Genomic DNA, 57060 nt, shown 5'->3' on the forward strand with positions numbered 1-57060 from the left:
TAAAAATATAGCTGACAAGCGGGGAGATGCAAATTATGAAATTATTGATATTGCAGATTTTAACCTTCCTTTTCTTGGAGAAGAAGAAGCACCAGGTATTGCTCGGTGGAACGAAAAACTGAACGAGATGGATGGTTTCGTGTTTATCGTCCAGGAATACAATCACAGTCTCACTGCAGCACTGAAGAATGCCCTGGATTCTGCTCGTGAAGCCTGGCATGATAAGGCAGCTGGTATAGTAAGCTACGGTTCTACAGGCGGTGCAAGAGCTGCAGAACATTTACGCGGCATATTAGGAGAACTAAAAATTGCAGACGTCCGTGTACACCCGACACTCTCCCTTTTTCATGATTTTGAAAACTTCAGCGATTTTAAGCCGCAGGAACTTCACGAAGAAAATATAAATATGATGCTTGATCAAGTAAATCAATGGAGCGGCGCACTGCAGACCCTTCGTCATCCGGCAAACGCATAAGATCTTAACCTATAATTCAGGCGTATCTTTAAAAAGGAGAATCACTGGTCACTAAAGAGTATTTTTCCTATAATATTTGTTTCAATAACTACAGCGGACTGTTCCATACAGTTCGTTTTTTATTTGCTCTTCTGCGTGGATATTTTAATTTTATAAATAACTTATATTACAGAAAAGCTTATAAAAAGAGATATTTTAGGTCTTTCAAACTACTAAAAATAAATTATTCTCTAAATAGAATCTATTCGATTTCTTTTTTATGAAAGATCAAGTAAAATAGTATCTATGTATTAGTTTTTTTATACTATCATAGTTATTTATACCTAAAATATAATAATTTATTATAAAGAAAGCGAGTGGCGCCATGAAGCTGCCTGAAAGTTACTTAACTTCCCTCTTTTTCATATACTTAAGTTTTGGAATTATTGTAGGTGTCGCCTTTACTATGCTTGTCCCGCTTCTCATCCCTATTCCTGAAAATTTAATAACCGCGTTTGCCATCATGTCAGTCGTCGCAGGTATTTTACTTGGCTGCCTGAATTATTTTGTATGTAAACAATTTATCAGATTCTGTACAGAAAAATTTAAAAAAGTGCTGACCCAGGTTCGCATAGGGGACTATTCTGCCCGTGCCTTGTATCAGGGAACAGATATTATAGGAGCATTTACAAATGCATTAAATCATACAATTGCGGAATTAGAAGAAAAAGACCGAATTTCAAAACAGGATCTTCTTACAGGACTGCCAAATCGGTTCGCATTAGAAGAATATTTCCGCAGACTTGAATTAATTAAAGAACAACAGACACTTTATTTTGTAGATATGGATCGCTTTAAATCAATTAACGATCAGTATGGGCATAGTGCAGGAGATAAAGTACTGCAGGAAGTGGCTGTGCGCCTTCGACAGTTTGATGCAAAAACCCAGAGCAGATCTTATCGTTACGGTGGGGATGAGTTTGTAATTATCAGTGATTCTTATTCTTCAGAAGCTTCACTCCAGGAAGATTTGGATAAAATATTTTCAGATCCTGTAATTGTTGATGGAGTTTCCTTTCCTTTAAGCTGGAGTGTGGGCAGTCAGACATTTGTTCCGGGAACTGCAGATATTGAAGAAGTGCTGATCCAGGCAGATTCCCTTATGTATGTGGAAAAAGCGAAAACAAGGTAGCACCCCTTCTTTCGGTTTTACAAATTATTCCTTACTCTGCTCGGCTGCAACAATTAAAAACCGTCCTCCCCCATCTGACAATTAGGATCAGAGGAAAGGAGGATGATTCAAACAAGTATTCATTCTCAAAAATTAATGCAGTCTTAAGATAACCCGTCCTTTTACTTTACTGTTAAGAATATCATTCAGTGCTCCCTGCAGTCCATCCAGCGATACTTCCTGTGCGATGTCATCAAGATGTTCTGGTTTCAGATCACTTGCTGCACGAGTCCAGATCGCTTCTCTGAGATCCATCGGGCACTGAACTGAATCGATGCCCATCAGCTCCACACCCCGCAGGATAAATGGAATCACGCTTGTCGGCACTTCCACGCCTGCGGTCAGTCCGCTGACTGCTACTCCTCCGCCGCGTTTTGTAGCGCTGAGTATAGAAGCTAATGGTTTCCCTCCGGTCGGATCAACTGCAGCTGCCCATCGTTCACTTTGAATTAACGGCAGTTCTTCCGGTGTTACCTCTTCTCTTGTCACGATATCATCAGCACCAAGTTTTCTTAGAAAATCATATTCATCGCTTTTCCCTGTGCTTGCTGTAACGGAATAGCCATTTTTGGAAAGCATGTCAACTGCCATACTGCCTACCCCGCCGGAGGCGCCTGTAACAAGTATAGGCTCATCACTTCGCTGCAATCCGTGATCCTCCAGCTTATGAATCGACAAAGCTGCGGTGAATCCTGCAGTTCCGATTATCATTGCTTCTCTCGTAGTCAAGCCTTCCGGAAGAGGGACTACCCAGTCTGACGGCACTCTTGCATATTGGCTGTAGCCTCCATCCTGTCCTGTTCCAAGGTCATAGCTTGTAACAATTACTTTATCTCCTGCCTTAAATTTGGCTGTAGTTGATTCCACTACTTCGCCAGCTAAATCAATCCCGGGGACAATTGGATATTCCTTTACGATTTTCGCATCACTATTCAGCGCCATTCCATCTTTATAATTTACGCTGGAATAGTGCACTTTGATTGTTACATCACCTGCCGGCAAGTCCTCCAGCGTCCGCGTAACAACTTCACCTCTTCCATCTCCATTTGTTACAAAAGCCTTGAATTCCTGTACCATAATTTCATCCTCCTTATTATTAAACTATTTCTTCCATTCCCATTTCTAATTCACTCTATTCATAAGAAGTACTTTCTTTTGTCCAAGTGCTGCCTCATTAAAAATGAAAAACTGCCTCCATGGAAAGAGACAGTTTTATTAAAAAACTATTTAATATTTAGGACTCGGACCATATTTATTCGCAGATCTTTCAGAATCGGCTAACGCGAGTATAATAAAAATGATCCACCCTATAATAGGTATCAGATAAATCAATACCCAAAGTCCGCTTCTGCCAGTATCATGCATTCGTCTGACCGCTACGGCAATAGACGGAATTAATACAAATAATGAATAAATGCCTGAGATTATTGTTGGCAGCCCAATAAACGTTTCCAAAATACCTAGTGCAGAGACAATTAAAAAATTAACGAGGTAGAACATCCAGTATTCCATTCTGCGTGCTCTCCCCTGAAAATTTGCATAGTTTTGTATTACTTTCAAATACCACTGCATAAGATCCTCCCGAAATTTGACGTCTTCTGTTTTTCTATTACACATTTCACTGCTGTTTAAACAAATGAATTCCATCATTCCACAGAAATTTTCAGCTATAATAAAGTCATTCACTACGAATGAAAGGAAGTTTTATAATGCAGTCGAATTCCATAGGCGCTCATGTACTTGCAGTACTGGTACTTCCCTTTAATGTAACAATCTTGATCCCTCTGCTCATTATTCTTTTCTCTCCTTCCAATTTTATATGGGGCCTTTCTTTTCCTATCAATCTTGCACTCGCTTTTGCAGCCTCCGGGCTGCTGACTGCCGGTTTTCTTCTCTTGGGAATGTCTATTTACAGCTTTAAAACAGCTGGAAAAGGGACTCTTGCTCCCTGGCACCCTACAAATAAATTGGTTGTTGACGGTCCCTACCGCTATACAAGAAATCCGATGATCAGCGGGGTCGGTTTTATTTTAATTGGAGAAACCCTGCTTATCGGATCCTGGCTCATGCTTGTGTATGCTGCTTCTTTCCTGATCATAAACCATGTTTATTTTATTAAGGTGGAAGAACCTTATTTATCAAAAAAGTTCAGCAGCGATTATGACCTTTATAAAAACAATGTGCCCCGCTGGATACCGCGCCTAACTCCATTTTCTTTAAAGAGAGAAGATTAATTCATAATGTACTTTTTACATCTTTTTAAAAAGAAAAAAACCTTCAATTGAAGTCAGCAAGATGCCGGCTTAATTAAAGGTATCTTTTGGTACTGCCTTTATTTTAAATGCTAAAAAGGCAAGCATGTTTTATTCGTTCTAGTAATTCCCTGCCGGATGCAGCCGGGACTGCATATGCAGTCTCTTTTTTACTAATCCTGCAAATTTCCGGCAGCGTTCTCTGTCAGCTTCCTGCGGCAGTAATTCCACCTTCAGCGTTACAGCCAGATCTGTATGCACATAAAATAATTCTTTCAGCTTGTCAACAGCCCCGCAGAAATGGGGATAAAAGCTGTCCCCGGTGCCGAAAGCTGCTGTCACCATGGTGCTTGATGCGTCTTTTTTAACAGCTTCCGTAATGGAGTACAGCTGTTTTGGCAGATCCCCGCTGCCCCACGTATAGGTGCCCAGAATCAGACCATCAAGCTCCGGAATTAATTCAAGCGGGAAGTTTTCCAGTGAATACTTTACTACTGGAACTGCTTCTTCCTGCAGTTCCCCTTCAATCCAGTCTGCCAGCGTCGATGTATTTCCAGTCGAAGAATGATACACGAGCGCAATCACAGCTCATCAAATCCGTTTTTCTCTGTAACTTTGGAATAAGTCCGGGATTTCTGCTCAAAGAAATCCGATTTCGTATCATTCATCATTTCATCACTGAAGACGTGAATCCAAGGCATTGGATTGTCCCGTCCTTCATATAAATTCTGCAGGCCAAGCTGGCGCATTCTTTTATTTGCCAGATATTCCACATAGCCGTCGTACTCTTTTAAATCGATACCTTCAATCCCGCTCAATATATAATGTGCCCATTCTTTCTCCAGCTGGACTGCTTTATCAATCGTGTCATAAATATACTGTTTATTTTCTTCTGTCTGCAGTTCTTTATTTTCTTCCATCAGCAGTCTGATAAACTGCGAGACAAAGTAAGCATGCTGCATTTCATCCCGCTGAATATAGCTGATCATCGTACTGGTTTTCACCATTTTCTGCTGGCGCGCAAGGTGATAGAAAAATGCAAAGCCTGCGTAGAAGTATATCCCTTCTAAATTAATCGAGTTTACACAGAGCTTAAACAGATTCTGAATAGATGGGTCTCTTCTGAACTCTTCATACGCATCCAGAATTAATGCATTTCTTTTTCTCACTAACGGATCATCTTTTGCCTCATTAAATCTTTTTGTCTGTTCTGTACTTGATACGAGAGAGCTCAGCACATAAGAATAGGATTCATTATGCACGGCTTCCTGCTGTGCAATTACAGCAAAGATTGCCTGGAAGCTTGGATCTGTCACATAGTCCATCACCTGCGCCATCGTCGGGGTCTGAAGACTGTCGAGTGAAGCAAGCTGTGTGTTGATTCGGAGAAACACATCCTTTTCCACTTCAGAAAGCTGGTCCCACTGCTTAATATCATCCTGCATATTAATTTCCTGGGCTTTCCAGAAATTAGAAAGAAGCGCCTGATACACGTCATACATCTGTGGATAAGCAATGTCATTCCAATTTAAGATTCCTGATGCTTCCCCATTTACTATTCCGGTGGACTTGTTTGCAAACTGCGGTTGAAGCAGCTTCATTTTAGTTAAAGTCATATTTGTAATTCCTCCTCTGTTATGAATGACAGCTCTCGCATTCTTCAATTTCCTGCTGAGAAGTACTGCGGATATAATACGTAGTTTTCAGCCCCTGTCTCCAGGCTTCCAGGTGCAGATCCAGCAGCTCTTTTGCATGAATATCGTGACGCACGTACAGATTAAAACTGATCCCCTGATCTACATGGCGCTGTCTTGCAGCATTCTGGCGGATACTCCAGCGCTGATCGAGTTCATGACGCACACGCTGGTAGTAAGGATAGGTGACATGTGTTAAATCAGGAGGCGTTACCTTTAATTTGAAATTCTTTTTCTCTTCTGCATATTCCAGTGCATAAATTGGGTCAATTCCGTCCGTTGATCCAGCAATTTTCGCGGTAGAAGAGTTCGGTGCCACCGCCATCAGCCAGCCATTTCGAATCCCGGTGGTACTGATTTTTTCCTTTAATTCTTTCCACTTTCCAGATTGATAATTTCTTCTTTCAAAATACTCTCCATTTTCCCATTCAGAACCTGTAAATTTCGGGTAAGCACCTTTTTCTTCCGCCAGCTTTGCAGAAGCTTGAATTGCAGCAAAGGCAATCCGCTCATACACCTCGTCAGCTAACGTCACCGCTTCTTCCGACTCCCAGTAAATTCCCTGCTTTGCCAGCACATGATGCCAGCCGAATGTCCCGAGCCCGACAGCACGGTAATTTTTGTTCGTTGCTTCTGCCTGTCCTACAGAAAGCGTATTTAAATCAATAACGTTGTCGAGCATCCTTACCTGGATATCTGCGACTCTCTCTACCACATCATCCTCTAATACGTTGGCCAGGTGCATGGAAGAAAGGTTGCAGACAACAAAGTCTCCCGGCTTTCTTACAATGACAATATTTCCTTCATCGTCCTGATATTCTTTTGTAATAGAAGTTGGAGACATATTCTGCGCTATTTCCGTACATAGGTTGCTGCAGAAGATAGAAGTTCGTCCATGCGCTGTTTTATTCGGGTTCTGTCTGTTTACTTCATCCCTGTAAAACATGTAAGGCGTACCGGTTTCGAGCTGCGCTACCATAATACGTTTCATGATATCCATCGCCCGGTAAGTTTTCCGTGGAAGAAGCGGGTGTGCAACAGCTTCTTCATATTTTTCCGTAAAGTAAGCTCTGTCTGCTTCATCATAGAAATCTTCCAGTCCAAGAGCATTCCCTGCTTCGTCTTTCCATCCCATGATCTGCTTCACTTGATGCGGACAGAATAATGACCATTCGCCGATACTTTTTCCTTCATTATCTTTTTCTTCCATTTTTCTCATGAAATGGTCAGGAATGTTCACTCCAGTGAAAATATCATGAGCTTTACGGCGCTCATCCCCGTTGTTTGTTTTTAAATCCAGAAAGCCGCTCATCATATCCTTGTGGAAAATATCAAGGTATACTGCTACAGCTCCCTGCCGCTGGCCGAGCTGGTCTACACTTACTGCTGTATCATTTAAGAGGCGGATCCAGGGAATAACGCCGGACGAATTTTCCTTAAACCCTTTGATATCAGATCCTAGTGCCCGCACCTTTCCAAAATAAACGCCGATGCCGCCGCCGTCTTTACTTAAGCGGGCAATATCCCAGTTATTTAAATAAATTCCGTCCAGAGAATCTTCTACCGTATCTATAAAGCAGGAGGAAAGCTGTCCATAGCTTTTACCGGCATTCGCAAGAGTTGGCGTAGCAACGGTCATATAAAGGTTAGATAACGCCCAGTAAGCTTCTTTGATTAATCCAATTCTTTTTTCCACAGGTTCATTCTGCATTAAACTCATGGCAATGATCAGCCAGCGTTCCTGCGGCAGTTCATACACTGCTTTACTGTGATCTTTCGCTAAATATCTGTCTGCAAGTAAAAATAATCCGATAAAGGTAAACTGGTGATCCCTTTCCGGTACAAGCATCATTTCTAATTGGTCAATATCTTCTTTCGAATATTTTTCGAGCAGCGTTTCACTGTAAATCCCTTTCTGCGTAAGAGTGCGGATAAGACCGTAGACATTCGTATAAGGCTCTCCTTTACGGTTCTCTGCCGCATTCCGATATAGCTCTGCAAGGTACAGTCTTGCTGCCGCATATGTATAATCCGGCTGATCCATCGCTATTTTATTCAGTGCATCATGCAGTGCAAACTGTGTCGAAGCTTCCAGACTCATGTCTTCTTCTGCAAGTTTATCTTTAATTGGGCTGAAATCCAGCTTGTACGTATTTTCAAGTTCTTCTACTGTTGTTAAAAGCGCCGAAGCAGATGCTGTTTTCATGAGTAAATCCCTCCTGATTCTAATTGTTTTTACCGTTAAAATATTTTTCATAAGTTAACAATAAAAAAACTCTTCCTTTTCTCCGGAAGAGTTTTCGTGATAAGAGCACAGCACAGAATTACAGGGAACATCCCCTTCAACCCGCAGCCGCCTCTTATCCTCATTCCCCGAAGAATAGAAACTTGATAGAATAATGGCAGGTCTCCTGGCTCATGCTTCTTTCTCAGCAGTTTCCCTTCCCATATCAGTGCCGTTAAGCTACTCTGATACAGTGGATCCAACTCCTTCGTCAGCACTTACAGTTGCGGGGACAGCTTCGGCTTTTACCGAATTCCCTTTTCAGCCGCTCTGCGGCACCAATTATTCCATGCATACTATATTTAGTTGTTTCTTAACAGACAGAAACTATATGTTGATTATATTACGTGTCTTCCCGAGATATTGCAAGATTAAACTATAGAATTTGTAGCATTTTATAACGAACGTAGGAAAGATGTAATTGCAGAGGGGAAATATTTGAATAGCAGATTTTTGGAGATTGAGCTTTCTGAAAGAAATAAAATGCGTTTTGAATTTATGTATAAAATTGGTGCTTATACAAAGCACAGCTTTTAAAGTATAGCAGGAAACATATTTACCCCGCTATCTTTTTCTTAAAAAAAAGCAGGGTAAATATGGGGGATCATCTTTAACAAATAACTTCAACCGGTTTATTAAGCGATAACAAAAAAGATAAATAACAGCAATAATACCTGGATCGCTGCCGTTGCAATGCTACAGATTATTCCGCCCCAGGCAAGGCCTTTTCCGGGCTGAGGATTTTCGTTAATTTCCTTTAAAGCAAGTATTCCTACAATAAGGCCAGGAACAGCAATTACCAGGCTGTATATTCCAATTAAAAGAGCAGTGAGCAGCGCAGTAATTCCCAGAATAAATGAGACAAGAGATTTTGTATTTCTTCCGGGCGGTGCTCCCTTTCCTTCAAACGAGCCAGAAGTCATTTTTGTTTCCTCCTGATAATAATATTTAAGATCTTTCCATTGTAATTTTAAAATTTAAAGCAGCTGCCGTTGTTATTCTTTCTTCCATCCATTAATAAAATACTGGAGCGTCCTGCTTTCTTCCTCAGACAAACTGCCGTTGTTTTCTTCGAGCGCACGGCGGACAGCTGTTTCCTCCCCTTGAAATTCCAGCATGGCTTCTGCCGTTCTTCTTAAAAAATCTGTTTCCTGCAGATATTCATTTCTCGTAATAGGTTTCCAATGGGAAACAATATATGTTTCTGCTTTATAATCTTCTATACGGTCCAGCATTTTAATCGTTTCTTCGGGCGTGAACTTCCATTCCGAAGCATATAAATCCGGCGCAAGCACATCGGCAAGAAACAAAGTTTTTTCTTCTTTTACATACACTACCAGTCCATCAGGGGAATGATTGCCCCCCACCTGTGTTAATACACACGTAACTCCGCCTAAATCCAAAGTCAGTTCATTACTAAAGGTGATGGTAGGTAAAACAATGCGGATATTTCTTTTTATCGGAAATTCTTTTTTTATTGCGTCTGCGCAGAACTCTATTTCTATCCCTTTTTCCACCCGGTTGTCCAGAGAATCATCGTCCCAGGAGAAGGGTTTAAGAGCTTCAATACCTGCTTTTGTATCTTCAGTGGCAATGGTTGGAATTCTCGTCAGGGCAGACATTCCAAATACGTGATCCCAATGCCAGTGAGTAATAGCTACCAGGGAAGGTGCTTGTATTCCATGTCCTGTTAATTCATCAAGAAAAAGACGTGCATGCGCTTCAGAATTCCCTGCATCAATATCTTCTCCTTTCCTTCTCACACTTTATCATAATCATGGACTGGATATACAGCAGCAAATAAAATGCATGTTTCCGGAAAGATATTCTAAGGTATTACTTTCGTAGATGAAAAAAAGACTTAAGAGATTTAGATTGATCCAGACAGCATGTGTTGAAAGAGGTGGTGCGCATGGAAGCAGCGTCATATTTTTTCACTGATTATGAAACTTCAAGAAACCATTTTCAGACGAGGCTATTCGATATGAAAAAAAAGTGGCCGAAAGCTTCTCATCAACAATGGTTCTCTGGAAATCAAAATGAAGATAATTCTACTGATATCCTGCTTGCAGACAGCTTAAAAAGTACTGAAAAGCTTCTTATCATCACCACCGGGTTACATGGAATAGAAGGATATGCAGGGAGCGCTGGATTAAACTTGTTTCTTGATGAAATTATGAATTATCTTAATCCTTCCACTACCGGTATTCGTTTAATTCATGCAGTAAATCCTTGGGGCATGAAACACTTTCGAAGAGTGACGAAAGGTAATATTGATTTGAACCGGAACTTCCATCGGATCTGGGCGGAAATCACCGGACACTGCCCAGAGATTTATAGTAAAAATAATGAATTATTTCTTCTGGATAAATTAGAAAACGTTAATTCTGCAAAGATAGAAAAGAAATTAACTTTAGATTATTCTGAAAGCGAATTGAAAAAATTAAAAAATTTTCCTGAAGGACAACACCGGCACGCACATGGCTTATATTACGGCGGTATCACATTAAATAAAAAAGCGCAGCAACTAGCAATAGCTTTTTCTGAATGGGCTCAAAATTACGAAGAGATACTTCATATTGACCTTCATACAGGAGGAGGTCCCAAAAATAAGCTGACAATGATTTTTTCTGAAAATGACCCTCGAACCGAAGATCAGCTTCGCGCCGACATTCACTTTCCCCTTGTTTCAAAAGCTGAGGCTTTATTGTCACTTGGGGCCTCCACCGCAAGACTGCAGGAATTTCTGCAGAATACTTATCCTGAAAAAAAGATTACTTCCTCGGTATTTGAAATGGGTACAGTAAAAGAAGACCTCTCAGGATACAAATTTGTAAGCAGCACCATGATTCTGGAAAACTATTTTTATTGGAATGAGAACTTAACTGAAGAAGCAAAAAACAGATTTTTTCATCTTTTTTATCCTGCATCCACTGACTGGCAGCATGCATATTTACGAGAATCCTATAAAGCTATGCTCGCCCTGCTTTCCTCTGAAGGGTTTATCAACTGACCCCTCTAAAGCAAATCCTTTCAATAAAAACATTACACCTAAACGAATAAGAGAGCAGGAATCTACTTCCTGCTCTCTAAGTTTCAATAAATTCTTTTGCAGACTCCGCAGCTTTAAACCTGCTTATGCCCGCCGTTCCATTAAATTTATTCCTATGCCCATCGTTATTACTCCCATTAAAACAAGAATGGATAAGGCACCTGTTATTTCTCCTAAGCTTTGATTTAAGAGTGCGGCCCCTTTGAGCGCCTCCATCCCATAATACATCGGCATTACTTTGGACAGCATTACTATCACTTCATTTGTAACAATTTCTACCGGCCAGAAAGCACCTCCAAGCATTGCCATGGCGGTTGCAGTTATTGGAATTACCGCCTGCAGCTGCTGTGGAGAAGTAACTAACCCGATTAAAAGCATCCCTACAGAGACAATTGTAAATGTGAAGCAAGCGACAATAATCATCAAAATTCCAAAGTGAGCTTCTATTTGAAAACCCAACATATATTTAAAAAATATGAATATAAGAATTATCTGCAAATAACCTACCAAAAAGCAGTACGCAACATGTCCTGCATACACCTGCCATTTTTGAAGCGGAGATACAATCAGCCGGTTCCACGTCCCGTCTCTTTTTTCTTCAGCGACATTTGATAAGCTGAAAATAATTGTATATATAGAGAAGAACAATGTCATTCCAAACAGCGCCTGTAAATTTTCATCATATACGAAACCGCTGCTTTCTCCGTTGATCGTCTCCATATTGAGTGCCAATACCGGACTAATCCTTTCCTCTGCTATCGCGGCTCTGATATTTTCCTCCTCCACAGCAGCTTCTGCCGCTGCCAGACGGAGCTCCTCGGTAAATACCTGCTGTATATAATTGGCTGCAATTTGATAACTTTGCTCATCAACCGCCACCAGCATTCTGTAATCATCGTCTCTTATTTCAAGCGCCATGTTCCTGTCGCCCTGTACAATAGAATTTCTTGCTTCTTCTTCCTCCACTAATACAAATTCAAAGGATTCGGATGCATTCAGCAGTTGTATCCAGTAGTCTGCCTGCTCCTGTGTTGTATTATCACCTGCATAAGACTGTATTGTTATTTTATCTCCTGTGTCGTTTCCACCCAGAAAAAACACAAAAAATAAAGTTAAAACGAAAAATGATACTACAAGTAATGGCTTTCTTCTAAATCGCTGCAGCTGCAGAATAAAAATAGACTTCATGAGGTTACAGACCTCCTTCGCGGAAATATAATTACACTTGCTGCAAGCAGTACTGCACTGAGGAGCAGTAATCTATTTAAGGAAGGAAGCAGCACCGTCCATTCAAATCCCTGAAGCCAAAGCAGGTAGGCAGTCATAGCGATGCCATTCGGTGTCCAGTTTCCCGCTTCTACAATTACCTGCGGCATCCCTGCCAGAGGAAAGAAACTTCCTCCTGCAAAAGCAAATAATGTCACTACCCCTCCGCTGAATATACTTGAAACTGCATCGCTTTCAAAGCGGATACTGATAGACGTTAACAGACTCGTCAAACTTCCTATACACAATGCTAATACAAAAGTGATGAAAACCATTCCGGTCCAAAAATTTATAGAATCCAATGAAAATGTCCTGAAAATAAAAGCAGAAAGAGTAAATAATATCCCCATTTGTAAAAACGAGAACAATGTACCTGTCATCCATTTTCCGGATAAATACTTTGCAGGGTGCGTCCCTGATAAAATAATCCGGTTATATACTTGTTCATGTTTCTCTACGTATGCTTTACTTGCAATTGTCCCAGCTACATAGAGAACAAACATAACCGCCATCCCAATAGAATAATACTGCATGGAGTTCACGGGTTCGTTCTGCGCAATCGGAATAACCCCGCCGGTTTCTGCAGGTTCCCCCTCCCTGGCAGCTTCAGGGCCTGCAGCTGAAGCAATTGCACTTTCCAGGTTCAGCACCTCCACGAACCCTTCTATAAGATCCGCAAATATATTTGCATATAAAGAGCCATTTTCGCTAAGCGTTACAATAACGTCTGCAGAAATTTCTTCATTCCAAATCATCGCCTGCAGACTGGTATAAGTAAAACCTTCCGGAAGCGTCAATACTGCATCCAGTTCTCCTGCTTCCAGCATTCGTGATGCTTCTGAAGCTTTCATTTCTTCAACAGTGACAATTTCCTTCAAATCTTCATTTTCCAGAAACTCCTTAAGCAGTTTAGCGGGATTTAGTGTCCGCGCTGTCTCTGCAATTTCTTCGTGGAGTTCATCCGGAAGCTCAATTTCTTCCAGCTCCTGCAGAAACTGCGCTGTGCCTTCCTCGGTATTATCTTCTGCCACCAAAGCTACCTGGACGTCTATTTCAGAGGAATCCCCTCCTAATATTCCTCCCAGTGCAAAGCCTAATATTCCAATTAAAATAAAAGGCATTAAAAGGAGTACCATTATTTCTGACCTGTCTCTCAAAATCACTATCAGATCTTTCCATATAAATAACCTCATGTGGTCCCCCTTTCTAATCGCGCAGTTTCCGGCCTGTTAAATGCAGAAACACGTCTTCCAGAGAAGGTTCTTGAATATTTACGTTCGTTACCTGTGCCTCATGCCTGTCAGCAATTTGAAACAAACTGCTTAAGAGCCTGCTTCCTTTTACAGATATAAGTTTCAAGCCTTTCTCGGTTTCGATTACCTGTCTGATACTGTCCAGCTGCTGAAACTCCTTTTCCATCTCCGGATAAGCACGGTCCAGTTCCATTAAAATTGTTTCCTCGCCGGACAGTATACTTTTTAACTCCTCTTTTGTACCTGAAGAAATGATTTTTCCGTGGTCCATAATATAAACCCTGTCACACAGACGCTCAACTTCCTCCATATAATGACTCGTATACAGAACGGTAATCCCTTTTTGCAGGTTTAATTCTCTGATCATGTCTAAAATATAACTTCTTGACTGTGGATCGATACCGACCGTAGGTTCGTCCATAATTAGAATTTCCGGATCATGTAAAAGAGCTGCCGCAATATTAACTCTGCGCTTCATCCCTCCCGAAAAAGTATTTAATATATCTCCCTGCCGATCAGTGAGACCTACAAGAGAAAAAACCTCTTTAATTTTTTCAGTCAGCATTTGTCCTTTTAATCCGTAAATTCTGCCGAAGAACTTCAAGTTTTCATAGGCTGTAAGTTCCTGATACAGAGCAATATCCTGTGGGACGACGCCGAGGACTTTCCTGATTTTCCCAGGATTTTTTATCACGTTTTCTCCGTGCAGAAGAACTTCCCCGGAAGTAGGTTTCATCAGGGAGGAGATCATGGAAATTGTCGTGGACTTCCCTGCGCCGTTTGGTCCAAGAAGTCCCACTGATTCTCCCTTTTCCAAATAAAGACTGACTCCCTCCACCACTGTTTTTCCTTTAAAAGCTTTTGATAGTTCTTCCGTCTCCAGCATTTTATTTCCCCCTCTGTTCTAATTACTTCCTAGTATATAGAAAAAGAGACAGCGCACCCACTGTCTCTCGTCATCAGAAGTATTTAAATTCAGTGACTTCAGTCACTTTTTACACGAGCTGACTCCGTATTGCATAAATCGCCAGTTGTGTACGGTCACGCAGTTCCAGCTTATCCAGAATGATACTTATATGGTTCTTTACTGTACCAACTGATAAAAATAATGTCTCCGCTATTTCTTTATTATTTCTTCCTTCTCCCACTGCCCGGATAATAGCTATTTCTCTTGCCGTGAGCACCGGATCAATTGGTACTGGTGCTTTCTCCATCTGGGTTTCCATAAGTACCGGCAGTACTTTTGCGGCTACATGGCTTTCCAGCAGCAGACCGCCATCATGGCATGTCCGGATAGCCCGGATTAATTCTGCGGCATCTGCATCTTTCAGCATATATCCCCTGGCACCACCTTTAAGTGCTTCTAACGCATATTGATCATCATTAAATGTGGTAAGCATCAGTATATTAATTTCCGGCCAGTGCTGGTGGATGTTCCTGGCAGCTTCCAGTCCATTCATTTCAGGCATGCGGATATCAAGGATAGCAATATCGAACGCAAGCGGTCCTCTGCATGCTTCTAGAGCTTCCAGTCCATTTGATGCTTCTGCCGTAACTTTTAATTCAGGGTCAGATTCAATCATCATTTTCAATCCCTGCCTCACCATTCCCTGATCCTCTGCAAGTAAAATGCGAATCATATGCTTTCCTCCTTGGTCATTAAAGTAAAAGATCCACGAATAATGTATTTATCCGGATAAGGAGTAATTTCCAGTTTTCCACCTGCAGCTTCCATTCTCTCCTGCATCGATTTTAAGCCAAACCCTTTGTGCAGGGAAGCTTTTCCTTGCACAGGGTTTTCCACCTCAAACCGAAATACAGCTTTCCCCGGGGCTTCCAGTGTTATTTTTACTTCTCTTTCCGATCCATGCTTCATTGCATTTGTTAATGCTTCCTGAACAGCACGGTATACAGCAATCGCCTGCGCATTGCTTAATGCAGCAGTAAGCGCCCCGTGTCTAACTGTGAACTGAATTCTAATTAAGCTTTCCGCTTCCAATTTTCTGATCAGCTGGATTACAGCAGGCAGACCACCGCTTTCTTCCTGTTTTAATGTTTTCACTGCATTCCTGGTTTCTTCAAGGCTTTCCCGGGCTAGCTGCTTTAATGTTTCCACATCCTGATTTACCTCCGGAGATGACTTCATCCGGAAGACTTCCAGCTGCATAAGCAGCGCTGTTAATTTATGTCCAACTGCATCATGGATTTCCCTGGCAATCTGCGTACGCTCTTGCTGTCTGACTGCTTTTTCTCCTGACACAAGATCCCTTTTCATTTTTCGATATTCTGAAAAAAGCGCTTCACCCCGGTGCCGCAGTTCTTCCTCTTTTTTGCTGGTTCTTTGATAAAGAAAGAGTGCCATTGCCGTCACTGACACGTAAATTACAAATAACAAAACGTCCATATCCGGCACAACAAAATATCCACAGAAACCAGCCAGAAAACCTACCGCAAGAGTATGAAGCTCCTTTAAGTAAAAAGTTGCTGCACCTGCTGTAATAATATAAAGCAGCAGGACTGAATGATCAGGAGTAAAAGCTTCACCTTCCCACAGGGTAAAAGTGAGCAAAAGGATTTTTGTAAGAAATAAAATTAAAAGCAGATTATCTTTCCCTTTACATACAGGCACCAGAAAAAATACAGTATAAAACAATGAAGCTCCGATGATTCTCCAGGGCATCTCTAAAAGCGATGCTTCAGCCGAAAGCAGCAGCCTCCCCCACAGGAGAAAAAGTATCAGCAGCCAAATCCAGTATTGATGTTTTTCCAAGGTTCTAATCATAGAATGCCTCCAGGGTTTCGGGTTACTATTGATACTTTTATCATAATCCATGTGAATTCAATTCTGCAGTGTTATTTTATAATTTAGTAAATTTCTTTCTTTTGTCAGGTTTATCCTCAGGTTAAACAAGTAAAGATAAATTCCCTTATAACTAAGCTGCCCTGAAATGAAAATTTCCTTTTTAAAAGGCTGCCTTGAAAATAAAAGTTCCGCTAAAAAGAAGTAATCATGCTGCTTCACTTTCGGAGAGTCTTACCCAAGGGCTTGTTCTCGACTAATTTCTCTCTCAGGGCACGGCTTCCATCGATCCACAGACAGCAGGGCAGAGACCGCCATGCTGTCTTGAAGAACCAGGATCGATTCCGCTCGTGCTTCGTGACCTTCCAGAAGGTCACTTGGATTCTCCAACGGCGCTCATCTTTTTGGTATCCTTGCTGTCGTTACATAGCAGAGTTTATTTTCATCTTTCATAGTGCAGCTTTTTACGCATAAAGGTCTCTGCTTAAGTCTGATATTGTTATAAGGAAGCTGGAGAGCTTCTTCCTGCAAGCTTTCGCCGGAAAGCGAAGGAGAATCCTATAATAAATATATAAATTTCCTGCTTTATAAACATTCTTAAGACCTGGAAACGAAAGCTCCCAGGTCTTCATCTATTAACTATTATTTAGTTTCTCTCTGATGTTACATAAACATCGCAGCTGCTGCCCCTGCAATTCCTATAAACATTGCATAGACCAGTGCAGGAATTACTGTTTTCCGAATAATATCTCCTTCCTTTCCTACGAGTCCCACTACTGCAGCTGCTGCCACTACGTTATGGACACATATCATATTACCTGCTGCTGAGCCAGCCACCTGCTGTGCAAGAACCAAATTAGTATCAAGTCCGGTACTCGCAGCAACATTAACTTGAATCGGTGCGAACGTTAACGCAGACACCATGGAACTCCCGGTCACAAATGACCCAAGCAGCCCCAGAAAAGGAGCGGTAAAATGCCAGACATCTCCAAGAATATTTGTTAAAACTAAAGCAATATACTCCGGCATTGACATAAGATCGGCAGCATTAATTCCTGAATTTATAAACACATTTACTAAAGCAAGCGTTGGGAAAAGGGCAAGTGCTGCTCCTACTACTGTGCCTTTTGCTTCCTTTACAGCAAAACCGAAATCCCGGATTTTTTTTCTTTGCGTAAAAATCGACAAAAACGCTGCCAGTAATAATACAGCTCCAGGAGAATACAATACCTGCCATCCAGATGATATATCTGCTATTCCGAAAATGTTATTCCAGCTTAAATCAATCGCATTCTGCGTAAAATTTTGCACAGGCTCAATGATTCTTGTTAAAAGCAGCAGAACTATAACAATGAAATACGGACTCCAGGCAGCCATAAGAGACATTTCCGAACTCTCTTCCTTTGCTTCAAAGCCTTCTGCTCTTGCTTCCTGCCACGGCTCTTTTGGAAGAAGAATGTTTTTCTTCGCAGTCAGTGTTGCAGCTGCCAGGGCGGTAAGTGATGCCAGAATAGCAACAAATTCAGGCCCGAATAGGTTCGCATAAATAAAAGCAGAGATACTGTAAGTCAGCCCTACGAAAAAAGCCCATGGAAATAATGAGAGCAGACCTTTTCTGCTTGATTTTTTTCCAAAACTTAAGCTGAGCACGATAATTAATAAAAAAGGAACGAAAGTGCCGACAAACATATCCATGAACGTGATATTTACTGCTACTTCCTGAAACATCCGGGGCCCAGCTCCCTCCACCCCTCCCAGACCAATGATCACAGGTGTCCCTACTGCACCAAAAGACACAGCGGTACTGTCAGCTATTAAGGCCAGTGTCGCTGCCGCAAGCGGTGTAAATCCAAGAGCTACCATCAAAGGGCCTGTGACCGCTGCAGGCGTGCCGAAACCAGCAGCACCCTCTATTAAGCTTCCAAAAAGAAAAGCTACGATTACTACCTGTACCCGCATATCCGGAGAAATATTTCGAAATCCCTGATTTATTCTATCGACTGCGCCCGTCTGCCTTAGCGTGTTCAAAAGAACAATAGCTCCAAGCAGAATAAATAAAATGGTAACTGCCTGATGAAACCCTTCCATAATTGAAGCGGAGAGTGTCAAAGTATCCATATTCCACACAAAAAATGCTAAAAGTATAAAAATCATCGCACTGTAAAGCATGCCTTTTTTGGCAGGCATTCGAAGCAGAACTAAAAATATAAAGGGAGCAGCAATGGCACTGAAAGCGGTAAGGAATAGCATGAGAGATAGCTCCTTTAATAATAAGTTTATTGCTCACATTTTCACAAGTAAGTGTATTGTAACGAATTAATTAGAAGATCTTATATCTGTATTATAAAAAAATATATAACTGTTGTATATAACTTATAAAAGTAATTAATGACATGTTTGTGAAATATTGAACATAAACCATTTTTCAATATGCTGTACTACTCTATTTACATAACTGTATGAATCTTTATTTCCCGCCTTTATAATTTAAGCAGAAAGCTTTTAGGGAACATCTTTCATGAGGACTTATACTAATCCCTCTGCTTCATGCATAATTCTCTGCACTTCAGTTATAATTGTTTTTGCCTTTCCTTCTAACACCAGATCAAAGTCTTGTCCGCTGCTGGAAACTTCCGCATTCAGATACACAGTCCTCCCGCTGGCTAGCAGAGGCAGCTGATTTGCTGGATATACTTCCAGGCTTGTTCCAATAACAATAATCAGTGAAGCTGATTTAATGCGTGATAATGCGGTATTCCAGGCTTCCTGCGGCAGCATTTCCCCAAACAATATCACACCGGGACGCAGCTTCCCTCCGCAGACACCGCACTTTCTTTTAGCTTTAAAATCGGATGGAGCCGCTTTTGCACCACAGTTATGACAATAAATATTTTTAAGGGAACCGTGGAGCTCGTAGACATTTTTGCTGCCTGCCGCCGTGTGAAGACCATCCACATTCTGTGTAGCTACTGCATCGACAAAACCTCTCTCTTCCCAATCAGCAATAACCTGATGACCTTCATGAGGAGCTGTTCCCTCCAGTGCTTCCAGTCTGGCAGTGTAAAAATCGGTAAAAAGTTCATAGTTATTATCTAGAGCTTCAGGTGCTGCAACTGTAATAGGATCAATACTGCGCCACCATCCTTCTTTTGAACGGAAATCCGGCAGATTGGATTCTGTGCTCATACCTGCACCAGTTAAAACTATCGTACTCTTCGATGTAAGCAGCCAGTTGGCAAGCTTCACCTGATTTTTATCTCTCTCAGGAAAGCATTTTTCAGTCCATGCGGAAAAAGCTGAATCATTCCGATAAGAATGTGTAAGTATTTTTCTTTTCACTTGGTTTACTAACGCTTCATCAATGTACATCGGATAGAGAGAAAGCCAGGCATAACTTTCTATAAGTGCCAGCGCATCCGTTTCTGCATTGGAAAAACTGCGATCTCCTGTTTCCAAATCTGTCACTACCCTGCGAAATTTCCACTGCTTTTCTGCATCCTGTCCTTTTACTTCAATGAGGATCCCTTCTCCACCAATCGACAAAAGTGTATTCCAAATCTCAGTTGTCATTTTTTGCCTCCTCCCTATTTATATGGTTCCTATACCCGCTGCAGAAGAAAACATTCAGGATGAAGATATTTAAGTATTTCTATAAGTGTAAAAGAAAAAGCCATAGAAGAATTTCTTCTATGACAAAATTTCTTTTACGCGTCCGACGACACCACTGGTAAGCTTTACTTTTATTCCATGCGGATGATTAGCAGATTTCGTCAGCAGCGTCTGCACAGTTCCTTCTGTTAATTTTCCAGTGCGCTGATCCTGCTTCTGCACTACTTTAACATTCGTACCTGGCTTGATATCTGCCCTGTTTGTACCCGGCATAATCATATCGCCCCTTTCCTCTACACTTTTCAGTATAGCGGATAAAAGCACCATCTGTAAAAATTAATTTTTCATTTTCGGATCAAGCGCATCTCTTAAGCCGTCCCCGATCATATTAAATCCGAGTACAACGAGCATAATAGATATCCCCGGGAAAAGAACTGTCCAGGGAGCACTCTGGATATACTGCCTTGCATCAGAGAGCATTGCACCCCATTCCGGAGTAGGAGGCTGTGCCCCCAGCCCTAGAAATCCAAGTGCGGCTGCTTCCAGGATAGCTGTACCAAACCCCAGCGTTGCCTGCACGATAATCGGCGCAGTGCTGTTCGGCAATACATGATGAATTAAAATTCTTCCGCTTTTCATTCCCTGTGCTTTTGCAGCGAGGATATATTCTTCTTCCCTGATGGAAATTACTTTTGAGCGTACGAGCCGCCCGAAGATCGGGATGTTAATAATTGCAATCGCTATAAGAGCATTCTGCAAAGATGGACCGAGAATTGCTACAATCGCAATGGCAAGAAGTATACTCGGGAAAGCGAGCATAATATCGAAAAATCTTGAAATTAACATATCAACCCATCTGCCATAATATCCCGCAATAATCCCCAGCATAGAACCGAAAATTAAAGCTCCTGTTACTGCAAAAAATCCTACCAGTAAAGAGATTCTTGCTCCGTAAACAATCCTAGTAAAAATATCCCTGCCCAAATCATCGGTCCCAAACCAGTTATTTAAATTGGGAGAGGTAAGCCTGGGCCCCGCATTCAACGTAGATGGCGCATAACTTGTCAGAAACGGAGCGAAAATTGCAATTAAAATAAAGAAGCTGATGATAAACATTCCTACAATTGCAAGTTTGTTTTTCTTTAATTCCCGAAAAGCTTCTTTCCAGGGGGAGGCCGGAGCCGGCATGGAAGTCTGCGGCTCTTGTTCTTCCGGTCCTGGAATTGGTGTTTTGTTTGTTGGTTTGACTGTCTCCATATATACCGCTCCCCCTTAGTATTTAATTCGAGGATCTATAAAGCTGTATAAGAGATCCACTATCAAATTAATAAACACGAACATAGTAGCTATAATTAATATACCGGACTGAATAACCGGATAATCTCTGTTTCCAATCGCATCAAAGACATATCTTCCTATGCCCGGCCAGCTGAAAATAGTTTCTGTGAGAATTGCTCCGCCTAAAAGTGTTCCAGTCTGCAGACCTACTACTGTAAGTACAGGAATTACTGCATTTTTAAAGCCGTGGCGGTATACAATCGATAATTGATGAATTCCCTTTGCCTGTACAGTGCGGATATAATCTGAGCGCAGTACTTCAAGCATACTCGATCTTGTCATTCTGGCTATAATCGCCATCGGAATTGTTCCCAGTGCAATACCCGGCAGGATCAGATGCTGAAATGCAATAGAAAATTGATCCAGTCTTCCGGAAAGCAAAGTATCAATAAGGTAAAAGTGTGTCACTGTTTCTACAGGATCTCTTGGATTCGCTCTGCCGAACGCCGGCAGCCAGCCAAGTTCCTGGGCAAATACCCACTGCTGCATCAGTCCAAGCCAGAAAATCGGCATAGAAACACCAATAAGGGCAATAATCATTGCTGTATAATCAAATAAAGAGTTTTGTTTCCAGGCGCTGATGATTCCTGCATTGACCCCCACAATTACAGCAAACACCATTGCAAATATTGTCAGCTCAATCGTCGCTGCTAAAAACGGCCAGATATCTCCTGAAATTGCTGTATTTGTTCTAAGTGACTGGCCAAGATCTCCCTGCAGAAGCCCAAGCATATAATCCGTGTACTGCACGAAGTAAGGTTCATTTAACCCAAGCTGTTCTTCCAGCTGAGCGACTGCAGCTGGTGTTGCCTGCTGGCCCAGGATAGTAAGAGCAGGATTCCCGGGAATTAAATGGATAATAGAAAATGTTATTAATGACATTCCGATTAGTACGGGTATCAGCATTAATAAACGGCGTATTGTATAAGCGAACAATAAACGCACCCCCCGCTGTGTTTCAGCATATGTAATAGTAGTTGCAGAAATATGTCCATTAGTAAAAAAGGGGGCAGTAAGAGCGATTCTCTTTAGCTGCCCCCTCTTAATATTGATTTTACTCGCTTAATTCAACTTCAGTTAAAGGTTCACTTGTAGATGGGTGCGGTACATAGTTCTGTACGCGGTCACTTCCTGCAAGAACTGGAATAGAGTGTACCAGCGGGATCATAGGAGCGTCTTCATGAATAATCTCCTGTGCTTCCATGTACAACTCAGTTCTTTCGTCTTCGTCGATACTAACTTTTGCCTGATCAAGCAGCTCATCTACTTCATCATTACGATAGAAATCACGGTTACCGCCTGGTATTGCATCTGAGTGCAGCAGGTTACCGAAGAAATAATCCGGATCACCGTTTGTTCCAGACCATCCAAGCATGTAAACATCATGTTCACCAGCTTCTGTCTGTTCCAGATAAGTAGCCCACTCCATGCTGACGATATTAGCTGTTACACCGATATCTTCGAAGTTTGCCTGCATTACTTCAGCTGCACGCTCTGGATCCGGCATATAAGGCCGTGCTACCGGCATTGTCCATAAATCAAACTCCAGCCCTTCATACCCAGCATCCTCCAGCATCTGCTGCGCTAACTCAGGATCGTATTCGTAAGGCTCGATCTCGTCATTGTAGCCGAGGTAGTCCGGTGGAATAAGGTTCTTCGCGGGCTCTGCATTGCCTGCATAAAGCAGCTCAATCAGTGTTTCTTTATCAATGGCATGATTCAATGCGCGGCGAAGCTCTGGATCATCAAACGGTTCTTTATCACCATTGAAACCAAGGTAACCGATATTGTTAGTAGTACGTTCGAAAGTAGTAATTCCTTCTTCGCCTTCCAATGCTTCCAGATCGTCAGGGTTCAGCCCATCCATAATATCGATTTCTCCTGAACGAAGTGCAGTTAGACGAGCGGAGTTGTCAGGAATTACCTGGAAAATTACCTGGTCAAGTTTTGGAAGATCTTCCTGCCAGTAATCTTCATACTTTTCCAGCACAATGGAGTCATCACGTGACCAGCTGACAAATTGGAAAGGACCTGTGCCGACTGGGTTTTCATTAATTTCCGGACCGTATTCTTCAAGCGCTGCCGGAGAAGTCATAGAGAAATAACTCATCCCCATGTTCTGAAGAAAAGACCCAAGCTGATTATTCAATACAAATTCAACTTCATAGTCACCAAGCACATTGATTTCATCAATTACGTGCCCTTCGTCTCCTACAAATCCGCCAAATTGTGTGCCGTAAACTGCATATGCATATCCTTCATCCCCAAAGTGAAACTCGTGATCGGGATCAGCCCATCGTTCAAAATTGGTTTTTACTGCTTCCGCATTAAATTCTGTCCCATCATGGAAAGTTACCCCTTCGCGCAATGTGAAGACGTAGCGTAGTCCATCATCATGCATTTCCCAATCCTCTGCAAGCCCCGGACCGATTTCAAAAGAATCCTCTTCAAAAGAAAGTAGACTTTCGAACATCTGCTCCGTTACACGGGAAGACTCCCCATCCGTTACACTTGCGTAGTCAAGGCTGACAGAGTCTCCTCCACGTGCGAAGATGAGCGTTTGATCTCCAGCGGGTGCTGCAGCTTCTTCATCTCCATCACCTTCCGCATCGTCTGCACTTTCTTCATTGCCTTCTCCTGCAGCGTTGTTATTCGCTTCTGTATCAGCAGGATCTCCTTCACTATTATCAGCTGCGCAGGCTGTAAACATTAGTGAACCTACAACCGCCAGTGATAAAACTAAAGACTTCTTCATTGCATTTCCCCCTTTTAATATTGTTAATTTTGCTGCAAATGATAATCTGCTGTCTGCTCCTGCGTTGACTCTTCGTCATACAGGTGGCATGCAGCAAAGTGGTTAACTTTAATTTCCCGGAATTCGGGCACTACGGTTTTACACATATCCATAACTGCCGGACATCTTGTATGAAACGGACAGCCGGATGGAGGATTAGACGGACTCGGAACGTCTCCTTTTAAGATAGTACGCTCTTTCTTTTTATCCGGATCCGGTTCCGGTACGGCTGACATGAGTGACTGGGTATAAGGGTGAAGCGGTTCCTTATAAAGATTCTCATTAGTAGTAAGCTCTACCATTTTACCGAGGTACATCACCCCAATACGATGGCTTATGTGTTTTACAACGCTCAAATCATGCGCAATAAATATATAAGTGAGTCCAAACTGTTCCTGCAGGTCTTCCATCAAATTCAAAATCTGCGCTTGTATTGATACATCGAGCGCCGATACCGGCTCATCACAAACAATAAGCCGGGGCCTTACAATCAATGCTCTTGCGATGCCAATCCGCTGTCGCTGGCCACCGCTGAATTGATGAGGGTAGCGTGAAGCATGCTCTCCTGGAAGTCCTACTATTTCCAGAATCTCTTCCACCTTTTTTCTGCGTTCTTCTTTCGTCCCTACCCCGTGAACCAAAAGCGGTTCTCCAAGAATTTTTTCAATTTTATGACGAGGATTCAGGGAAGCATAGGGATCCTGAAAAATAATCTGCATATGCCTCCGCATTACGCGCATTTCCTCTGTACTCATCTTAGTGACATCTTTACCATCAAAAATCACTTCGCCCGCCGTTGGTTCTATTAACCGGAGCAGCGCTTTACCTGTAGTGGATTTTCCACAGCCGGATTCTCCAACAATTCCCAGAACTTCACCTTCGTACACATCGAAAGAAACGTCGTTTACTGCTTTTACTTCCCCAACCTGTTTTGCAAGAATTCCACCTTTTATAGGAAAAAACTTTTTAAGGCCTTTGACTTCCAGTAAGGGCTGTTTCGCCATTTTTACCGCCTCCTTCCTTATTATCGTATAAGAAGCAGCGGCATAAATGCTCATCTTCCAACTGGAGAAGTTCAGGATTTTCGACCAGGCACCTGTCAAACACTGCAGGACACCTAGCGGCAAAACGGCAGCCATTTTTTATAGAACCTGGTTTTGGTACATTCCCCGGAATTGAATAAAGACGTGTGTCACGTTCTGAAAGCTTTGGAAGTGATTTAATTAACCCCTGGGTATAAGGATGTTTTGGATTCTTCAGGATCGTACGAACGGACCCTTGCTCCACTACTTTCCCTGCATACATTACTACAACCCGCTGACAAACTTCTGCGACCACTCCGAGATCATGCGTGATTAACAGAATTGCAGTACCCTTTTCTTTATTTAAGTTCTGCATCAATTCTAAAATCTGCGCCTGTATTGTAACGTCCAGGGCGGTAGTTGGTTCATCTGCGATTAGCACTTCCGGATCGCTTGACATGGCTATAGCAATCATTACCCTCTGCCGCATGCCTCCGGAAAGCTGATGAGGATATTCATTCACAACTTCTTCAGGCCTGGGTATTCCTACTAAAGTAAGCATTTCCACCGCTTTTCTGTGGGCTTCTTTTTTCGAAATATTACTGTGATTCCGAAGGCCTTCCGTAATTTGAAATCCAATTTTAAAAAGAGGATCCAGTGAAGTCATCGGTTCCTGAAAAATCATCGAAATTCGATTTCCTCTGATCTGTCTCATTCTTTTTTTGCTCAGTTCAACTAAGTTCTCTTCATTCGTTTCTTTTCCTTCACTTCTGTAGAGAATTTCTCCCCCTACAATTTTACCGGGCGGATCTGGTACAAGCCCCATAATTGATAAAGAAGTCACGCTTTTGCCGCAGCCCGATTCCCCAACTACACCGAGTACTTCCCCCTGTTGAATATGGAAGCTCACATCGTCTACAGCAGGAATCTCTCCTCTGTCTGTAAAGAAGTGGGTCTGTAAGCCGTTCACTTCCAGTACTGGTTTACTCATGTCTCTCCCCCTAGTATGTCGACATGACAAATATGTATTCTGTTTGTAAATTTATAATTTTCGAAAAATTATATCTATAAAAATAAAATTACTACATTAGGACAAAATAATCAATTATTATTTTCAAAATTTTATAAAATTATGTAACAACATGTATCTTGATATGCTTACATGGATTTAATTAACCCCTGTCATATCAAGGTTTCAAGAAATATAGCTGATTATATCACATTAAAAATTGTATAGTTTTAATTTTTTGTATGAATTATGCTGAGATAGTGTATTTTGTGAAATTATTGCTTCAGCGAAGACTTATCCCCATTTCATAAAATGGCCGTTCTGCGGATGAACAGGCACAGTATTTAATGATAATCATCCGTTTAAATCCTTGTTCAGGATCAATGGAAGCTATTTATTTAAGCAAAATACTAAGCTTGCACGGAACCCTGATAACGAAAGATGGAGGACTTGCTGAAGGATTTCTCTGCTGGAATGCCGAAGAGCCGCAGTGGGTATTCTGTCTTTAAATAACACGCTCCGTACTATCCATTTAATAAAATTTAAAAACGCATTTTCAAGAAATATCTTCTTGAAAATGCGTTTACTTCTCGGGCTTATTATTTTTCTTCTTTCGTTTCTGCAGTTTCATTTAATCGCTCTTCCAGTCTTTCGATTTTTTCATGCAGTTCCTGATTCTCATTTTCCATTTCTATATTCCGTGCTTTGGAAGAGTAGTAAGGATCCGTTTCCCACCAGTCTATTCCCATTTCCTTTGCTTTATCTACAGAAGCTATTAATAACCTTATTCTTATTGTAATCAGTTCAACATCAGCTAAGCTTATCGAAATATCTCCAGCAATAACTACACCTTTATCCAGTACTACTTCCAAAACCTCCACAAGACTGTTTTGATTCGTGGAGTGTTTCACTTCGTCTGAATATTTCACTTGATCCATCTCACCCATCTATAAAAACCTCCCTAAGATTACAGCAAATTGCCCAATGGGCCGAGATCAATATTAAGATCTTCTGCTGTGAGACCAAAATATTCTTTCATTTCTTCCATTTTTTCTTCCAGATTATACAATGCTTCACCCAGCTTTTCCTCTTCTTCATCTGTAAGAGATCCGTTCTCTACTCTGCGCATCGCCTGCCGTTCTACCAGCTGTCTCAGCAGCTCAATTACTGTCAGCACCAGTTCTGCAAGACCTTCCTGCACTTTATCTGGATCGAGTGACACGTTGCTCGGGTTATTAAGCAGCTGTGAAGATTTTTCCATTATTGTTCCTCTCCTTCCACAATGGCTTCTTTTTCTTCCATACTCTTTTCTTTACTTTCAATCAAAGTTTCGACAGAAGTTAATAAAATGCGGAGATCTAAATACACCAGATCAATATCCGCTATGGATATCATAATATCCCCTCGCAGAACAACACCTTTTTCCAACACTGCATCCAGCACATCCAGCAGTACAACTTCCTGATCTTTATTTAATTCACGCGGCATATTAATCTCCCCTTATTATTCCGCACCAGAATGCTGCAGTTTAGCAAAATGATAACTTGGCCATGGCCCTGAAGCTTCTACAGTCAATCCTTTATATTCTCTTTCCGCTCGCTTTTGGAACTCACGTATGTGCACTAATGCTTCTTCTGCCGCTTGACCGTCTTTAAATAAATATACACTGTTCCATACCATTTCATCTTTTCTGCCGCTCAGCTTTTTCTCCCACAGTTTTTTCTTTTCGTGGTCACTTGTAAGCGGTAGAAGAGACTGGTGAAGCTCCGAACATAAATATTCCAGCTGTCTTTCTGTTTTTTCCTGCAGCCAGCTGTCCATATTTTTTAATGCGAAAAATTGCTTTCCTCTGGGCATCTGTTCGATTTCTCTTCTTCGTTCTTTCACCAGTGGAGCATCCTGGGTGAAAGCGGCATCAAAAGTATGGCGGTCAGCGTATACCTTTAAGCTCCATTCTTCTTTATCTGCCAGATAATCAAAAAGCTGTTTTATTTCTTTTTGCTTATTTCGCAGAACTTCTTCCAAGCTTTGCATAGATTCGTATACAGTTCCAAAAGAAAGCGGAATAATCCTGAATAAACGAGATAATTCATTTACTACTTCATGATGATGAAAGGCGTGATCTTTTAACCACTCCATATTTTCTGCGCTGTGCTGTAAATTCTCTTCAGAAAAATTTTGCGAATCTACAGGAGTGCAAACAGCTGTTACTCCTTCAATTTCATGAAATTTTACGTTTTCATTTTCCAATATTCCTTTCAGTTCCGGCTGCTCGTCCTGATTGATCGGAGGCAGAAATCCGTAAACATATAAATATCGTCCCACCAAAAGAGTCCCCCTAACCTTCCTGGTTCTCCATTTCCGCCTGCTTCGCAATTCTATATCGCTGCAGCAATACTTCTTCTTCTTTATCATACATTTCTTCTGTGATGTCCCCAAGCTCATACATCATTTGTAAATGTACCAGTTTTTTTTGAATTACTTCCAAATCAAAAAATTCCTTGTCCACTTCTTCTTTCACTTTTTCACCTACGTAACGAATGCCATCGATCGGCCACGTGAAAAGTTTAAGAATCATGTTGCACCTGCTTTCACTTTAAGATCAATAAAGTTGTATGCCGGCCAGGGTCCCGTGTAAGTAAAATCAATATGGTCCTTCCATTTTTCATAAATTTCATTTACCTTTAAATCAAATTCCTCTTCTTTATCTTTTTCAAGAAGAAATGCTGCATTGAGAAGCATCCGCTCATTTACTACTTCATTTGATTTAGCTGCATTGGCAATTTTAGCCAACGGTTGAAATACTTCTTTTTCAAACTGCAGGTGGATAGCTCCTACAAAATCTTTGGAAGCCTCCCCGATTGCAAGACGATCATAATAAGAAGAAGCTTTTGACTTATCCTCAATGCTCTGCTGCATCTGCTTCAGCTTTGGATTATTCTGTGCCTGTTCCTGCATCCATTTCTTTTTACCAACCAGTTTTAACCCTACCTCAAATTTGTTTGCAATCTTCGGGAAAATTATTTTAAAGTTGGGATAAAGCTGCTTCATAAATATTTCCACATCTTTTTCTGATTCCACTATATTCCCGAAACTCACCGGAATTACAGTATGCTCTTTCATAATATTACTGACGGCATCCTGGTGTGCTTTCGCATTTTTTCTGCTTGGCTCATAAATTTTAATGGGAGCCTTTGCAGCTACTGCCGCCATATCCTTATAAGGAACTGTAATAACCTTACACTTTTCTCCATCTAATTCCACGTCTTTAAATTTTTTATTTACAGCGTCCGGAATTACAGCGAATAAATAATAACCCACGGTAAATAGCCCCCCTACCTGTTTTAATCAGCATCCTTGACTGCACTTCTTACCAGATGCGATGCTCGTTGAAAAGTGTCAGCACCTTCAAACCGAATGACTTCTCCGCTCAGTACATCCTGGCACACCTGCACAAAGTCATTATTTTCTTTATCAATCTCAATTTCAGCTTTTTTCGAAATTGTTGCAATCATTAAGGCGGAACGAATACTTAACAGTTCTTTTGCATCTCCTACTTCACTTTCCAGTTTCTTTAAAATACTCCATATATACCGCGCATCTTTATGACGAATATCAGCTGTATGCTGAATAATGGCTTCTGTAGTTTTTTGTGTAAATGCTACTTCCATTGTAATAAGGCGGTCCATAAGTGCATCCTGTTTTTCAAAAATCCCGGCGTATTCTATAGGGTTGGAAGTAAAGATAATATTGAACTCAGGATGTACCTGTACCTGAGATTGCTTCTGTTTCGTCCCATAAAGCGGAATAACCCTTTCTTCCAGGATTGAAAGGAAAAGGTTGTTTGTTTCAGGACGGGATCTTGAAAACTCATCATATATGAGTGTATGTCCTTTTTCTGCTGCTTCAACCAGTCTTCCTGGTGTCCAGTCTTCTTTAATGTTTACTTCTTTTTTATATACAGTGCTGATAAAATTATCAACCAGCTTTGTACTCGTAAGACCAGTAATACCGCCCAGCAGGTCTTCATTGGACATCTCATGATTACCTGTTATTACACTTACCGGCCGTTCACGCCTTTTTGCAATTTCCATGGCTAGAGCTGTTTTACCAGCACCTGATTTTCCTGTAAGGTGCACTGGATAACCTGTGGATAAAACACGCACAGCTCTTTCAATTAAAGAGTTTGTTTCATCCGTTTCCACATACTGCTTCTTCGGTTCCGCATTTTCTTTTTTTGAATTGTCTTTCGCCTGAGTATTTGATTTTTCAGTAGACTTTACTGTTTTCTGCTTTGTGCCCATTGATTTCTGCGGTGCACTTTTCACTGCCGTGTCACGCTTGGTGGCTCTTCTTCTGCTGGATACTTGCTTCTGCGGACTCATATCGTTTATACCTCAGCTTCCTGTTGAAAGTCAGTAGATGTACGCTGACGGAGAGCAATCCGTTCAAAAGAAGTTACGTCTCCATCTTCATCTACGTGAACTGAGTAGCTTCCTATCAGCTGATCCCGGCCGTATCTCTTCATGTATTCTTTTTCTTCAATTACTTCTACTCCCAATTCCCATTCATTTTCTTTTTTCACAATTGAAGTAAAACGATGAACTGGAGAAAGATGCTCCTCAAAATAATCTCTCACTGTATTCATTAACTCTTCTGTTTTCATAATGCTGTCATCCTTTCTGAGTTTAAAAGTTACAAAAAGACAGGGGCAGCTTATGCGAATCTCCTCTGCCCCTGAATTATTATCTATTTAGGCGAAATTTAATTGCTCTCTTCCACCTGTAGATAGATCCTCATCAATTTCTCCCTGGACCTCATCACGCAGCAGACCAACAGCTTCTGCATATCGCAGCCAAGTATCCACACTTGCGATTACAATTCTTGCTTCAATCGTAATTAATTCAATACCTACCAGTGAAACTCTTACATAAAGGTCTATTACAATACCCTTATCTAGAATTCGGTCGATTACTTCTGCAAGACTTGATGTATCTGTACTCTTCTGAATAGCCATTATAAATCTCTCCTTTAAATTTTTTTAGGGTTTTTTAATATACGAGACGCCCTTAATACTGCTGGCCCCCTTTACGCCAGAGTATCCTTTGATGTCTGCTGCAGTTTTTATTCCGTCGTCTTCGGATGAATCCCCTAGATTGGTGAATGCATTATCCTTCAATTCTTCCTTCGCATTTCCTGCCTGATTCTGAAGTTCTTCTTTTGCCTCAGAAGCTTTGTCCTGAAATTTTTCTTTTGTTTCTTCCAGCTTGTCGCCTACGTCAGAGAATTTTTCTTTGAATTCTTCTTTCACATCCTGCACCTTCTCGACTTTGTCATAGACATTCTTGCCTGCAGCTACCGCTGCGGCTGCGCTTTTTGCTTTCGGAAATTCATCAGCTAAATTTTCAGCAACATCTTCTGCTTTATCCTGCGTTCCTTCTTTCACGGATTCCGCAGTGTCTTTTATTTTATCTACTGCATCTTCGGCAAGTGAACTGTCATCTTCTTCCTCTGCCATTCAAATCCCTCCTTTTACGTTAGGATTCTTTAACTTTACCGATAAAAAAGCCATCGACTTCTTTCATTTTTCCGCGCCACAGTACATTACCTTTGGATGGAATAGCTGTGCCGCTTTCATCAAACATCTTTGCTTCTTTCATGTGCACGTAATTAATCCCTGGTTCTTCTCCGGATTCAAGATGGTGAGTAGCCTTTTCCAGCTTGTCGTAAATCTGCTTATCAGCGTCATTATCTTCGGAAAAAGCTTCCATCAGTTCTTGAAAGTAGTATTCTGCAGAAACCAGGTTTCCACTTACCAAGGTCCCATGCACGTTAAGAGTAATTGGGATTTCATAATCTTCATGTTCGTTTACTGATTCAATCATGAGTTGTAAAATTACGTCTTTTTCTTTGTTTGATCCAGCCATAATGTCGACTCCTTTTTACAAGTCATATAGTAGATAAATTATTTTTTAGAAGACTTCTTTTTAGAACCGCCTTTACCTTCTACTTCTGTTTCATTTCCAGAAGATTCTTCTTCTTCCTCTTCCTCTTCCTCTTCAGATTCAGACTCTTCTTCCTCAGATTCCTCTCCTTCTTCAGATTCGGACTCCTCTTCCTCGGATTCCTCCTCTTCAGATTCTTCCTCCTCGGATTCCTCTTCTTCGCCTTCTTCTTCCTCTTCTTCACCGCCGCCTGATTGTGCGGAAATTAACTTTTCAAGCTGTTTTTCCAAACGGTCCATGCGTTCCTTCATTTCATCCTTTTCTTCATCCGGTTTCTCTTCGCTTTCTTCTTCAGATTCCTCTTCTTCGCCTTCTTCTTCCTCTTCTTTACCGCTGTATTCCGGTTCTTCTTCATCTTCGTCTTCTTCTTCTTCGCCTTCTTCCTGCTCTTCTTCCTCCTCATCCTCATCATCGGAACTGCTTCCGCCGAGAAGATTTCTCATGGAGTCCTTCATGGAATCTTTTAAAGAAGAGCCCTGCGTAGACGCTTTATCTTTTAGTTTTTCAGCTAAAGAAGCGCTTTTTTCTTTCCAGCCATCTGTATCCATATCGGTGAATTTACTCATTAATTTCTCGCGGTTCTGCGGGTTAAAGTAATAACCGGCTGCACCCCCGATTACTGCACCCATCACAGTAGACTTAATAGTACCAGGTCCCTGTGATCCTTCCTCTCCCTCTTCCTGGTTTTCCTGCTCTTCACCTTTTTTACTCTGCTTCTTTTCCTGTTTTTCTTCCTGCTGCTTTTCCTCTTGCTGCTTCTTTTTCTTTTCTGCCATGATTCATGACCTCCTTCTGCTATTTCTATATTATTTATCTGAAGAATCTACCAGTTTGGATATCATCTCTTCCAATCTGTCCATACGTTCGTTTAATTCTTGATTTTCTTTGCTTTGAGCTTCGCTTTCTTCATCTGATGAGGATTCCTGCTGATCGTCTTCCTGTTCTGCTGATTCATCTTCACTGCTCTGTTCGGCATTACTGCCCTGCACTTTGTTTAACAATGATTGTTTTCCTTTTTCCAGTATTTCATCCGGAATGGAAGCTCCCTTGGAGTCAAGATAAGAAGAAATTGAATTCTTAAAGTTGGACGAAACTTGTTCAATTACAAGGTCCTGTACTGTGCGCCTAAGCTGAAAGCCTACAGACTTTGCCACCTCAGACTGCCCTGCTTTTTTTATAGCAGACTTAGCTGCATCACTGCTGCTGATAAAGCCGAGACCTGCTCCGATTAGAGAGCCTGCCATCACATAGCTTTTATCGACTTTCTGTTCGGATTTTTCTTCTGCGCTCATGTAAATCCTCCTCTTTGTAAATAACTCTGCAATTACTTTGTACTATTACCTAATTGTTAATGTGGAAAACCTCTTTATACATAATAAGTATTTATTACATAATCTTTAGCCCCGATGGAATTAAAATAAACTAACAATTTCATTTTTATACAATTAAACTTCAACTTTTATAAATTTACATTTTTATGATAAAATAATTATATACTTTGTGAATGTTTTCACTTTTAGATGTCTTCGAATGTAGAAGGACCTAAACTAAAGAGATGGCTTTCCGTAATAATCATATATTCACAGTCATATTTGTAAGCGAACATTTTCAAAGTAAAACTCATTATAGACAGGAGCTAACTTTATGAAAATGAAAGTAATATCCGGACTCTTATTAGTGATGGCTTTATTCGGAGGATATTGGTATGTGACAACGGGGGACAGTTATTCTGCAGAAATATCCAGTACGGATGAGATTCAATCTCTGGTAAATGATATAAATGCAGGTACTGCAGCTGCCCATTCTGCTTCTATAGATTCTCATGAATTAGTTGTGAAGGATGATAAAAATGAGGGTACACATTATGATTTAAGTGAAGAAGATTTTTTCGTTTCTATTGCTCCCTATCTTAATGAAACCCATCCTTGTGAAATTCACAGCCTGACCGGGTGTGAGGGAGAAATGCAGGAAGAGGATTTTTATCTTTCGGTTATTGATATGGATGGAAGCACTATTCTCGAAAAAGATATTCAATCATTGTCTAATGGATTTATAGATTTATGGCTTCCCCGTGATAAAATTTTCGAAGTTACTATTGAACATAAAGGAAAAACCGTTAAAAAAGAAATATCTACTTTCGAGGGAGATAATACTTGCATTACAGATATGCAGTTACGTTAAAAAGGAAAACCTCGAATTCTTTCCATGTTTAATACGAACTTATAAGTATTCTGATTAATAAAAGCAGGAAGCTGAAAAGCGCTTCCTGCTTTTTTCAGAGTGTTTATAAAGTGAGAAATTTTATATATTTATGATTTGCTGTGTATGGGTTCTCCTCCGCTTTCCGGCCAGCCTTCAGCTATTTGCAATGTCTGCCGGATAGAACAAAATAAGAAGAGCATGGGTCCGCGCAGCCACATCCATCTCGGAAAAAGCATACGAGATGGATGCAAAACCCTGGCTGGCTTCCCTCATGCTTGGAGAGAAGTTATTTCCGAAGAAAAAGTGTTCGCATCTCTGCGGTTTCGTATAAAAACCATGGTCTCCTTTAATTATGCTGCAGGGCCAGAAGGTCGACTTCTGGAGGATGAAGAACGATTCTTACATCTTCCCAGGCGGTCTTACTGGGAAGATATAGTAAGCATGTGCGAAACCAGCCAATGATCTTGAAAGCACTGGAAAGAGCTTTTCGCTTTCCAGTGCATTGGCTGCGTGAAGCCATACTCTTTTTTTAGAAGGCAGGTTAGCGGAGAGAGTTCCCTCCGGAAAGCGGACTTTCGAAGGCAAAGCATACAAGCGTATACTTTTACAAAAAAATATTTCAACAGCCTGATAAGAGCTGAGTTTGATGATTACTTCCTTATCAACGTTGCTACTGCTTCTACCTGGGCCGTCTGCGGAAACATATCTACCGGCTGCAGCCGTACAAGCTTATAACCAGCTTCCGCCAGCTCAGTGACATTTTTTGCAAGTGTAGAAGGGTTGCAGGAAACGTAAACAATTCGTCTCGGCTTGGATCTTTTTAAAGTGTATAGCAGCTTTGCGTCTAAACCAGTGCGTGGAGGATCCACTATTACAACGTCTGCCTTCCAGCCTTCCTGTTCCCATTTAGGAATCACATCTTCTGCCCGGCCTGTTTCATAATGTAGATTTGATGCTTCATTTCTAATTGCGTTCGCCTTTGCATCATCTATTGCTGCTGGGACAATATCCATTCCTCGTATTTCTTTTGCTTTGTCCGCTACCCAGAGTCCAATCGTTCCTACTCCACAGTAAGCATCAATTACTTTTTCTTTGCCGCTGAGCTGCGCTGCTTTTTTAGCTGCATCGTATAATTTTTTAGTTTGCTCCGGATTCAGCTGAAAAAAGGCACGTGCAGATAAATCAAAAGATATGCCATCCATTTTTTCGTGAATTTTTTCTTTCCCATCAAGTACTATAGTTTCTTCTCCAAAGATTACCGGTGTTTTATCCGGGTTTATATTCTGTACAATTGACGTTACGTCCGGCAGACGTTTACGGACTTCTTCAATAAACAAATCTTTTTTGGGGAATTCTCTCTCTGCTGTAACAAGTACAAGCTGATATTCATTTGTTTCAAACGCTACTCTTGTAACAATAGTTCTTAAAAAACCTTTATTTTTATTCGGCTTATAGATAGGAATCTGCAGACTGGCAGCTATTTCTTTAACTTCGTTCGTGACCTTGTCCGTCTGGGGATGCTGCACAATACATTCATCGATATTTAACAAACGGTTGCTGCCTCTTGCATAAAGACCTGCTATTACCCGATCCTTTGCAAGCCCAGCCTGCATCTGCGCTTTGTTTCGATAACGCCATGGATCTTCCATGCCAATCGTTTCGGGAAATTTCACTTTTTCCAAGGGGATTTTTGTATAGCGTTCAAATGCCTGCCGCACAATATCTTTTTTTTCACGAAGCTGTCCTTCATATGTTAAATGCTGGAGCTGACAGCCACCGCATTCTTCATAAACTGGACAGGGTGGAGTAGTTCGGTCCGGAGATTTTTTTCGTATCTTCACAATTTTTCCAGTAGCAAATTTTGTGGAAACCTTCTCTGCTTCACAAACGATTTCTTCTCCCGGAAGAGCTCCTGGAACAAAAACTACCTGTCTTTTGAAAAATCCTACTCCCTCTCCATCAATACCTAATCGTTTAATAGTCAGTGGGAATTTCTGTCCCTTCGTTATCGTAACTTGATTACTTTTACTCATATTCTACCTCTTTTCATTTTTTAGCTGGAGACTCTCCCAAAGATAAAGAGAAGCATAAGTACGGTAAGGCTTCCATTGCTCTCCCATGCCGGCTAAGATTTCCGGCGCTGGCTTCGCCTGCGCAGATTTAAGCTTTTTAACAGCATTTAGAATTCCAATATCCTGGATCGGAAGTAAATCAAGCCTCCCCATGCCAAACATCAAAAAATTTTCCGCAGTCCATCTGCCAACTCCGCGAATTTGAATAAGATCACTTATGATTTCTTCATTCGTTAATTTATATAAAGAAGCTAAATCCAACGTACCTTCTGCTATTATTTTTGAAGTATCAATAATGTATTCAGCTTTCCTTCCGCTGAACTGTAATGCTCTTAGGTTATCTACATGAAGATCAGCCGTCTGCGCTGGAGAAGGATAAAACCAAGCTCCCTCTTTTTGAAAGCCGAAAGTCTGTACAAACCGGGAAGTGAGCGTATAAGCAAATTTCATATTCAGCTGCTGATGGATAATTGTTTCATCAAACTTCCATACAGCTGAGAATCTGATACAAAAGGAAGCCCCCTGAATCTTTTAAATATAGAGTCCAGTTCCGTGTCTTCAAAATGTACAGCTACTTCTCCTAAATTAATATTCCAGTGAAAAAGATGGGAAAGCTGTTTGATTACTTGTTCTTCTGCAGCTTCCCGGGGAAAAGTAATAATAAATTCAGGAGTGTCCACCGTGCCAATCTGCTGAAGTTGTACAGTAATTGGAGATTCATTCAGCCATAGCGGGACTGTCATCATTTGCTTCTTCAAGTCTATCTGAAGCAGCGGATCCATGGACAGCCTGATTAATGCCTGCTTAAAATTATACGGCCCTGGAATTGTTAACGTACGCTTCATTTATACTTCACCTCCCCGGCTTATGTCTTTTAAAAGAGGCACCCCGGTAAATTTCTGGGACGCCTCTCGATGACTTTCATTATTGCATATGTTCCTGGATGTGAGCAGTATTATTCGTAAAATGAATTTTTGCCTGCCCCATCTCATCAAAAAATACTTTGGTAATACCTGTATTATCTATATTGAAGATACGGTTCCACTGATGCCAGCCGTCTCCAGCAATAAGGTACATCAAAAAAATACTGATAAATCCACCATGCGAAACAGCAAGTATTGTTTCCCCTTCATGATTTTCATGCCAGTGTCTCATGAGTTTCAAACACCTTGCTGATATAGCATCAAAGGTTTCAGTTCCCGGAATACCGGAAGTTACAAAACTTCGGTGCTGCAGCTCGGGATACTCTGCCAGTATATCTCCACGCGGCTTATTTTCCAGCGGCCCCAGAAAAACCTCCCTCAGTTCTTCCATTCCCTGCGGCTTCATCTTCAAAGGATCGGCTATAATTTCTGCAGTACGAAATGCTCTGTTCAAGTCACTGGAATACACTTTATCAAAATGAATATACTGCAGAGACCTCGCTGCAAGTTCCGCCTGCCGGATGCCGAGATTTGTAAGAGGATACTCGCTCTGCCCCTGAATGATATGTTTTACATTCGCTTCAGATTGTCCGTGTCTTATAAGATACAGGGTAGTCAAGATCGCTCCTCCTTCATTTATTCGTATTGCTGACGATACTGCTGGCACTGCGCTTCCAGTTCATCGAGCATATTAATAATGCGGTCTATATCTTCGACCTTTGTTTGTTCAGGATCGAGTGTATCAAGTACATTTACTAGTGTTTCCATTCTTTCATGAAGTGTTTGCAGTTTTACTTGCTTATCATTTTCCATATCATTGCTCCTTTCAAGTCTTTCCAACTCCCAATTGTAACAGATTCCTTCAGGAAGGCAACGGGAGGGACTGTTATCTAATCATTTTTCCTGCTATGATAAGTACGTTATGAAAGGATTTGATTGAAATAATGAATAAATTAAAAACAAACCTTATTCCATCTAATGATCCCTGGGAAGCCTACTTGGACCAGATGGAATTTGGTACTCCAACTTTAACGAATGTTGAGTTTACTACAACAAATTTATGCAATATGAGATGTGAACACTGCGCCGTAGGATATTCACTGCAGACAAAAGACCCCGAAGCACTTCCTTTAAGCGATCTTTTAGAGAGTCTGGATAAGATACCTCAGCTGCGCGCGCTGAGTATCACCGGTGGAGAGCCGATGCTGTCAGTGAAATCCGTGAAGGAATACGTAGTCCCTCTCTTGAAATATGCATACGAAAGAGGAGCAAAAACGCAGATAAACTCTAATTTAACTATGCCTTTAAAGCGGTATGAATTAATACTCCCCTATCTTGATGTCCTGCATATATCTCACAACTATGGCAGTGTGGAAGATTTTGCTGATATAGGCTTTGCGGTAATGGAGAAAAAGCCAGCAAAAGAAATGCGCGAAAAGTATTTTCACCGCATGATAGAAAACAGCCGTCACTTAAGTGAGAGAGGAGTCTTAATTTCAGCGGAGACTATGCTGAATAAGCGAACGCTCCCTCATCTGGAAGCAATTCACCAGCAGATTATAGATATGGGGTGTCAACGCCACGAGATTCACCCAATGTACCCCACTTCATTTGCGAGTCATCTTGAAACAGCTTCCCTGGAAGAAATTCGCGCTGGAATTCATCGGCTGCTAAATTATCGCAGGGAGGATATCTGGATGCTTTTCGGAACGCTTCCTTTTTACGCCTGCAGCAGCAATGAAGATGACCTTTCATTATTGGAACGTCTCTATCAAACTAAAAATGTCACAATCAGGAACGACCCGGATGGCAGATCAAGATTAAATGTAAATATATTTGACGGTTCCATACATGTTACTGATTTTCATGCTGATGGGAATCTCGGTTCTATCTACGAAAAGTCTCTTCCCGAAGCTTTTGAACAGTGGCAGCAGACTTCCACTTCCCAATCGCTTTCCTGCCACTGTCCGGCAGTAGAATGTCTTGGACCTAACCTTTTGGTGAAAAATGCATATTATCCAACAGTTGATTTTCTTTCCCGTGCTGCGAAAATTAGTAAATAAGGGAAGCCTGCCACAGAGAAATTCTTCAGCTATCGCCAGGAAATAAGCAGGGTTCCGCGCAGCCAATCCAAGTATGCTAAAGAGCTTCTCCATAACTTTTGCCGGAAAGCGGAGGAAACCTATACACAGCAAATCAAAAACATACAAAATTTCTTACTATTTAAACACGCTGAAAACGCTGACTAAAACTAGTCAGCGTTTTTGAATGTTACTTTAGATATTTTAATTGGTTTTCATCATCACCTTCCAAACCACCTCTGGCTAAGAAAGTTTTGCTTGTTTATCATCTCCCAGCAGACGCTCACACTGCTTATGACGCATATCAAAAATCTTTAACGGATCATAGAAGTATTCAGGGTGCGCCTGAAGTTTTGCGAGCTCTTCTTTAGTGAGCTGCAACTGCTCTTCATATTCTGCCATTACTGCTTCGATATGTTCAATGATATCGGCGAAAGCTGTGTCTACATCTGCACGGATCGCTCTTTCAAATAAATCAAACTCAAAGAAAAGCTTGTAGGAAAGCGTTTCTGCGACATCCTGAAAATCATCGTTTTCCAGATACCTTTTATACTGCTGCAGTAAAAATGATTTACTCTGCTGCATGTCTCCAAAGTATTTGCCGACATTTCGCAGCAGCAGTTGTTTTGGCTCCAGACGGGACATGATATTTTCTTCGGGTAACTCTGTTCTGTTAATCATTCGTGTGAGATCCCTTTTCCAATCGTGAATCAGTTCAAAATCAAGCTGTAAATGCAGCTTCTCTTCCCCAATCATTCCATTTAAGCTTTCGTTCATTTCATTCAAATAGTCCTGCGTCACTTGTAATTCAGCTTCTGTATTACGCAGCCACTGCTGTAACGATTTTCTGAAAATAGGGAAAAGCTGTTCATCGACATATGCCCGAAGACGTGTATTCATAGCTACGTTTAATTCCTCGTGAAGGTTCTTTGCAGACTTTTCTTCGTCATTCAATACATCTTCCGTAGCTTTAATTAACGAAGGTACATTCGATTCAAACTGCTCTTTCTGCATTTGTTTCATCTTTAGATAAGTTTCAAGGATATTCTCCTGCTTTTCAGACCGCGTATCACTCAGTGTTGCACGAAGTCCTTTGAATCTGCTGAGCATTTCTTCATAAAACTGGATAGAATCCTCCAGTGAAAATTCTACAGTTTTCTGCTGTTCCAGCAGCAAGCCTAATAAATTGCTTATCGCCCGAGATAAATTTTCTGCGATTCTTTCTGCCTGAAGTTCATTTGTACGAATGGATTCCAGCCACTTTACTCTGTCGAAAGTCAGTCCATCCCGCTGATCAAGCATAGAGGAGAGTCCTGCACTTCCTGAAAGCTCCTGTCGAAGTTTATCCGTTGTTTCTTCAGGATCAATGTCTTCTGTTTCCACCCAGGCTACGATGGATTCAAGCAGACGGAGCATTTCTTCTACAGCGAGTGATGCATCCTGGGAAGATGCGCCGGGAGGGCTCATCAATACAGATTCTTTTTCAGGAAATACTTCTTCCCAGGCTGCCTGGGCTGCAACAGCAAGTACTGCACTCTGTCCATTGGAAAGCATTTCCCAGTGACGCAGTAATTCAGGCATCACAGGTTCCATCTCTTCTTCCAGATACCTTGCATCTGTTAAATCATTGTAAATATCGTGGTGAAGCGCGGCCATTGTTTCCCAATCAGGATGTCTTGACAGTTCAATAGTCGCAAAAATGGAATTCATAGTCCCGACCCAATACAAATAATTATCTGTGTCACGATATGCAGCAGTCCATGCTGCCATTAATTCCTGGAATAAAGATTGATCTTTTTCCACTACGTCTCTTGCAGGTTTTTCAAAGTATTCTGGAGTGAAAGAATTTGTATATCCGGCAGAAACATAGCGGAGAAGATGACGGTACCACGTCAGATCTTCTGTTCTTTCAGCCTCTTTTACCGCGAGATCCACAGCTTTATTCCAGTCTTTATTATCTTCATAGATTGTTCTGGCGAGCTCTGATACTCCCGGGTAGTCAGGATCTATGTTTAAAGCTTCCGTTAAGTATTCATAAACCTTCGCCTGGTTTTTCTCTTCTGCGTAAATAGAAAGAAGCTGTAAAGCGACTTCGCTTTTTAACACACTCTCCTCCGTATTTACTGCAAGGTATTTTTCTTTCGCTTTTTCCATCCATCCATTGTCATAATAGGCGTCTCCAATATTCTTTTCAGCCCAGGATTTCAGAGATCCTTTCACAAGCTCCCATTTAAATACAGCGGCTTCGAGGTCTTGATGATGATAGTATACTTCCCCTTGGGCATAGCGGATATCTGCTATTAAATCAGGTTCTTCCTCTTCTTTTGTTTCAGCAATCAGCTCACCTAAATGCTTTACAGGAAATTGCTGGTATGGTTCTTCCACTACTTGTTTGTAATACGTTTTCCGAACCAGCGCTTCTAATTTATCCATGCGTTATCCCTCCATAGAGTCAGTTTCTGATTTATCAGTATCTGCTCAAGCTCATTCGTACTTTCAGTCGTTATTCTGATAGTGATTGTTTCATTATTTTGTTTTCTCCATAATATTTATTTCTTTCCATTTTCCGAGGCGGTAATATCCCACAGCAATAAGAGAACTAAGTACTAAGGACGCCCCCATTCCTATACCTATTCCAGCTTCGCCAAATAGAGACGCTGCAAAGTATGTCAGCGGGAATCTTAAAATCCAGAAAGAGATAATATTAAGTACAAAAACCTGAAACATTGCTCCTGCTGCTCTAACAACACCATTCACAACAAAATTAATACCTAAAAAGGGATAAAAAAATGCAACTGTCTTCACATACATTGTACCAAAAGCAATGGTCTCTGTGTCCTGTACAAACAAAGAAACTGCCCATTCGGCACTAAAAAATACGATGGTACTGATAGATAATGATACTACAGCAATTAAAATAAGACCGCTTTTCGTAATATCACTTACCCGCTCCCATTTATCTGCTCCAATATTCTGCCCTGCCATACTGTTTATTGCAGAACCGAGCGTAAGGGCCGGGATCATAATAAGGCTGTCAAGTCTTTGTGCAGCTCCAAATCCGGCTACTACTTCCTCACCAAAACTTGTAACTACCGTCATAATTGCAAGTACTCCTCCAGATATTACCATCATCGATAATCCGGCTGGAAGACCCAGCTTAAAAATCCTTGCTGCCTGTTCTTTTGCCGGAATAAAGGGAAACGAAAAAGGGACGCCGCCTTTGGTGATTGAATAAATCAGCCCGTAAATAAATGCAGTTCCCTGTGATACTACTGTGGCATAAGCCGCACCGGCAATGCCTAAATCTAAGTAAGCGATAAAAATAGGATCTAAAATCGCATTTAAAATTACGGCCAGCAGGACGAATCTCACCGGTGTTTTACTGTCTCCCAAAGCTCTTAATACGGTAGCAATAAAATTATAGCCAAACAAAAATAAAATACCGACAAAGTTAATTCTTAAGTAAGTTACGGCCAGCGGTAAAATTTCCTCCGGTGTTCCCATAAATGCGAGCACTCTTTCAGCAATAACAAATCCTATTATTCCAAGAACTAATGCAAGCGCCCCTAAAATCACTACAAAAGCATTTAATGCACGTTTCAGTCCTTGATTATCCGCAGCTCCCTTGTATTGGGAAAGAACCGTAAGTGCTGATGTATTTATCCCTATAATAAAAGCCAGAATCGTAAAGATAACTGTACCGGAAATAGCAGTGGCGCCAAGCGCACTGGGACCAAGCAGATTTCCCACCCAGAGAGAATCAATGACTTGATAGGAAGTCTGCAGAATATTTGTTAAAAAAATGGGTGAAGAAAATAAAATCATTTTCTTCATAATACTTCCTTCTGTAAAGTCATATTGTCTGCCAGCCATGATTTCCAGCCTTTCTGATGCTATATCTATAAATAATAGGTGCTGCTTTTGTTGAAAAAAAGCTGTACTGCTTCCCGCTCGCCGGAGAGTCAAAACAGCTTTCGTAATTATTTCAATTCAAAAGTTTCAGTTATTGTTACGACTCCTTCTACTGTCTGCGCCATAGGACAATTCTTTGCAGCAAGAGCGACTGCCTTTTCTACTTTTTGCTCTTTAAGAGCTTCACCTTCAATAATATAATGCAGAGCTATTGCACTGATGCGGTTCGCTTTTTTTTCATCACGTGTAACATCTGCGTTAACCCTGATGTCTTTTACATTCATTCTCTGTTTCTCCATCACCTGACGCAGCACTGATGCACTGCATACAGCTATGGATGTAACCATTAATTGAAACGGACGAAAGCCATGTTCTTCCTGACCGCTGATCCGTAACGTTCCATATTCAAATTCCGTTTCGAAGTAATCGCCTTTCCAGGTGAATTCCATATTGTTACCTCCTCAATTACGTATCCATCTCTTATTTTACTCATTTCACGAGCTTGCGTCACGTAAAACATTCTTGCATCTTTCCGCTGTTGATTTACAATGGAAGAGGTGTGGAAATTTCTAATTCGTTAACTACTATTTTCACCAGTGTTTACATATATTTCTATAGTGTATTTACTAATAAAACAAACTCCTTAATGAAAATAAAATCTTTTTGTAAATTGAGAAATTTGCCTTGCTGCCCAGGACGACCAGACTGCGCTGGTTTGCGTCCGCTCCTTCATTCTGCAGCAGCGTTCTTTTTGATATAAAGATTCTGTTTTGCTTGACCGGCTTCGTTTATCTGAATGAAGCAACTGAATATAAAAGAAGGTGTAAATATGGAAAATAATCCAGTGTTCCGCTATTGGGTACTGGTCGGCATGGTACTGATTGCCGGGTTTTCTCAAGGCATGCTATTACCTGTTCTTGCAGTTATGCTTGAAGGCGCAGGGGTGTCTTCTTCTGCAAATGGATTAAATGCTGCTGCATTGTATATGGGCATAATCCTCATATCGCCATTTATCGAAGCCCCAGTCCGAAAATATGGGTACAAACCTGTCATTCTCATAGGATTGGTTCTTGTTACAATTTCAGTTATGCTATTTCCTCTCTGGCAGGCTTTCTGGTTCTGGTTTGTTCTGAGAATGGTTGTAGGAATTGCTGACAACTTAATTCATTTTTCCACCCAGGTATGGATCAGCACTACGAGTACTCCTGAAAAGCGCGGGAGACAGCTGGCGTTATATGGCCTTGCTTTTGGAATGGGGTTTGGCTTAGGTCCTATGATGACCCGGCTGCTGGAAATTCATCAGTTTCTCCCCTTTATTATTTCTGCAGTAATGAGTCTCATTGCATTCGGCTTCATGCTTTTATTGAAGAATGAATGGCCTGTGAAAGAGCTGGCAACAGCTTCGAAAATGGGAACTTTTTCAAGGTATAAAAAAGTAATTAAGCTTGCATGGTTTGCCCTGCTTCCAGGGTTCTGCTATGGATATCTGGAAGCTTCGCTTCACGGAAATTACCCGGTATATGCACTGCGTATGGGAATTGATATTCAATTAACTACTATGTTTCTTCTCCCCGGATTTGTTTTTGGAAGCCTTGTAACGCAGCTTCCTCTTGGTATACTGAGTGATAAGCTCGGCCGCAGCAGAGTACTCCTGACGCTTATGGGAACAGGAGGACTTCTTTTTATGTTAATGCCGCTGATAGAGCAGTATCCGATAGTTTTATTTAGTGGATTTGTTATTACCGGAATGCTTCTGGGTTCTCTCTTTTCTTTAGGAATTACATATTTAGCTGATTTAGTGCCGGCAAGCCTTCTTCCGACAGGAAACGTAATGACAGCTGTACTCTTTGGCTTCGGAAGTATGACCGGCCCTATTGTGGGAGGAATTTTAATTGAAGTCATCGGCTCAGGTGCAATTTATTATTCGATCAGCGCTATGCTTGGCCTGATGGTCGCGGCTGGGTGCATTTTTGAATTCCAGCAGTTAAAAGAGGAAAAAAAGGCAGCTGCCTGAAAAAGTCTCCTTCGTTACACAGCAGTATTAATTTTCATACTTCATGGTGCAAATATTTTTGCATGAGTGTTTCTGTTAATGTTGATATAATAACATTACGCCTGCGGCTCCTTTTTCTGCGCTTGCCGCGGAGAAATCCTTCCTCTGTACCTCTAAATAAGCAGGGTTCCGCACAGCTCCTCCAAGGAAGCCTAAGATTTTCTTACTTGAATGCAAGACTTGCCTCCTGCTGGGAGGTTCGTTCAAAGCCCTGGACGAACCTATGAACTTCCCGCTTTTCCCGCAGTCTCCCTGCCACGAAAACATGCAAAATTAAAGCACGGTACTCTGCGGAGCAGAGCAGCCGTGCTTTTTTAGCGTTATTTATTTAAAAACTTCGCTCAAAACCTTCTTTGCATCATTCTGATTTAAATTTTTCTCTACCATACTGGCAGGCTTTGTTTGTAAGACCTCTTCAAATGTTCGTGCCATGTCAGCTTCACCTACAATGTGAAGTTCTTTCCATTCATGTTTCTTTTTCATTTTTTCTACTTTCTGCGCCATATCTTTGTAAAAGCGATGCTGGTTTTCTTCAAAACGACGCTGAAATTTATCTACGTGAGTAGCACCTGACATAATACTGTCCGCGTCACCCATACCTTCATTCAGGCTCCATTCTTCTTTTCCTGAATCAAACTCATACAGCCATTCATTATTTACTTCACCTAAGGCAGTATCAATAATGCGTACTTCATGGTTGTTAGGCATAATGACACCCGCATGAGGATATTTATTTTCTACACTTTCCAAGCCTTCCAGCTGCGGCGTCTCTTCCCAGTAAAAGTTGGTTTCTACAGGAATTTGCAGATAATGAACGGACCATAAATCCTGTTCTTCAGATGCAAAAATCACAACACTTTTCTGGAAGTTTGTCTGGTTGTCGTGAATTTCCTTTTCGACTTTTTTGCTTAAATTTTTATAAGCTTTCAGTTCGTCTTTATCTTCAACAGATGCTTCAAGATACTCTTCTACTTTTTTCAATCCATTTTTCAAACGTATCTTCCATTCACCTTTCTGCTGATCTGGATCAGCAGGATCCGTGTTCAGATAAACAGAGAGTACACACTTTCCGTTTTCGCATTTTATATTTTGTAGTGATTGTAGTTCATTTGCTAAAGTCATCTGCATCATACCTCCTCTTAAAATGTATACTTATCTCATTACCATATACGGATTCACTCAAACTTCTTTTTCTACAGTGAAACTTTCCAGTCAATATTTAGGGTTGCTGATTTTTCATACGCTCATCCTGCGCTAAAAAATAAGTTTGACTGTCCTGAATTTTTCCGGCTGAACTGCAGCAGTCGGCACCTGATTTTATTCGACAGGCTCCTGCAGCAGGATTCATCAAATGTTTCCGTTGTACATTTCAAAAAAATAAAAAACCCACTTTTACATGGGTTTTTAACATCGTATAAACTGTAATTATATTTTTTCCGTTCCTTCTCCTTGTTCAGGAATATTCTTTATAGGAACCTCTCCCTGTTTCATGTCAAGATGTTTGGTCTTCTGAGATGCTTCGTCAATTAATTCTTTCCATTCTCCTCCAACATTATAAAGAACACTTCTTACTTCATCCAGGTGACCTTTCATCTTCTGCGATGTATCAACCAGCTGTTTTACGTCCTGTGATGCGCGGTCCATAATATCAGAAATCTGATTGCCTGAGGACTGCAGATTCTTCATTACCGCTTCCCGGTTCTCTTTTACAAGTGTAACAAGTTCCTTTATTTGGGAAGTAGATGTATTTGCTGCTCTGCTGACATTATGTCTTGCTTTTTCATTTGATGCGACTGCTGCGGCTCCAGCTAACAATCCAAGTACTGTTCCGCTTACTATTATTTTAGAACTTTTACCCATAGGTCTTTCGCCTCCACTTCTATAATCTTCCTTATACTTAACTATTCTATATCACTTTTTTGAATCCTCCAAACCTGTGTTCATTAACCAGCAGTGAATTTATTATCTTTTTCTTCTTTTTTGATATTTTTTTACTATCCACCTATTGTTTAACAGGTTGGTGCTGTGAATAATACAGCTTCCCATCTTTCCAGTGTTTCTTTACCCTTTCTTCCTGCTGCAGCAGATCCAGATGCCCCTGCGTCTCTGAAAACGTAAGGTCCGGCTGCTTCATAAAAATTTCCGGATAAACCTTTCTGCATAAGTCCATGACTGTAAAAGATTCCGTCCCTATTTTTTCATAGAACATTTCCGCTTTTGATAGCTGGCTTTCCAGTCTTTTAATAATAAGTTCTTTTGGTGCACTTATCCTTTTTCCGTGACCTGAGTATACGATAGAAGCTTGCAGACATTTTTTTAATGAGTCTCTGTATTGAAGTAATGTTTCAGGACGTTTTTCCACAGGAGAATAGGGCGCTTCCAGAATTGCGTTAGAGGAAATATGAGAAATAATATGATCTCCTGCTATTAACACTCCATCTTCTTTTCTGATAAGTGAGATATGGGTCTGGGCATGACCTGGAGTTTCAAGCACTTTCCAGCCAGTGAGACCCTGTATGGTCCCCTCCTCTTCACTTACTTCTTTATGAAGTTCTGCAGGCTTCACATAAGTCATATATGATTGATGCTGTTTTTTTATTTGTTGGATGAAAGTTTCTTCCATTCCATTTTCCTGATAAAACGCCTCAAAAAATTGATATACGTTTTTATAATGCGCTTCGTCTTTAGATAACCAGGGGCGAAGCTTTTTATGTCCGGAAATCACAGCTGATCCAGAAAACAAGTATGCCAGTCCTACATGGTCAGGGTGATGATGTGTAAGTATCAGCTGATCTATATCATGAATTTTCAATTCCGCTTCTGCCAGTCCAGATCTTAATGCCTCTTCTGCTTCCACAGTAGCAGGGCCGGTATCTACCAAAATATTCTGCTCTCCTTTTATTAAATAGGCATTCACCGTCCCCACTAAAAAAGGGGTAGGAATCTTTATGGGATGAATTGTTTCAGTTTTTATAGTATTCATATCCGGTTCTCCTTTAGTCTATCTTATATTTGACTTCTTTTATGAATAAAGCAAGGAATGAAGATTTTTTGGATCGTTATCAGACTTTACAAAATAGCTGCCTGTGTATGAACTTAAGAGATACAATTCACGAAATAATTATTAAAATTTACAAAACATTTTTAAAAGTTCTTAATTTTGTAACAATTCTGTTATTAAAATTTCATAATCTTTATGTATACTTGTTAGTGAAGTCACAAACAAAGGATGGATAATAAATGCGAAAACCTATACGTACGTCTTTTGATGAGCTGGTAGAACAAAATAAACTGGAAATAATGCAGGATGCACAGGCAATTTCTTCTATTGAAGAAAAACTGGATAACAAGTATCGTCAGCAGTTTGAGCAGCAGAAAGATTAATTTTTAAAGAAAACCCATCTACAGCGTCTGCTTTGATGGGCTTTTTTACGTTTAATTTTGATATTTTTTTATAAGTGACTGGAATTTAAGCGCGTGAGATACATCCCCTTTAATTTTAAGTTTGCCGCTCATATACGCCATAGTTGCATTTAAATCATCGTTCGCCAGTTTTTGAAAGTATTCTTCCTTCATTTCCATTACGAGTTTTGGCTCCCATTGAGCACTGCTGCTGTATTCGGCCTTTCCCTGATCAATACGCAGCTGATAGATTCCTTCTTTTTCATCCGTAATCCGGAATTCATATGTGTAAGTTAAATCCTCAATATGCTCAGGATTTTTTTCCATTTTTTCTGTAAACTCCTGTAAAGCTGCTTCCACTGACATATGCAACGCCTCCTGTAATTTATGAATGAACAGCCATTCAATTTAAAGTAATTATAGCTGACTTTTTGCATTATGTATAGATAAGACCCTAAAATAGATTTTGTACAATTCATCTGAAATAATAAGAATAACAGCAACTTTTTTGTTATCTAAAAGTTTTCACAGGCGGAATTCAGTTAGCGTAAAAAGGGAATCATCAGAAAAAGCATTCTTCAGCCTTTTATATTAACGAGCTGCTAATATATTTGTAACTTTTTTCTAGTATATGTGTGCAATTAATGATAAGCTGTTCTTTTGTGAAAAGTTATTTGAAGAATGGAGTCTGCTATTTATGAAAAGATTTTATATAATCAGTACCTTTTATTTACTCGGCCTTATTTCCGTATCGTTTGGTATCAGTTTAATTCTGCTTTCCGAACTGGGTGCCGGCCCGTGGGATGCATTTTTTGTAGCACTGCAGCAGAATTTAGGACTTACCGTCGGGAGCTGGACATTTATTATTGGATTTATTCTTATATTAATCAATGGGCTGCTGTTAAAACAAAGACCTGATTTTTCTGCGTTAATTACAATGTTCCTAATTGGCAGCTTTCTTGATTTCTGGCTGATTTTTGTATTTATTGATATGGAGCTTTCCTTACTGACATTTCGTTTTCTTGCCCTTTTTGCCGGAATTTTCTGCATAGGTGCCGGAGTAGCCTCCTATATGCAGTCTAACTTTGCCCGCAATCCAATTGATCACTCTATGATTGTATTTCATACGCTCACAGGAAAAAGCCTGGCGTTTTCTAAAACATTTTTGGAGGTTTCTGTCCTTTTGATTGCTTTAATTATCGGTGGACCTATCGGACTTGGCACAGTGATCATCGCCTTTGGAATTGGTCCCTTAATTCAATTTTTCCATAAGAGAGTTACCACTTTCCGTGTAAGACTTACTGGTTGAATTGAAAAAAGCAGGCGTCCCGGTACGGGAGCCTGCTTTTTGTACTTCTTCGTTATATTCGTTCGGGCGAGTACGCCGCGGTAAAAATCAATAAAAGGAAGCTTCTCAACGAAAGCCCTACCTCTCTTTCATCCTCACAGTTCCTTGACTGCGCCGGTCTTACTAATCTTTCATGGATTCCAGAGTCTTTAATTCGCCTAAACGATGTTCCTGTTTCAAAAGCACTTTATATAGAATAGCTTAATTACATTTTTTTGTCAACGTTTTTCTGTACCTGCCTTTGAATTTCGGCTGCCAGTGTCTGCAGATCGACTTTCCCCTCTTGATGGATACGGATTGGTTTTCCGTAAATAATTTTCACATCCGCAGGTTTCATTATTCCGTTATTTGCTTCCATTAATTTATAGGAGCCGCTGATTGAAACAGGGACAATTGCTACTTTGGAAAGTGTGGCAAGCTTCAGGCTCCCTATTTTAAAATCATTAACCTCAGCACTTTTACTTCTCGTGCCTTCCGGAAACACCACCATGCTGTTCCCATCTTCTAATTTATTTGCAGCGGTTCTGATAGCCTGCACTGCTTTTCTTCTGTCTGCTCTGTCAATAAAGACACAGCCCATCACCTCCATCCAGGGAGAAATAAGGGGAATTTTTTTTACTTCTATTTTTGAAAGAAACCCTATTTTTCTGCCGGCAGAAGAAAGCAAAATAGGTATGTCGAAGTTCCCCTGATGATTACTGACAAATAATACTGGTTCCTTTTGAGGGAGATATTCAAGACCTCTTATTTCCAACCTTGCGCCTGCAAGCTTTAACAAACGCCGTGACCAGCGCTCTGCTTTTCCTTTTACATAATCGCCAGCTTTATTTTTATCTTTTTTATACATCATTTCTGCTTTTTTTATACCGGGAGAAATAACCAATAAATATATCATAAAATAAACAAACCATAATCCAGTACGAACCATCTTATCACAACCTTCTTCATTTACTACTTCCATAGTATAAATAAAACAGATGTGTAAAAACAACTATGGAAGGGAATTCAAATAATTACTTAAGTAAAAAGAGGAGGGGAAATATGCCGAGATATGATATTACTGTTACCGGAAGAGTACAGGGAGTCGGATTCAGATATTTTGCACAATTAGAAGCGAAGCAGCGTGAATTAACAGGCTGGGTGAAAAATGAAGATGATGGTTCAGTCCGTATGGAAGCAGAAGGAAAAGAGGAAGCATTAAATAACTTTATCCGGGCACTTGCACAGGCGCGCTATCCTGCAGAGGTGGACGATATTATCCCCCTTACTATTGAAAGTGTGGAAACAGAATCAGATTTCCGGATAATTCATTAATACGAAAAGCAACTCCCGCCAACTGTAAATCATGGCGGGAGTTGCTTTTATGGAATATTTATCAGTTAAACATATCTTTCACCAGTTCATAAGACCTTAAGCGGTCCTCATGATAATAAGTTATGGTACATATCATTATTTCTTTTGTTTTATATCTTTCTGCGAATTCTTCCAGCTGTGCTCTTACTTGTGCTGGACTCCCGATAATCATACGCTTTCGGTTTTCTTTTATTCGGTCTTTTTCATACTCCGTAAAATTATATATGCTTGCTTGAGCAGGGTCCGGTGTACCGGCGAGGCTCATTCCCTTCGCCAGAGTAAGCATGGAAAGGTCCAGGCTTGAAGCGATGTACTGAGCCTTCCTTTCGGTATCCGCACAAACTACAAATACTGTCACTATATGCTCAGCCTCCCGCAGATAGGAAGATGGCTGAAACAGTTCCTGGTAAAGCTCCACTGAATCTGTTCCTCCTTCCTCATTTATAAAATGAGCGTAATTGTAAGGCAGTCCTTTCTCAGCTGCTAATGCTGCACTTGCAGCGCTCGATCCTAAGATCCAAAGCGGAGGCACTGAAGAATTCACCGGTGCTGCAAGAGCCTCGCCATACGCATATTCAGGAATAGGCTTATAGTGCAGATAATGAAGCAGATCATCTACCTGGCGGGGAAATAAGTCAGCCCGCCGGGGAGTGCCCCCGCTGAGTGCCAATGTTGCTCTCGGCATTCCACCAGGCGCCCTTCCCATCCCTGCGTCTATTCTTCCTGGGAACAATCCCTCCAGTAAATGAAAGTTCTCAGCAATTTTAAAAGGGCTGTAATGTGTCAGCATCACCCCGCCGCTCCCTATTCTTATATTTTTCGTATGCGCTCCCAAGTAAGAGAGCAGCACTTCAGGAGAGGAACCTCCCAATGACTGGGAATCATGATGTTCTGATACCCAAAAACGATGATAGCCCCACTCTTCCGCTTTTTGTGCAAGATCTTTTGAGTTCTGCAAAGCTGCTACTGCACTAAATCCATCAGCAACTGGTGTCTGATCTAAAATACTAATCCTCATTAATCTATCCCTCCTAAGCTTTATTATCTTTATAACTGCTGGAGCGTGTCCAATTATTTGATTTGAAATTCCATATATCAATCACAAAGATTTTTCGTAGGAATTCTATTACACTTTCGGTATGATAGAAATAAAGAGCTCTACACTTTCTTGAAATTGCACAGCTGATTACTTATATTATGTATGAGAATCTGAGCGGCATCTACAAATGTGAAGCAGCCTCTATTTCTACCTGCCCACAGGAATTTCACCCTGCAAATTATTGTCTTTTTTTATGAAGATTGGTTCCTCGCCACGAAGTATAGTTGACGAATGAATTTATTTATATTCACTAAAATGGAGAAAGAATGTTACGGGAACGCTCCGTCTGAAACGCAGGTCTTTATATGATGTGTATAGTAAATTTCTGCGTTGCAATAAATCACAGACTTGCCTGTCAACTACACGTCGTGGTGATGAGCCTGAAAATTAATTATTATAGTTTAAAATGCTTTTGAAATCAGTTTTCTCAAGAAAGGAATTGAAATAATGAACATACGCAGAATGAAAGCTGCAGAAGCCGAGAAAGCCCTGATTATGTCGGAATTTGCATTTCAATATACTTTATCTGAAGATGAAAGAAGAGCTCGGCTTGCAGATATGAATCCCCATGAAACATGGATAGCAGAAGAAGACGGTGAAATTTTATCCAAAGCAGCGGTTCTTCCGCTTCACGTATATATGTATGGTCTTGCTATCCCTGCCGGTGGAGTTTCTGGTGTCGCTACATGGCCGGAACACCGAAGGAAAGGTATTGTAGCAGAATTATTAACTCACTCGTTGAAGGAAATGAAAGAGCAGGGACAGCTTCTTTCGCTTCTCTACCCTTTTTCTATACCTTTTTACAGAAAATATGGCTGGGAGCTGTTTGCAGACCGGGAAAAAATCACTTTAACCAGAGAACAGTTTCCTCTTAAAGAAAGCTGTGAAGGTGAATGCAGGCGCATCAGCCAGGACGCTAAAATAATTGGTCCGGTATATGATGAGTGGGCCTCGAAAAGAAATGGCACCATCGTCCGCACTGCAGAGTGGTGGAAAAAATCTGTTTTCAAAAGAAAAAAAGGAATAATTGCAGCTTATTTTCGAGAGGGCGTCTGCAGAGGCTACTTGATTTATGAAGTGAAAGATCAGCATATGCAGATAGACGAAATTATCTGGCTTGACCCGGATGCAAGAAAAGGCCTTTTCTCTTTTATCCGTAACCATGATTCGATGGCTGAAAAAGTCTCTATTATTACCGGAGCGCACGATATCTTTCCTTTTCTGCTTCCGGATCCAAAAGCCGAACGTGTTTTGTCCTCCTACTTTATGGCGAGAATAGTTGACTGCGAAACTTTGCTGGCGCTTGTTCCTTTTCAGCTGGAAACCAACGAAAGCATTATACTTCATGTATCTGACAGTATCTGTGCCTGGAACGTAGGCACTTATATTATTTCTGCTTCTGCAGGAACACCTGCCAGAGTTCGTTTTTTCCCTCTTCAGAGCGAGGAAAATACAATATCCAGACAGCTTCCCAGTAAAGGAATAACACTGGATATCAATAACCTGTCCGCTGTTGTTATGGGAGCGCAGTCTGCAGAAAAGCTGTGGGAGGAACAGTATATTGAAGGTGATGAGGAATCCGTTAGGCTTTTTACGAAAGCTGTCCCTGCAAAAAATGCATTTATTTATGACTTCTTTTAAACGAAGGATCATATTTTATACTGAGGAGTGTTTAAAATGAAGTCTCTGTTTTTAACTTTTTTCACCAAATTGTATGGTCCGGTGCCTGAAAATTCATCACTGCGCCTCTATTATTGGATCACTGCAGGTATCTTTTTCGTTCCATTATTTCTCTCCCCATTTTTCTTTATCAGCTACTTCTTACAGGGAGGACCAGAGTATGCATTTACTTACGGGCTCCTGATGCTTGCAGTAGTCTGGATATTCATGCCGATCTTTTTCAGGCTTATTATGCGCATGAATCGCTTTCTATATAAATCTACAGAAGATAATGTTGATAAAAGAAAAGATAAATAAAGGTATCATCAAAAAAATGCTGCTTCATGGGAGAAAAATTCTCCTGAAGCAGCATTTTTTATCATATGCAGATTTTATTCCCACATTTTCCGTAAAGTTTTAATTGTATTTTGAGACTGATTGTAACGAAGCGGAAGATCGAACTTCGTCGTCTGCTTCAAAATACTTTTCCTGTGAGTAAATGTATCAAAGCTGTCTTTCCCGTGATATGCTCCGTGCCCGCTTTCCCCTACTCCGCCGAACGGCAGATAAGGAGAGGTAATGTGCATGATCGTATCATTAACACATCCTCCTCCAAACGTGAGGTTATTCAGCACAAGTTCTTCTGTATCTTTATTATCTGTGAATAAATACAAAGCAAGTGGATTCGGACGTTCCCTTACATATTCGATAACTTCATGCTCGTACTGGTAGGATACGATGGGAAGGATCGGGCCAAAAATTTCGTCTTCCATGACCGCATCCTCCATCTGCACATCCATCATAATCGTCGGTTCCATTTTTCTATTGTCTCTGTCATATCCACCGCCGTAAAGAATTTTCTCTTTATTCAGCATCGCTGCCAGCCTGTCTACATGGGCTTCTGAAATGATCCTCGGATAACTGCGCTTCCCTCTTACTTCAGGTCCGAAAAACTTCTTGGTGTACTGTACCAGAAGCTTTAAAAATTTCCGGCGGGAAGATTCATGGATTAATACGTAGTCGGGTGCTACGCAGGTTTGTCCCGCATTTAAAAATTTGCCCCATACAATTCTTTTAGCCGCAAGCTTTAAATTAGCGTCTTCTGTTACAATTGCAGGATTCTTCCCTCCCAGCTCCAGGGTGACAGGCGTTAAGTTTTCAGCAGCCTGTGCCATGACTTTTTTGCCGGTATGTTTTGAACCAGTAAAGAAAATATAATCCAGCTTCTGGCTCAGCAGGGATTTTGAAACTTCTGCGTCTCCTTCCACTACAACTATGTATTCTTCAGGAAAAGTAGAAGCAATGATATCCCTGATTACCATACTTGTATGAGGTGTTAGTTCAGACGGCTTAATAATGGCTGTATTTCCGGCAGCCATTGCTCCCAGCAGAGGAGTCATCGCTAACTGGAAAGGATAATTCCAGGGACTGATAATTAGTGTTACTCCATAAGGATCTTTATAGATATAACTTTTACTTCCAGTATGAGACAGGGGGGCTTTTTGTTTCTGCGGCGTTGCCCAGTAATCCAGGTTCTTTTGAATATCTTTCAATTCGCTGTAAAAAAAACCTATCTCCGTCAAATAGGATTCAAATTCCCCTTTATTTAAATCTTTTTTCAGGGCGTCCATTATCTCATGCTCCCGCTTCTGCACAGCCTCTTTTAAAAGCTGAAGCTGTCTTTTGCGAAAACCTATCCCCCTTGTTTTTCCAGTATAAAAATATTCTTTTTGATTTTTTACAAGTGTTTCTACCATACTTTCCATGCTGAAATCACGTCCTCTATTGGCTTCTCTCTATATTGTCGTTTTTTATTGTAAAAAAGTCACGCTTTTTCTTTGAGATATCTTCAGATAAAAAAGGAGACCCCCAAAAGTACTCTTAAGTTTATTATTAGAGAATTATCTTATTTCAACCTTCCACAAATTTAATATTATCAAACCTGGCAGCATTGTTAAGTAAATACAATACATGTTTTCTCCACCGGTAAATTTAAGTGATGAACGAATATTTTATACTGCATCTGTTGATGATCCATTTATTTAAAAATAATTGCCTGTAGAATGCAGAGTCCGCGGTGTATATTGCTTCGCCTGCCGTGAAGAAAGCTTTCGGCCGTAAGTACACAATGTGATCTTCCCACTATCTTTTTACACAGTCTTTAAATAACACTTTGCATCTGTGACATATCTTTTATTTACGCGGAAGAAATAATGATATCTCGTCACTCCGTAAAAACTACAGTATCGCTTTTCCCAAGCGTGATTAAAAAAGTCTTTTTTAAAAAAGAGCACCTCACCGCATTCTTGCAAAAAAGCTTCTTCTTTCCTTTTTGAATAGGAAACATGAAATATCATTTGGATAATATCTGCTGATCGACAGACGTGATTATATATTTTAATTCTACACAAGCAGCATATCTTCAGACTTCTTACTTGAATAATATACAGTTGTAAGTTAGTATTTGAGTTGGCTAACGAACGGTCGTACGTATATTGCAGCAGTTTTAATGGTTCACTCGATTACTCCCGCTATATAAAAGAAATTCAGAAAGGGGCATTGCACATGTCTTCTACCTACAATCGTTTACTGCAAGTTTCTTTACGGCAGTTTTCCTTATATGGATATGATGGAGCAAGTCTTTCATCAATCGCGGAGGAAGCCGGTATTAAGAAGGCTTCTATTTATAATCATTTTAATAATAAAGATTCATTATTTCTTGAAGTGGTTCACAAGGTGTATAAAGATTATCTGCATATGCTGAAAAAAGCACTGCCCCAGGCGGAAAAAAATGGACTCCCTGATTTATTGGACAGCGTAGCTTCCTACTTAACCAACGAAGAAAACGGAAAATTTTATCTGCATTTTGTTCTTTTCCCACCTCCACATCTGG

The 57060-nt window shown here is 40.8% G+C and carries 61 protein-coding genes and 1 riboswitch (2 of these 62 running past the window's edge); of the genes, 13 read left to right on the forward strand and 48 right to left on the reverse strand.

Annotated elements, in window-relative coordinates:
• Positions 1-475, forward strand: the 3' portion of a protein-coding gene (locus BLP92_RS06890; RefSeq protein ID WP_090841939.1) for an NADPH-dependent FMN reductase. The gene continues 77 nt to the left of window position 1, outside the view; 475 of the gene's 552 nt are visible here — the last part of the coding sequence; the start codon falls outside the window, past its left edge; it ends in the stop codon at positions 473-475.
• Between the two features lie 364 nt (positions 476-839).
• Entirely contained in the window at positions 840-1646 is an 807-nt protein-coding gene (locus tag BLP92_RS06895) for a GGDEF domain-containing protein (RefSeq protein WP_090841940.1), read from the forward strand.
• 132 nt (positions 1647-1778) lie between these two features.
• On the opposite strand, the gene BLP92_RS06900 is transcribed toward BLP92_RS06895, so the two are convergent.
• Both BLP92_RS06900 and BLP92_RS06905 read right to left on the reverse strand, forming a co-directional pair.
• The gene (locus BLP92_RS06900; RefSeq protein ID WP_090841942.1) at positions 1779-2762 is read right to left on the reverse strand and encodes an acrylyl-CoA reductase family protein; all 984 of its coding nucleotides are present in this window, start codon (positions 2760-2762) and stop codon (positions 1779-1781) included.
• A 150-nt stretch (positions 2763-2912) separates the two neighbouring features.
• A complete protein-coding gene (locus tag BLP92_RS06905; protein WP_090841944.1) occupies positions 2913-3257 on the reverse strand; it encodes a DUF805 domain-containing protein in 345 nt (114 codons plus the stop codon).
• 137 nt (positions 3258-3394) lie between these two features.
• Between BLP92_RS06905 and BLP92_RS06910 the strand changes: the two genes are divergently transcribed.
• Positions 3395-3919 (forward strand): methyltransferase family protein, encoded by a 525-nt coding sequence (locus tag BLP92_RS06910; RefSeq protein ID WP_090841946.1) that lies wholly within the window; start codon positions 3395-3397, stop codon positions 3917-3919.
• 138 nt (positions 3920-4057) lie between these two features.
• Here the strand turns inward: BLP92_RS06910 and BLP92_RS06915 are convergent, their stop codons facing one another.
• From BLP92_RS06915 to BLP92_RS06935, 5 genes are all read right to left on the reverse strand, one after another.
• Positions 4058-4522, reverse strand: coding sequence for a flavodoxin domain-containing protein (locus tag BLP92_RS06915; RefSeq protein ID WP_090841948.1), 465 nt, complete (start codon positions 4520-4522; stop codon positions 4058-4060).
• Positions 4519-5553, reverse strand: a complete 1035-nt coding sequence (locus tag BLP92_RS06920; RefSeq protein WP_090841950.1) for a ribonucleotide-diphosphate reductase subunit beta — start codon at positions 5551-5553, stop codon at positions 4519-4521. The genes BLP92_RS06915 and BLP92_RS06920 overlap by 4 nt, the downstream gene beginning before the upstream one ends.
• A 19-nt stretch (positions 5554-5572) precedes the next feature.
• The gene (locus tag BLP92_RS06925) at positions 5573-7837 is read right to left on the reverse strand and encodes a ribonucleoside-diphosphate reductase subunit alpha (protein WP_090841952.1); all 2265 of its coding nucleotides are present in this window, start codon (positions 7835-7837) and stop codon (positions 5573-5575) included.
• A gap of 178 nt (positions 7838-8015) precedes the next feature.
• Positions 8016-8214: riboswitch (cobalamin riboswitch) on the reverse strand.
• A gap of 336 nt (positions 8215-8550) precedes the next feature.
• Positions 8551-8838, reverse strand: coding sequence for a DUF4190 domain-containing protein (locus BLP92_RS06930; RefSeq protein WP_090841954.1), 288 nt, complete (start codon positions 8836-8838; stop codon positions 8551-8553).
• Positions 8839-8910: 72 nt separating this feature from the next.
• Positions 8911-9678: an MBL fold metallo-hydrolase gene (locus BLP92_RS06935; RefSeq protein WP_090841956.1), complete on the reverse strand. Its 768-nt coding sequence runs from the start codon at positions 9676-9678 to the stop codon at positions 8911-8913.
• Positions 9679-9827: 149 nt separating this feature from the next.
• Here BLP92_RS06935 and BLP92_RS06940 point away from each other — a divergent pair, with 149 nt between their 5' ends.
• Positions 9828-10928 (forward strand): M14 family metallopeptidase, encoded by a 1101-nt coding sequence (locus BLP92_RS06940; RefSeq protein WP_090841958.1) that lies wholly within the window; start codon positions 9828-9830, stop codon positions 10926-10928.
• Positions 10929-11051: 123 nt separating this feature from the next.
• On the opposite strand, the gene BLP92_RS06945 is transcribed toward BLP92_RS06940, so the two are convergent.
• The 26 genes from BLP92_RS06945 to BLP92_RS07070 all read right to left on the reverse strand — a co-directional run bounded on the left by BLP92_RS06945 (position 11052) and on the right by BLP92_RS07070 (position 33355).
• Positions 11052-12155, reverse strand: coding sequence for an ABC transporter permease (locus BLP92_RS06945; RefSeq protein WP_090841960.1), 1104 nt, complete (start codon positions 12153-12155; stop codon positions 11052-11054).
• Positions 12152-13426, reverse strand: a complete 1275-nt coding sequence (locus tag BLP92_RS06950; RefSeq protein ID WP_090841961.1) for an ABC transporter permease — start codon at positions 13424-13426, stop codon at positions 12152-12154. Before BLP92_RS06950 ends, BLP92_RS06945 begins: the two co-directional genes overlap by 4 nt.
• 13 nt (positions 13427-13439) lie before the next feature.
• Positions 13440-14372 (reverse strand): ABC transporter ATP-binding protein, encoded by a 933-nt coding sequence (locus BLP92_RS06955; protein ID WP_090841962.1) that lies wholly within the window; start codon positions 14370-14372, stop codon positions 13440-13442.
• A 109-nt stretch (positions 14373-14481) separates the two neighbouring features.
• The gene (locus BLP92_RS06960; protein ID WP_090841964.1) at positions 14482-15126 is read right to left on the reverse strand and encodes a response regulator transcription factor; all 645 of its coding nucleotides are present in this window, start codon (positions 15124-15126) and stop codon (positions 14482-14484) included.
• Positions 15123-16268 carry a sensor histidine kinase gene (locus BLP92_RS06965; protein WP_175444203.1) on the reverse strand — a complete coding sequence of 382 codons (1146 nt, stop codon included), beginning with the start codon at positions 16266-16268 and terminating at the stop codon, positions 15123-15125. Before BLP92_RS06965 ends, BLP92_RS06960 begins: the two co-directional genes overlap by 4 nt.
• A gap of 681 nt (positions 16269-16949) precedes the next feature.
• On the reverse strand, positions 16950-18536 hold the full coding sequence (locus BLP92_RS06970) for an L-lactate permease (protein WP_090841968.1): 1587 nt from the start codon (positions 18534-18536) through the stop codon (positions 16950-16952).
• A gap of 276 nt (positions 18537-18812) precedes the next feature.
• The gene (locus tag BLP92_RS06975) at positions 18813-19856 is read right to left on the reverse strand and encodes an SIR2 family NAD-dependent protein deacylase (protein ID WP_342028383.1); all 1044 of its coding nucleotides are present in this window, start codon (positions 19854-19856) and stop codon (positions 18813-18815) included.
• Between the two features lie 117 nt (positions 19857-19973).
• Complete coding sequence (locus BLP92_RS06980) at positions 19974-20168, reverse strand: YwbE family protein (RefSeq protein WP_090842378.1); 195 nt, start codon at positions 20166-20168, stop codon at positions 19974-19976.
• A gap of 63 nt (positions 20169-20231) precedes the next feature.
• Entirely contained in the window at positions 20232-21083 is an 852-nt protein-coding gene (locus tag BLP92_RS06985; protein ID WP_090842380.1) for an ABC transporter permease, read from the reverse strand.
• 84 nt (positions 21084-21167) lie between these two features.
• Complete coding sequence (locus tag BLP92_RS06990) at positions 21168-22169, reverse strand: ABC transporter permease (RefSeq protein WP_175444204.1); 1002 nt, start codon at positions 22167-22169, stop codon at positions 21168-21170.
• A 118-nt stretch (positions 22170-22287) separates the two neighbouring features.
• On the reverse strand, positions 22288-23988 hold the full coding sequence (locus tag BLP92_RS06995) for an ABC transporter substrate-binding protein (protein WP_244516704.1): 1701 nt from the start codon (positions 23986-23988) through the stop codon (positions 22288-22290).
• Positions 23989-24011: 23 nt separating this feature from the next.
• Positions 24012-25031, reverse strand: coding sequence for an ABC transporter ATP-binding protein (locus tag BLP92_RS07000; protein ID WP_090841970.1), 1020 nt, complete (start codon positions 25029-25031; stop codon positions 24012-24014).
• Positions 24994-26040, reverse strand: coding sequence for an ABC transporter ATP-binding protein (locus BLP92_RS07005; protein WP_090841972.1), 1047 nt, complete (start codon positions 26038-26040; stop codon positions 24994-24996). The genes BLP92_RS07000 and BLP92_RS07005 overlap by 38 nt, the downstream gene beginning before the upstream one ends.
• Positions 26041-26657: 617 nt before the next feature.
• Positions 26658-26996 (reverse strand): gas vesicle protein, encoded by a 339-nt coding sequence (locus tag BLP92_RS07010; protein ID WP_175444221.1) that lies wholly within the window; start codon positions 26994-26996, stop codon positions 26658-26660.
• 29 nt (positions 26997-27025) lie between these two features.
• Positions 27026-27319, reverse strand: coding sequence for a gas vesicle protein K (locus tag BLP92_RS07015; protein WP_090841977.1), 294 nt, complete (start codon positions 27317-27319; stop codon positions 27026-27028).
• Positions 27319-27546 (reverse strand): gas vesicle protein, encoded by a 228-nt coding sequence (locus tag BLP92_RS07020; protein ID WP_090841979.1) that lies wholly within the window; start codon positions 27544-27546, stop codon positions 27319-27321. Before BLP92_RS07020 ends, BLP92_RS07015 begins: the two co-directional genes overlap by 1 nt.
• A 15-nt stretch (positions 27547-27561) precedes the next feature.
• Positions 27562-28383, reverse strand: coding sequence for a GvpL/GvpF family gas vesicle protein (locus BLP92_RS07025; RefSeq protein ID WP_175444205.1), 822 nt, complete (start codon positions 28381-28383; stop codon positions 27562-27564).
• 13 nt (positions 28384-28396) lie between these two features.
• Positions 28397-28636, reverse strand: coding sequence for a gas vesicle protein GvpG (locus tag BLP92_RS07030; RefSeq protein ID WP_090841983.1), 240 nt, complete (start codon positions 28634-28636; stop codon positions 28397-28399).
• The gene (locus tag BLP92_RS07035) at positions 28633-29379 is read right to left on the reverse strand and encodes a GvpL/GvpF family gas vesicle protein (RefSeq protein ID WP_090841985.1); all 747 of its coding nucleotides are present in this window, start codon (positions 29377-29379) and stop codon (positions 28633-28635) included. The genes BLP92_RS07030 and BLP92_RS07035 overlap by 4 nt, the downstream gene beginning before the upstream one ends.
• A 23-nt stretch (positions 29380-29402) precedes the next feature.
• The gene (gvpN, locus tag BLP92_RS07040) at positions 29403-30443 is read right to left on the reverse strand and encodes a gas vesicle protein GvpN (protein ID WP_090841987.1); all 1041 of its coding nucleotides are present in this window, start codon (positions 30441-30443) and stop codon (positions 29403-29405) included.
• Positions 30444-30448: 5 nt separating this feature from the next.
• Positions 30449-30724, reverse strand: a complete 276-nt coding sequence (gvpO, locus tag BLP92_RS07045; RefSeq protein ID WP_090841989.1) for a gas vesicle protein GvpO — start codon at positions 30722-30724, stop codon at positions 30449-30451.
• Positions 30725-30811: 87 nt separating this feature from the next.
• Positions 30812-31075 (reverse strand): gas vesicle structural protein GvpA, encoded by a 264-nt coding sequence (gene gvpA, locus BLP92_RS07050; RefSeq protein ID WP_090841991.1) that lies wholly within the window; start codon positions 31073-31075, stop codon positions 30812-30814.
• Between the two features lie 24 nt (positions 31076-31099).
• The gene (locus BLP92_RS07055; RefSeq protein ID WP_090841993.1) at positions 31100-31576 is read right to left on the reverse strand and encodes a hypothetical protein; all 477 of its coding nucleotides are present in this window, start codon (positions 31574-31576) and stop codon (positions 31100-31102) included.
• Between the two features lie 19 nt (positions 31577-31595).
• A complete protein-coding gene (gene gvpU / locus BLP92_RS07060; RefSeq protein ID WP_090841995.1) occupies positions 31596-31985 on the reverse strand; it encodes a gas vesicle accessory protein GvpU in 390 nt (129 codons plus the stop codon).
• 38 nt (positions 31986-32023) lie between these two features.
• Complete coding sequence (locus tag BLP92_RS17875) at positions 32024-32839, reverse strand: YtxH domain-containing protein (RefSeq protein WP_139148930.1); 816 nt, start codon at positions 32837-32839, stop codon at positions 32024-32026.
• A 30-nt stretch (positions 32840-32869) separates the two neighbouring features.
• Positions 32870-33355 (reverse strand): hypothetical protein, encoded by a 486-nt coding sequence (locus tag BLP92_RS07070; RefSeq protein WP_090841998.1) that lies wholly within the window; start codon positions 33353-33355, stop codon positions 32870-32872.
• A gap of 352 nt (positions 33356-33707) precedes the next feature.
• On the opposite strand from BLP92_RS07070, the gene BLP92_RS07075 reads away from it, so the two are divergent.
• Positions 33708-34244: a CueP family metal-binding protein gene (locus BLP92_RS07075; protein WP_090842000.1), complete on the forward strand. Its 537-nt coding sequence runs from the start codon at positions 33708-33710 to the stop codon at positions 34242-34244.
• Positions 34245-34915: 671 nt separating this feature from the next.
• Here the strand turns inward: BLP92_RS07075 and rlmD are convergent.
• From rlmD to BLP92_RS17985, 5 genes are all read right to left on the reverse strand, one after another.
• The gene (gene rlmD, locus BLP92_RS07085) at positions 34916-36298 is read right to left on the reverse strand and encodes a 23S rRNA (uracil(1939)-C(5))-methyltransferase RlmD (protein WP_090842004.1); all 1383 of its coding nucleotides are present in this window, start codon (positions 36296-36298) and stop codon (positions 34916-34918) included.
• Between the two features lie 3 nt (positions 36299-36301).
• The gene (locus BLP92_RS18175) at positions 36302-36787 is read right to left on the reverse strand and encodes a DNA-3-methyladenine glycosylase family protein (RefSeq protein WP_244516706.1); all 486 of its coding nucleotides are present in this window, start codon (positions 36785-36787) and stop codon (positions 36302-36304) included.
• A 2-nt stretch (positions 36788-36789) separates the two neighbouring features.
• A complete protein-coding gene (locus BLP92_RS18180; protein WP_244516708.1) occupies positions 36790-37182 on the reverse strand; it encodes a hypothetical protein in 393 nt (130 codons plus the stop codon).
• A gap of 79 nt (positions 37183-37261) precedes the next feature.
• Entirely contained in the window at positions 37262-37879 is a 618-nt protein-coding gene (locus BLP92_RS07095; protein WP_175444206.1) for a histidine phosphatase family protein, read from the reverse strand.
• 17 nt (positions 37880-37896) lie between these two features.
• Entirely contained in the window at positions 37897-38073 is a 177-nt protein-coding gene (locus BLP92_RS17985) for an SE1561 family protein (protein WP_090842007.1), read from the reverse strand.
• Positions 38074-38204: 131 nt separating this feature from the next.
• On the opposite strand from BLP92_RS17985, the gene yfkAB reads away from it, so the two are divergent.
• On the forward strand, positions 38205-39323 hold the full coding sequence (gene yfkAB, locus BLP92_RS07105; protein WP_090842009.1) for a radical SAM/CxCxxxxC motif protein YfkAB: 1119 nt from the start codon (positions 38205-38207) through the stop codon (positions 39321-39323).
• Positions 39324-39584: 261 nt separating this feature from the next.
• Here the strand turns inward: yfkAB and BLP92_RS07110 are convergent, their stop codons facing one another.
• The 3 genes from BLP92_RS07110 to BLP92_RS07120 form a co-directional block, all read right to left on the reverse strand.
• A complete protein-coding gene (locus BLP92_RS07110) occupies positions 39585-41774 on the reverse strand; it encodes a tetratricopeptide repeat protein (protein ID WP_090842011.1) in 2190 nt (729 codons plus the stop codon).
• Positions 41775-41867: 93 nt separating this feature from the next.
• Entirely contained in the window at positions 41868-43175 is a 1308-nt protein-coding gene (locus BLP92_RS07115) for an MATE family efflux transporter (protein WP_425284437.1), read from the reverse strand.
• 146 nt (positions 43176-43321) lie between these two features.
• Positions 43322-43702: an OsmC family protein gene (locus BLP92_RS07120; RefSeq protein WP_090842015.1), complete on the reverse strand. Its 381-nt coding sequence runs from the start codon at positions 43700-43702 to the stop codon at positions 43322-43324.
• 380 nt (positions 43703-44082) lie between these two features.
• On the opposite strand from BLP92_RS07120, the gene BLP92_RS07125 reads away from it, so the two are divergent.
• A complete protein-coding gene (locus BLP92_RS07125) occupies positions 44083-45267 on the forward strand; it encodes an MFS transporter (RefSeq protein ID WP_090842017.1) in 1185 nt (394 codons plus the stop codon).
• 363 nt (positions 45268-45630) lie between these two features.
• Here the strand turns inward: BLP92_RS07125 and BLP92_RS07130 are convergent, their stop codons facing one another.
• The 3 genes from BLP92_RS07130 to BLP92_RS07140 form a co-directional block, all read right to left on the reverse strand.
• A complete protein-coding gene (locus BLP92_RS07130) occupies positions 45631-46428 on the reverse strand; it encodes a VLRF1 family aeRF1-type release factor (protein ID WP_090842019.1) in 798 nt (265 codons plus the stop codon).
• 303 nt (positions 46429-46731) lie between these two features.
• A complete protein-coding gene (locus tag BLP92_RS07135; protein ID WP_090842021.1) occupies positions 46732-47166 on the reverse strand; it encodes a hypothetical protein in 435 nt (144 codons plus the stop codon).
• A 142-nt stretch (positions 47167-47308) separates the two neighbouring features.
• Positions 47309-48289 (reverse strand): MBL fold metallo-hydrolase, encoded by a 981-nt coding sequence (locus BLP92_RS07140; RefSeq protein WP_090842023.1) that lies wholly within the window; start codon positions 48287-48289, stop codon positions 47309-47311.
• A gap of 257 nt (positions 48290-48546) precedes the next feature.
• Here BLP92_RS07140 and BLP92_RS07145 point away from each other — a divergent pair, with 257 nt between their 5' ends.
• The gene (locus BLP92_RS07145) at positions 48547-48690 is read left to right on the forward strand and encodes an FbpB family small basic protein (RefSeq protein WP_090842025.1); all 144 of its coding nucleotides are present in this window, start codon (positions 48547-48549) and stop codon (positions 48688-48690) included.
• A gap of 51 nt (positions 48691-48741) precedes the next feature.
• On the opposite strand, the gene BLP92_RS07150 is transcribed toward BLP92_RS07145, so the two are convergent.
• Complete coding sequence (locus BLP92_RS07150) at positions 48742-49074, reverse strand: SCP2 sterol-binding domain-containing protein (RefSeq protein ID WP_090842026.1); 333 nt, start codon at positions 49072-49074, stop codon at positions 48742-48744.
• 331 nt (positions 49075-49405) lie between these two features.
• On the opposite strand from BLP92_RS07150, the gene BLP92_RS07155 reads away from it, so the two are divergent.
• Complete coding sequence (locus BLP92_RS07155; protein ID WP_090842028.1) at positions 49406-50017, forward strand: YczE/YyaS/YitT family protein; 612 nt, start codon at positions 49406-49408, stop codon at positions 50015-50017.
• Positions 50018-50261: 244 nt separating this feature from the next.
• On the opposite strand, the gene BLP92_RS07160 is transcribed toward BLP92_RS07155, so the two are convergent.
• Positions 50262-50984, reverse strand: coding sequence for a lysophospholipid acyltransferase family protein (locus tag BLP92_RS07160; RefSeq protein WP_090842030.1), 723 nt, complete (start codon positions 50982-50984; stop codon positions 50262-50264).
• Positions 50985-51097: 113 nt separating this feature from the next.
• Between BLP92_RS07160 and BLP92_RS07165 the strand changes: the two genes are divergently transcribed.
• Positions 51098-51370, forward strand: a complete 273-nt coding sequence (locus BLP92_RS07165) for an acylphosphatase (RefSeq protein WP_090842032.1) — start codon at positions 51098-51100, stop codon at positions 51368-51370.
• Positions 51371-51431: 61 nt separating this feature from the next.
• Here BLP92_RS07165 and BLP92_RS07170 read toward each other — a convergent pair whose 3' ends face one another.
• Complete coding sequence (locus BLP92_RS07170; protein WP_090842034.1) at positions 51432-52427, reverse strand: LLM class flavin-dependent oxidoreductase; 996 nt, start codon at positions 52425-52427, stop codon at positions 51432-51434.
• Between the two features lie 528 nt (positions 52428-52955).
• On the opposite strand from BLP92_RS07170, the gene BLP92_RS07175 reads away from it, so the two are divergent.
• Entirely contained in the window at positions 52956-54149 is a 1194-nt protein-coding gene (locus BLP92_RS07175; RefSeq protein ID WP_090842036.1) for a GNAT family N-acetyltransferase, read from the forward strand.
• Between the two features lie 36 nt (positions 54150-54185).
• Complete coding sequence (locus tag BLP92_RS07180; RefSeq protein ID WP_090842038.1) at positions 54186-54485, forward strand: hypothetical protein; 300 nt, start codon at positions 54186-54188, stop codon at positions 54483-54485.
• A 74-nt stretch (positions 54486-54559) separates the two neighbouring features.
• Here BLP92_RS07180 and BLP92_RS07185 read toward each other — a convergent pair whose 3' ends face one another.
• Complete coding sequence (locus BLP92_RS07185; protein WP_090842041.1) at positions 54560-55933, reverse strand: aldehyde dehydrogenase; 1374 nt, start codon at positions 55931-55933, stop codon at positions 54560-54562.
• 799 nt (positions 55934-56732) lie between these two features.
• Here BLP92_RS07185 and BLP92_RS07195 point away from each other — a divergent pair.
• Positions 56733-57060: the 5' portion of a TetR/AcrR family transcriptional regulator gene (locus BLP92_RS07195; RefSeq protein ID WP_090842045.1), read on the forward strand. It continues 254 nt past the right edge of the window; the window shows 328 of its 582 coding nt (coding positions 1-328); its start codon is at positions 56733-56735; the stop codon falls past the right edge of the window.

Origin of the sequence: Alkalicoccus daliensis, assembly GCF_900103955.1 — a bacterium.
Classification (GTDB): Bacteria; Bacillota; Bacilli; order Bacillales; family Salisediminibacteriaceae; genus Alkalicoccus; species Alkalicoccus daliensis.

Bases quoted from the DNA above. Each gene is read 5' to 3' on its own strand.
- BLP92_RS06895 (WP_090841940.1), top strand. From the start codon at position 840: ATGAAGCTGCCTGAAAGTTACTTAACTTCCCTCTTTTTCATATACTTA.
- BLP92_RS06900 (WP_090841942.1), bottom strand. From the start codon at position 2,762: ATGGTACAGGAATTCAAGGCTTTTGTAACAAATGGAGATGGAAGAGGT.
- BLP92_RS06905 (WP_090841944.1), bottom strand. From the start codon at position 3,257: ATGCAGTGGTATTTGAAAGTAATACAAAACTATGCAAATTTTCAGGGG.
- BLP92_RS06910 (WP_090841946.1), top strand. From the start codon at position 3,395: ATGCAGTCGAATTCCATAGGCGCTCATGTACTTGCAGTACTGGTACTT.
- BLP92_RS06920 (WP_090841950.1), bottom strand. From the start codon at position 5,553: ATGACTTTAACTAAAATGAAGCTGCTTCAACCGCAGTTTGCAAACAAG.
- BLP92_RS06925 (WP_090841952.1), bottom strand. From the start codon at position 7,837: ATGAAAACAGCATCTGCTTCGGCGCTTTTAACAACAGTAGAAGAACTT.
- BLP92_RS06930 (WP_090841954.1), bottom strand. From the start codon at position 8,838: ATGACTTCTGGCTCGTTTGAAGGAAAGGGAGCACCGCCCGGAAGAAAT.
- BLP92_RS06940 (WP_090841958.1), top strand. From the start codon at position 9,828: ATGGAAGCAGCGTCATATTTTTTCACTGATTATGAAACTTCAAGAAAC.
- BLP92_RS06945 (WP_090841960.1), bottom strand. From the start codon at position 12,155: ATGAAGTCTATTTTTATTCTGCAGCTGCAGCGATTTAGAAGAAAGCCA.
- BLP92_RS06950 (WP_090841961.1), bottom strand. From the start codon at position 13,426: ATGAGGTTATTTATATGGAAAGATCTGATAGTGATTTTGAGAGACAGG.
- BLP92_RS06955 (WP_090841962.1), bottom strand. From the start codon at position 14,372: ATGCTGGAGACGGAAGAACTATCAAAAGCTTTTAAAGGAAAAACAGTG.
- BLP92_RS06960 (WP_090841964.1), bottom strand. From the start codon at position 15,126: ATGATTCGCATTTTACTTGCAGAGGATCAGGGAATGGTGAGGCAGGGA.
- BLP92_RS06965 (WP_175444203.1), bottom strand. From the start codon at position 16,268: ATGATTAGAACCTTGGAAAAACATCAATACTGGATTTGGCTGCTGATA.
- BLP92_RS06970 (WP_090841968.1), bottom strand. From the start codon at position 18,536: ATGCTATTCCTTACCGCTTTCAGTGCCATTGCTGCTCCCTTTATATTT.
- BLP92_RS06975 (WP_342028383.1), bottom strand. From the start codon at position 19,856: ATGACAACTGAGATTTGGAATACACTTTTGTCGATTGGTGGAGAAGGG.
- BLP92_RS06980 (WP_090842378.1), bottom strand. From the start codon at position 20,168: ATGCCGGGTACAAACAGGGCAGATATCAAGCCAGGTACGAATGTTAAA.
- BLP92_RS06985 (WP_090842380.1), bottom strand. From the start codon at position 21,083: ATGCCGGCTCCGGCCTCCCCCTGGAAAGAAGCTTTTCGGGAATTAAAG.
- BLP92_RS06995 (WP_244516704.1), bottom strand. From the start codon at position 23,988: ATGAAGAAGTCTTTAGTTTTATCACTGGCGGTTGTAGGTTCACTAATG.
- BLP92_RS07000 (WP_090841970.1), bottom strand. From the start codon at position 25,031: ATGGCGAAACAGCCCTTACTGGAAGTCAAAGGCCTTAAAAAGTTTTTT.
- BLP92_RS07005 (WP_090841972.1), bottom strand. From the start codon at position 26,040: ATGAGTAAACCAGTACTGGAAGTGAACGGCTTACAGACCCACTTCTTT.
- BLP92_RS07010 (WP_175444221.1), bottom strand. From the start codon at position 26,996: ATGGATCAAGTGAAATATTCAGACGAAGTGAAACACTCCACGAATCAA.
- BLP92_RS07015 (WP_090841977.1), bottom strand. From the start codon at position 27,319: ATGGAAAAATCTTCACAGCTGCTTAATAACCCGAGCAACGTGTCACTC.
- BLP92_RS07020 (WP_090841979.1), bottom strand. From the start codon at position 27,546: ATGCCGCGTGAATTAAATAAAGATCAGGAAGTTGTACTGCTGGATGTG.
- BLP92_RS07030 (WP_090841983.1), bottom strand. From the start codon at position 28,636: ATGATTCTTAAACTTTTCACGTGGCCGATCGATGGCATTCGTTACGTA.
- gvpN (WP_090841987.1), bottom strand. From the start codon at position 30,443: ATGAGTCCGCAGAAGCAAGTATCCAGCAGAAGAAGAGCCACCAAGCGT.
- gvpO (WP_090841989.1), bottom strand. From the start codon at position 30,724: ATGAAAACAGAAGAGTTAATGAATACAGTGAGAGATTATTTTGAGGAG.
- gvpA (WP_090841991.1), bottom strand. From the start codon at position 31,075: ATGGCTATTCAGAAGAGTACAGATACATCAAGTCTTGCAGAAGTAATC.
- BLP92_RS07055 (WP_090841993.1), bottom strand. From the start codon at position 31,576: ATGGCAGAGGAAGAAGATGACAGTTCACTTGCCGAAGATGCAGTAGAT.
- gvpU (WP_090841995.1), bottom strand. From the start codon at position 31,985: ATGGCTGGATCAAACAAAGAAAAAGACGTAATTTTACAACTCATGATT.
- BLP92_RS17875 (WP_139148930.1), bottom strand. From the start codon at position 32,839: ATGGCAGAAAAGAAAAAGAAGCAGCAAGAGGAAAAGCAGCAGGAAGAA.
- BLP92_RS07070 (WP_090841998.1), bottom strand. From the start codon at position 33,355: ATGAGCGCAGAAGAAAAATCCGAACAGAAAGTCGATAAAAGCTATGTG.
- BLP92_RS07075 (WP_090842000.1), top strand. From the start codon at position 33,708: ATGAAAATGAAAGTAATATCCGGACTCTTATTAGTGATGGCTTTATTC.
- rlmD (WP_090842004.1), bottom strand. From the start codon at position 36,298: ATGAGTAAAAGTAATCAAGTTACGATAACGAAGGGACAGAAATTCCCA.
- BLP92_RS18175 (WP_244516706.1), bottom strand. From the start codon at position 36,787: ATGAAATTTGCTTATACGCTCACTTCCCGGTTTGTACAGACTTTCGGC.
- BLP92_RS18180 (WP_244516708.1), bottom strand. From the start codon at position 37,182: ATGAAGCGTACGTTAACAATTCCAGGGCCGTATAATTTTAAGCAGGCA.
- BLP92_RS17985 (WP_090842007.1), bottom strand. From the start codon at position 38,073: ATGGAAAATGATAAGCAAGTAAAACTGCAAACACTTCATGAAAGAATG.
- yfkAB (WP_090842009.1), top strand. From the start codon at position 38,205: ATGAATAAATTAAAAACAAACCTTATTCCATCTAATGATCCCTGGGAA.
- BLP92_RS07110 (WP_090842011.1), bottom strand. From the start codon at position 41,774: ATGGATAAATTAGAAGCGCTGGTTCGGAAAACGTATTACAAACAAGTA.
- BLP92_RS07115 (WP_425284437.1), bottom strand. From the start codon at position 43,175: ATGAAGAAAATGATTTTATTTTCTTCACCCATTTTTTTAACAAATATT.
- BLP92_RS07120 (WP_090842015.1), bottom strand. From the start codon at position 43,702: ATGGAATTCACCTGGAAAGGCGATTACTTCGAAACGGAATTTGAATAT.
- BLP92_RS07125 (WP_090842017.1), top strand. From the start codon at position 44,083: ATGGAAAATAATCCAGTGTTCCGCTATTGGGTACTGGTCGGCATGGTA.
- BLP92_RS07130 (WP_090842019.1), bottom strand. From the start codon at position 46,428: ATGACTTTAGCAAATGAACTACAATCACTACAAAATATAAAATGCGAA.
- BLP92_RS07135 (WP_090842021.1), bottom strand. From the start codon at position 47,166: ATGGGTAAAAGTTCTAAAATAATAGTAAGCGGAACAGTACTTGGATTG.
- BLP92_RS07140 (WP_090842023.1), bottom strand. From the start codon at position 48,289: ATGAATACTATAAAAACTGAAACAATTCATCCCATAAAGATTCCTACC.
- BLP92_RS07145 (WP_090842025.1), top strand. From the start codon at position 48,547: ATGCGAAAACCTATACGTACGTCTTTTGATGAGCTGGTAGAACAAAAT.
- BLP92_RS07150 (WP_090842026.1), bottom strand. From the start codon at position 49,074: ATGTCAGTGGAAGCAGCTTTACAGGAGTTTACAGAAAAAATGGAAAAA.
- BLP92_RS07155 (WP_090842028.1), top strand. From the start codon at position 49,406: ATGAAAAGATTTTATATAATCAGTACCTTTTATTTACTCGGCCTTATT.
- BLP92_RS07160 (WP_090842030.1), bottom strand. From the start codon at position 50,984: ATGGTTCGTACTGGATTATGGTTTGTTTATTTTATGATATATTTATTG.
- BLP92_RS07165 (WP_090842032.1), top strand. From the start codon at position 51,098: ATGCCGAGATATGATATTACTGTTACCGGAAGAGTACAGGGAGTCGGA.
- BLP92_RS07170 (WP_090842034.1), bottom strand. From the start codon at position 52,427: ATGAGGATTAGTATTTTAGATCAGACACCAGTTGCTGATGGATTTAGT.
- BLP92_RS07175 (WP_090842036.1), top strand. From the start codon at position 52,956: ATGAACATACGCAGAATGAAAGCTGCAGAAGCCGAGAAAGCCCTGATT.
- BLP92_RS07180 (WP_090842038.1), top strand. From the start codon at position 54,186: ATGAAGTCTCTGTTTTTAACTTTTTTCACCAAATTGTATGGTCCGGTG.
- BLP92_RS07185 (WP_090842041.1), bottom strand. From the start codon at position 55,933: ATGGAAAGTATGGTAGAAACACTTGTAAAAAATCAAAAAGAATATTTT.